Source organism: Bacillus sp. 3G2 (assembly GCF_044324725.1).
GTDB classification, from domain to species: domain Bacteria; phylum Bacillota; class Bacilli; order Bacillales; family Bacillaceae_G; genus Bacillus_A; species Bacillus_A mobilis.
Genome location: NZ_CP172246.1, coordinates 5,098,874 through 5,156,544, shown reverse-complemented (window position 1 = coordinate 5,156,544; position 57,671 = coordinate 5,098,874). Strand labels below are relative to the sequence as shown.

The window sequence follows — 57,671 nt, the reverse complement described above, 5'->3', positions numbered from 1 at the left end:
TTGCTATTTATCCAACTACTTTTCTTGAAGGATACAGTTTCAATCTATTCTAATACTTTATCTTTCGTCTCTGGGACACATAATAGCATTGTAACTAAACCGATTGGATAGATAATGAAGATGAGAGATAATGCTCCCATTAAATTTCCACCTGCAGCAAGTAATCCGATAATAACAGGTCCAAATCCAGCTAAACCGCGTCCTGTACCGAAAATAAAGTTTTCTGCTGTCGAGCGAGCTTCGGCAGGATAGTTTTCAGCTAAAACTGCGCCAAATCCGCCCATCATGCCATTTGCAAAGAATCCAAGCAATGCACTTCCCCATAACAATAATGTTGATTCTGTGAATAAGAAGAAGTAAATGAGACAGTATATAGTACCACCAACATAATAGATTGTAAAAGTTTTACGGCGGCCAATTTTATCGGCTAGAATACCAAATGTTGCAATTCCAATTAGCATGCCGATCGTAGAGATGAACATCCAACCGCTCGCTTTTGCTAACGTGTAGTTATATTTATTTGCCAAAATAGTTGGCATCCATGTGAAAATCCCATAATATCCAAAGTTCTGGATGAATGACATAATAATAAGACCAATGGTTGTTATCGTTACTTTTTTATTGGCAAATAACTTTCGAAGTGGGAACTTTTTCATTTGCTTTAGTTGTTCTGCCTCAGTAGTTGTTAAATTACCTTCAGCTTCTTTTTGTAACAACTCTTTTTTGTATCTTTGTTTTTGTTCCCATATTTTTGGTTCACTTAAACTTTTGCGTACATAGACAGCTAGTAGAGCGGGAATGAGCCCAAATAGGAAAACAGCTCTCCATCCGAAATGCGGGACGATAAATGCTGGAAGGAGTGAAGCGACTAGTACGCCAAATTGCCATCCAAGTGCAACAACGGATGTTGCCTTAGCGCGCATTTCTTTAGACCATGTTTCAGTTACGATGGCCATCCCAATCCCGAATTCACCACCAACTCCCATTCCAACTAAAAAGCGGAGAATTAATAATTGCCAATAATCTGTTGCGAAATAAATAAGTGCTGTTGCTAGTGAGAATAGTAAGATTGTGAAGGCCATCGTACGGATACGCCCAAATAAATCAGCAATAAATCCAAATAAATAAGACCCAATTAGCATTCCTATTGTGGTAGCTAATGTTAAGTTTCCACCTTCAACAGGGCTTAAATGAAATTCTTTTAAAATGTAGACGAGTACGAAAGATAAGAGCAACATATCTAAACCTTCTGCTGCATATCCTAGCGCAGAACCAAATAATGTTTTATATCTTTTCTCTTTCGTCTCCTCTGTTGTTGATTGTACATCAGTAGTGACGTTCATCATTACTCCTCCTTATTTTCTTCTACAGTCGCTATGGAAGAATAACAAAAGGCCTTCTCACCTGATATGATGAGAAGGCCAAAAAAGCATACGTATCCCTAAAAAAGACCATACGTATAGTATATTCCGACTTCCTTCTCAACCTCACGGGGTTGGGTTAAAGGACTGTATTATATTACCTTATTTTTAGCACTCTTCTATTAGATTGTCAAATAAAGAGTGAATTGTTATGTGTAAAATATTTCAAAAGATACTTCATTCTCCTTGACGCCCACTTCATTATTTTCCCATAATAAAACTAACTCATATAAAAAGGAATGAATCACAGATGCTAAATTTAGTACTTATGATGATTGAACGTGTCGGACTTATTGTTATTTTAGGATTTTTACTCTCTCATATTAAAACGTTCAGGCGCCTTCTTCATAGACAAGATGGGTATGTCGATAAGCTTAAGCTTATTTGTATTTTTTCAGTATTTACAATTGTCAGCAATTACACGGGAATTGAAATCGCAGGGAATACAATTATGAATGAAAATTGGCTACAAGGTGTTTCGTCATCTAGTACAATTGCGAATACACGTATTATGGGTGTTGGAATTAGTGGATTGCTTGGTGGTCCTATCGTCGGAATTGGAGTAGGATCGATTGCTGGTATTCACCGTTATATGCTTGGCGGGACGACAGCGCTAAGTTGTGCAATCTCGTCAATTTTAGCAGGTGTTATAACAGGGTATATTGGATACATTTTCAAAAAATATAATCGTGCAATTACGCCTAAGTTTTCGGCGGTTTTAAGCGTGTTTATCGTTTCTTTAGAAATGATTATGATCCTATTAATCGTAGAGGATGGAATTAGTATCGTGAAAACAATTGCGATACCAATGATCCTTGTAAATAGTTTCGGAAGTTTTATTTTACTTTCTATGATACAAGCTATTTTGCGCCAGGAAGAAAATGCGAAAGCTTTACAAACGCATAAAGTATTACGAATTGCTGACAAAACATTGCCATATTTTCGCAGAGGATTAACAGAAGATTCTTGTAAACATGTGGCACAAATTATTCACCGCTTTACGGGAACAGATGCGGTATCCTTAACAGATACAGAGAAGATATTAGCTCACGTTGGATTAGCAGCAGATCATCATATTCCTTCCCACAGTTTAATAACGGGTTTATCAAAAACAGTCTTAAAAACAGGGAAAATAATGAAAGCGAAATCACGTGAAAGTATTAATTGTCAGCATGAAAGGTGTCCGTTACAAGCGGCAGTTGTTATTCCACTAACTTCACATGGGAATACGATAGGAACATTAAAGCTTTATTTTAAAAACTCTAATCAATTAAGTCGTGTGGAAGAAGAGCTAGCGGAAGGGCTGGCGAAAATATTCTCTACACAGCTTGAGTTAGGTGAAGCAGAGTTACAAAGTAAGTTATTGCAAGATGCCGAAATAAAAGCGTTACAAGCACAAATCAATCCGCACTTTTTATTTAATGCAATTAATACTGTATCGGCTTTATGCCGAACAGATGTAGAAAAAGCGAGAAAATTATTATTGCAGCTTAGCGTGTATTTTCGTTGTAATTTGCAAGGGGCACGCCAATTGCTTATTCCATTAGAACAAGAGTTAAATCATGTACATGCATATTTATCGCTAGAACAAGCGAGGTTTCCAAATAAGTATGAAGTGAAGATGTACATTGAGGAAGAGTTAAAGACGACCTTAGTTCCACCATTTGTACTGCAGCTATTAGTTGAAAATGCATTGCGCCATGCTTTTCCGAAAAAGCAGCCAGTATGCGAAGTTGAAGTACATGTGTTTGAAAAAGAGGGGATGGTGCATTTTGAAGTCCAAGATAATGGGCAAGGAATTGAGAGTGAACGTCTAGGACAATTAGGGAAAATGGTAGTTCCATCAAAAAAAGGGACTGGAACAGCTTTATATAATATTAATGAACGACTTATTGGGTTATTTGGGAAAGAGACAATGCTTCAAATTGAAAGTGAATTAGAGCAAGGGACAAAGATCCTCTTTGTAATTCCGAAAAAAGTAGGGGAGGAAAAACGGAGTGTTAAAAGTATTAGTAGTTGATGATGAAATGTTAGCACGTGATGAATTGAAATATTTATTAGAGCAAACGAAAGAAGTAGAGATAATTGGTGAGGCAGATTGTGTAGAAGATGCATTAGAAGAGCTAATGCAAAATAAACCAGATATTGTGTTCTTAGATATTCAGCTATCTGATGATAACGGATTTGAAATCGCAAATATATTAAAGAAGATGAAAAATCCACCTGCAATTGTATTTGCTACGGCCTATGATCAATATGCGCTGCAAGCATTTGAAGTAGATGCATTAGATTACATTTTAAAGCCGTTCGATGAAGAACGTATCATACAGACATTAAAGAAATATAAAAAGCAAAAACAAATAAAATTAGAAACAAAACAAGAAGTAAAGAGTGTAGACGTAACGACCGAGATGCATAAATTAGCATTACCAATTGAAGAATCGATTGTACTTGTGAATATTGAAGATATTATATATGTAGGACTTGTGGACGGAAAAGTTACAGTACAAACGATGAGAGAAACATATGTAACACATGATACACTTGTCATTTTGGAAAAGAAGTTGCCGCAGGCAAGTTTCATGCGTGTCCATCGCAGTTTTATTGCAAATATTAATCATATTACAGAAATACAACCATGGTTCAATTCTACATATAATTTAATTATGAAAGAAGGATCAAAAGTACCTGTTAGCCGTACATATGCAAAAGAACTCAAAAAGCTGCTTCGTATTTAAGAAGTAGCTTTTTGTATTTCATCTGTCTATTTCTGTAATTAATTTTGTATATTTGACGTTCTATTGTGTAAACGCTTACAGTTTTGTTTGTATCTTATACAATTAAGGTACCAAATCGAAAGAGGTGGCCAAAATGAGTACGAAAAAAGTATATAGTTTCTTATCACAAGCATTCATATTTTCAGCTATTATGTTAGTTTCTAATATTGTTGCAACACATTTACCAATTCCGATGCCTTCATCGGTGATCGGATTAGTTATTTTATTTAGCCTATTATGTTTAAAAGTTATTAAATTGGAACAAGTTGAGTCACTTGGAACAGCTTTAACAGGTATTATCGGATTCCTTTTCGTCCCATCAGGTATTTCAGTTATTAATTCTCTTGGTGTAATGGGACAATATTTTGTACAAATTTTAACTGTAATTGTTGTAGCAACAATTATTTTACTCGCTGTAACAGGGTTATTTGCACAATTCATTTTAGGAAAAGATGATAAAGAAATAGAAGATACGAAAGAATTGAAAGTAGTAAATAAAGGACGCAAGCACGGAAAAGTTGCATAACTAATTTAGTATATATTGTTAGGAGGGAATGAACATGGCAAGCACAATGACTCCATACTTCGGAATCGTCGTTTCATTAATAGCATACGGAATCGGAACATTATTATTTAAGCATTCAAAAGGATTCTTCTTATTCACACCATTATTCGTAGCGATGGTATTAGGGATTGTCTTTCTAAAAGTAGGTAATTTTACCTTTGAAGAATATAATACTGGCGGAAAAATGATTAGCTTCTTCTTAGAACCAGCAACAATCGCGTTTGCAATTCCATTATATAAACAAGTGGACAAGTTGAAAAAATATTGGTGGCAAATTTTATCGGCTATCGTAGTTGGATCCATTTGCTCAGTAATTGTCGTGTTCATTGTTGCCAAAGCAATTGGTCTAGATACAGCGGTAATGAATTCAATGTTACCACAAGCAGCAACAACAGCAATTGCGTTACCGATCTCTGAAAGTATTGGTGGTATACCAGCAATTACATCATTTGCAGTTATTTTTAACGCGGTTATTGTATACGCATTAGGAGCATTATTCTTAAAAACATTTAGAGTAAAACATCCAATTGCAAAAGGTTTAGCTCTTGGAACGGCAGGTCACGCATTAGGAGTGGCAGTAGGAATTGAAATGGGTGAAGTAGAGGCAGCTATGGCAAGTATCGCTGTAACAGTAGTAGGGGTTGTAACTGTAGTTGTCATACCGATGTTTATGCCATTCATTGGTTAGGAAAACTTACTTAAAAAATGAGAAAAGCAAGCTATTTGTAGGACAGATTTCTACTGGTAGCTTGCTTTTTATGTTACAGTAGTGGTAAGACCTATTTTAATAAAATGTAAGTTTCCTTAAATCTTCATTAATACTGTGTAGAATACGTTTTGAATTAGGTCATTGTATTGTAAAATAAGAAGTAAGCTACTATAGGATCTACTAAGGGAAATATATAATAAGTTTATAAAAATCTTCATATGAATGAATAATTAAAGGTAGAGAAGAGAGAAAAAATCTACCTATTAACGTTTTACTTTATAGGACAGGAGAGAGTACTCGTCGATTATGCAAATAAAAAACCTGTTTCAAAGCAAAGGATTTCAGAGGTTACTCGTATTAGTAATACTTGCTCTCGTGTTATACGGGCTGCAAAGTATGTTGAATTTAATTTTAATTACGTTTATTCTCACGTATTTAATGGATCGATTCCAAAAGTTTATTTCCCGCAAATTAGATCATTTCATGCCCATTAACCGAAAAATTATTATAGCATTTCTATATGTCATGTTAATTGGTGGAATTGCTATTACGCTATTTAAATATTTACCAGTATTAACGATACAAATTTCACAATTGATTTATCAATTTAACGTATTTTTAAGAAACCCACCAGATAGTGAATTAATTAAGTATGCAGTTAATGCTGTCAATCATATGGAACTTTCGAAATATGTAGGACAAGGCGTTGACATTTTGTATAAATCGATTACGAATGTTGGGAAATTTGGTCTTCAAGTGTTACTTTCTTTAATTTTAAGTTTATTTTTCTTATTGGAGAAAGCTCGTATCGTTGCTTTTACTGCAAAGTTTAAAGAAAGCCGACTGGCAATTTTCTATACTGAAATTGAGTACTTCGGTAAGAAATTTGCACGTTCATTCGGAAAAGTAATTGAAGCACAATTTTTAATTGCAGTTGTTAACTGTGTTTTATCCGTTATTGCACTATGGATATTAGGATTCCCGCAATTATTAGGTTTAGCGTTAATGATTTTCTTACTCGGTTTAATTCCAGTAGCTGGGGTTATCATTTCGTTATTCCCGCTTTGTATGATTGCTTACAATATCGGCGGTATTATGTACGTTGTTTATATTTTAGTTATCGTAACAGTCATTCATGCGCTTGAAAGTTACGTGCTAAATCCGAAGTTTATGTCGCAAAAAACAAACTTACCAATTTTCTATACGTTTATGGTATTAATCTTCTCAGAACACTTCTTAGGTGTATGGGGATTAATTATCGGTATTCCAATCTTCATTTTCTTATTAGATGTCTTAGATGTGACAAGTGATGAAATGGAGAAGGATGTTGGAACAAAATAAAGTGAAGTAAAGAAAAAGCATCGATATTCGGTGCTTTTTCTTTTATAACATGATGTTCCTTATGCCATACTGTAAGAAGAACATAGAATAGGGGTGAAAGAATGGCTGTAAATGAAAAAGTAGAGCAAGCTACATTTGCTGGAGGATGCTTCTGGTGTATGGTTTCGCCATTTGAAGAGATGGAAGGGATTATACAGGTTGTTTCTGGCTATACGGGTGGTCATAAAGAGAATCCAACGTATAAAGAAGTATGTTCAGAAACGACGGGACATTATGAGGCAGTACAAATTACATTTGATGCAAATAAAATGCCGTATGAGGAGTTATTAAATATATACTGGAGACAAATTGATCCGACTGATATAGGTGGGCAATTCCACGACCGCGGACAGTCTTACGAAACAGTGATTTTTTATCAGAATGAAGAACAACATAAAAAAGCCGAAGCTTCAAAAGAAGAGCTTGCAATGAGTGGACGCTTTTCAAAGCCGATTGCGACAAAAATATTACCAGCTACTACTTTTTATCCGGCTGAGGAATATCACCAAGGATATCATAAGAAAAATACATTCCGCTACGAGTTATACCGTAAAGGCTCAGGACGAGATGTGTTTATTAAACAACATTGGCCAAAAGATAATGCTCATTTAAAAGAAAAACTCAATGAGATGCAATTTTATGTAACGCAGGAAAATGGAACGGAACCACCATTTCGAAATGAATATTGGAATCATAAAGAAGAAGGTCTTTATGTAGACATCGTTTCAGGAGAACCGTTATTTACTTCTTTAGATAAGTTTGATAGCGGGTGTGGATGGCCTAGTTTTACGAAGCCAGTTATGTCAGCTAGTGTGAAAGAAAAAATGGATGTGAGTCATAATATGACGCGCACAGAAGTGAGAAGTAAGGAAGGAGATTCACATCTTGGGCACGTATTTCCAGACGGTCCAGGGCCGAATGGACTTCGTTACTGTATTAATTCCGCAGCCCTTCGATTTATTCCAAAAGAGGAATTAGAGAAAGAAGGATATGGTGATTTTCTAGTCTTGTTTCGAAATAAAAAATAACCTCGCTAACAGCGAGGTTATTTTTTGTTATTTTGCTTTTTTCTTTTTAAATTTACTTAATACTTCATAAACGATTGGAACAATAAGAAGTGTTAATAACGTTGAACTTGTTAATCCACCAATTACTGTTACACCAAGTCCTTTAGAAATTAAGCCGCTACCTTCAAATCCTAATGCAAGTGGGATAAGAGCCCCGATTGTTGCAATTGCTGTCATTAAAATCGGACGAAGGCGTGTCGCACCAGCTTCTAATAAAGCTTCACGTGTTGATAGACCTTCATTTTCTTTATGAATAACGCGATCGATAAGCACGATAGCGTTTGTAACAACGATACCAATTAACATAAGCGCACCGATCATTGCAGATACACTTAATGTCTCGCCAGAGATTAATAAGGCGACAAGAGCTCCGATAATTGTAAATGGTAGCGAGAATAAAATTGCGAATGGTGCAAGGGCACCGCCAAATGTAACGACAAGAACGAAGTATACAATGGCAATCGCAGCTAACATCGCTAAGCCAAGTTGTTTGAATGATTCTTCAATATCTTTTGTAACACCGCCCATAGAAACATCTACGCCAGAAGGAAGATCCATTTTATCTACTTCTTTTTGAACAGCGGCAGATGCTTTTGAAACGTCATCAGATGTTAGTTTTGCGCTTACTTCCGCATAAACACGGCCATCGCGGTGTTTTACTGTATTCGAAGTTTCACCTTCTTTTACAGTCATAACATCTTTCACAGCCACTTCAGTACCAAGTGGTGTTGTGATTTTTCGATTTGTTAAGTCATCGATTGTTTCATAATTTTGTTTTTCAGCTTCTACATATACATTGACATCTTTACCGTCTTTTTTAATTGTTGTCAGAACAGGGCGATCATGTTGATTAGAAAGTCCCATTCCAATTTGTGCAGCCGTTAGACCCATTTTACTTAGTTTTTCTTGATCTGCGACTAAAGTGTACTCTGCGTACGTTTTTGCAATACTAGAGTCTATATCTTTTAAGTCTTTATTCTTCTTCATGATATTTTGAATATCTTTTACGACAGGCGTAATGTCTTCCGAGCTATCTCCGTAAACGTATAGTTTAATTTCATTACTACCGCCACTTGCTCCGAAATCTTGGTTTTTCCATTCGCCTTTTCCAGACATCTTCTGTAAATCTTTAACGACTTGTTCTTTCTCTTTTTCAAAGTTTTTCGTGTCGTTATCATATTGCACGAAGAACATTGCCTGGTTGGATTGACCAGGACTCATTGGGTTTTCGCCACCTAATGAGAATTGAATTGTTTTGACGTCTTTATTATCTTGGAAGTGCTTCTCAGCTTTCGTTGCAATTTTTTCAACGTCTTCTAACGTTTGCCCTGGTTCAGGATTGTACGTTGCAATGATCATTTTTTCTTCTTCAGATGGTAAGAAACTTACACCGATAACTGGAACAAGTGCAAGACTACCAACTAATAGAAGGACAGCGATACTTGATGTAATGATTTTATGATTTAAGGCCCATGCAAGTATGCGTTTATACCCGTTTGCTAATTTACTTGGTTTTTCTTCGTGATGTACTTCTTTTTCCCTCATGCTCTCTTTCTTAAATAAAGAGTGAGCTAGCATCGGTACGATCGTAACTGCTACTAGTAACGATGCTAATAAAGCGAAGACGATAGTTAAGGCAAATGGTAAGAACATTTCACCAATCATACCTTTTACTAGTCCAAGCGGTAAGAATACAGCAATTGTTACAATGGTAGAAGACATAATTGGGATGAACATTTCCTTCGTAGCTTCACGAATTAAATCTTTTCCGCGCAGTTTCTCTTCTGATAACGACATTCGTCGGTAAATATTTTCAATAACAACAATGGAGTCATCAACAACGCGTCCAATAGCGACTGTCATTGCTCCAAGTGTCATAATGTTAAGCGTAATATCCATTTGCTTTATGACTAATACAGCAATTAATAAAGAAAGTGGTATGGAAACGACAGAGATTAATGTTGTTCGGATATTTCGTAGGAACAGCATAATAATAACAATCGCAAAGATAGCACCAAAAATGGCCTTGCTCAGCATTGTTTCTACTGATTTTTCAATCGGTGCACCTTGGTCGAATGTTGAAATAATCTCTAAGTCTTTATATTTTTTTTCAAGTTCTTTTACTTTATCTTTCACTGCATTGACAACATCAACTGTATTCGCGTCAGCAGCTTTTACAATTTGAATTCCTATTGCTTCTTTTCCGTTTGTTCGAGAAATTGACTCTGCTTTTCCGACTTCTTTAATATCAGCGATTTCGTCTAATGTAACTGTCGGAATTCCGTTCATAGCGGCTGGATTCATTTGCGTCGTTTGTGCACCGGCTCCAGCGTTTGCACTACCTTGACCGCTCGGTGATGAAGGTATAGCCGGGATCTTCAATTCTTTTAATGCTTTAATTGTTGTAATATTTCCATCTACAACAACTGATTTTTCTGTGTCTTTAAATGTATATAACCCAAGTGGCAAAGATACGTCCGATCCTTTAATTACATTTTTTACAGTATCTTCACTTAAACCTAATTCTTTCATCTTATCTTTCTTGAAGACAAGTTGTACTTCATCTACTTGTTGACCTGAAATTTGAACAGATGCAACACCATCAAGTCCTTTTAATCCTGGCACAACATTCTTCTCTACATTTTCAGTTAAGGTAGCTAAAGATTCATTTTTACTTGCTACACTTAACGAAATAACTGGAAAGGCATTAAAGTTTACACGTGAAACTTTCGGGTCTTTTACACCTTCTGGCAGTTTCACATTTGCGAGAGCTTCTTTAATTTCTGTTTCAGCCTTTTCCATATTTTTATCAAAATCATATTCTACCTGAATAGAAGATGCGTTTTGAAAAGATGATGAACTAACAACGTTTACACCACTTAAATTTTGCAGTTGCTCTTCCATCGGTTTTGAAACTTTGTCAGCTACTTCTTCTGGTGTAGCACCAGGATAAACCGTGGTTACTGTTACAATCGGTGTTGTAATATCAGGAATTGTTTCCAGCTTCATGTTCAGCCCAGAATAAATACCTGCAATGGTAACAATAATGGTTAGTAGCCAAACTGCGAACTTATTTTTTAACGAGAAATTAATGATTTTGTTCATGTTTGCGCTCCCTTTTGTATTGTATTGACCAACTGGTCAGTCTAATACATAATATAACTGACTGATTGGTCAGCCGTCAATGAAAAGGGATGGTATAATAAATTCATAATAAGATGCGAGATTAAATGTAGGAGAGACATGATATGAAAGAAAAAGAGCGTTTAATTATAGAGATGGCTATGAAGTTATTTGCGACTAAGGGTGTAAATGCGACATCAGTACAGGAAATTGTGACCGCTTGTGGCATATCTAAGGGAGCTTTCTATTTATATTTTAAATCGAAAGAGGAGCTTTTATTAGCAACGCTTCGATATTACTATGACAAGATTCAAAATAAAATGATGGATATTGAAAAAGAATCGTTATTGCCGCGTGAAAAATTTGCAAAACAATTGCATTGCCAGTTCAATGATATACAAAAGCATAAAGAATTTATTATTATGCATGCACGGGAAAATGCTATTCCTTTTAATAAAGAAGTGGAAGAGTTTATGATGCGGATGAAGTTAGAGTCGCATGCATTTTATCGGAATAGTTTACTTTCTATTTATGGTGAGAAGGTTATGCCTTATTTATTAGATTTAGTCATTATGGTAGAAGGCATATGCCGTGGATACTTAGAACTAATCATTTTACAAGCACCAGAAATTGACTTATCTTATGTTTCTGCTTTTATTTTGAAAAGAGTAGATGATTTAGTAGATGGATTGGTAGAATCTTCGGAAGAACCTGTGTTACATGAAGAAAAGCTGGGAGAATTTCTTTGCAAATCAGAGCTTATTAAAGAGCAGGTTAAGGAACACTTTTTAAAAGAAATTATCGTTTTTAAACGCACATTAGCTGATCAATTAGAAGATGAGGGATTGCTTGTTACATTAGATGTTTTAGAGGCAGAAATGAGATTGCAAAATCCAAGGATCCCGGTCATTCAAGGGATGTTATCTAATTTAGAGGTATATCCAAATTTAAAAGAATTTCGTTTGAGGCTTATGGGGTATTACAATATAAAAAGGTAACAATGATAGTTTTCATTGTTACCTTTTTTATTATGCATTCACTTTTTCTTTTGTTTGTGTAGTCTCTTCTTGCTCAATATTAATTGTTTCTTTCACAATATAAATCGGACGATTTTTGCTTTCGTCGTAAATACGAGCAATATATTGGCCAACGATTCCAAGACCAAGTAACTGAATACCGCTAAAGAATGTAATAGCAACCATAATAGATGCCCAACCTGTTTGCGTACCAGAGCCAATAATTTTCACAGTAATTGTATATAGTAAGACAATTATTGAAATAAGAACTGATAATAAGCCTAAAGTCATAACAATACGTAACGGTTTTGTTGAAAACGCAATAATGCCATCAGATGCAAACTTAATCATTTTCTTCAATGGATATTTTGTTTCACCAGCAAAGCGCTCATCGCGTTCATATTCAACATACGTTTGGCGGAAGCCAACCCAAGACATCATCCCACGAATGAAACGATTGCGCTCAGTCATTTGATTGAAAACATCAGCTACTTTACGATCGATGATTCGGAAATCACCAGTATCTTTTGGGATATCGATATCAGACATGTAGTTTAAGAATTTATAGAAATATTTAGCTGTTAAAAGTTTAAACCAAGTTTCACCTTTACGTTGTTTACGTTTTGCATAAACAACTTCATATCCTTCTTCCCATTTTGCAATAAGTTCAGGAATAACTTCAGGTGGATCTTGTAAGTCTGCATCGATAATTACAATAGCGTCACCTTTTGCAGCAGCAATACCAGCTGTAACGGCTATTTGGTGTCCAAAGTTACGTGCGAAATTGACGATTTTTGTACGGTAATCATTTGCTGCAATCTCAGATAAGATTTCCATTGTACGGTCTGTGCTACCGTCGTTTACAAAGACAAACTCGTAATTAATATCGTTTTGAAGCATAACGGACTTTAAACGGTTATAACATTCCTGTGCTACTTCTTCCTCGAAGTACATAGGAACTACAACCGAAATTAATTTTTGCATGTTGTATCCTCCGTAGTTTTAATAAGTTGTTTAAGTTTAATTAGTAGCCTTTTCAGATTGGTTGAATGTCCAAATTTTATTAAGGACAAAATTGATAACCATTCCGACACCAATTGCGAAAATCTGTGCAATTAACGCATTAAGGGTAAGTTTATCTACTAATATAAATAAACATAATGTATTAAAAGCAAATACAATTAAATTTACAGTTAGAAATTTAAAGAACATTGACGTGCTTTTATTATTAGGTTTAAACACCCAATTTTTATTCCAATAGTAGCTATTGGCAACACCAATTGAATAGGCAATGGTATTCGCAATAAGGTAGTTCATCCCAAATTTTAATAATATCCAAAAGCTAATGATGGTAATGAGCGTATTAAAGATTCCTACTAAACCAAACTTTAAGAGTTTCTCCATAATAGTATCCTCATCTTTATAAAATATATAAATAAAACAGGAAATGTAGAAAGGTTATTCGTACATAACAAATACTTATTATAGCATATTTTATGCTGAAACGTTATTTATTTTGATTAGAGTGATTTTTTGATTAATTAGAAAAAAAAGGGATTGTATACAAAATATAGATAAAAATATGATATGCTTTACGTACCACCGACAATTAAAAAGTATAGTGCGAACAAAAATAACATGTGTATTTTTGGTTTTGTGGTAAAAATGAATAGCCCTAAATTTTCATTATGTTTTTGTAATGGAGATAACGTTATTCTTAATAATAATCTTTAAAGGAGTAAGTTGTTTTGAAATTATTTTTTAAAGGCATGTCTACTTTTTCTACACGTGCGGTATATGTTATATACGTCTTTTTTACTTTAGTATTACTTATTAATTATTTTTCAGATACTCAAAAGTATAATTATGTAACATTATTAGTGGGTGTTTTATTATTATCTATAGTGGGAAGTTATATCCTTAGAAAAAGTTCGTTGTATCTAGAAAAATTAAGTGAAAAAAAATGCTTTTTTGTTTTAGCAATCGTTTGTTTTGCATTCAAATTAGCATGGGTGCTGAGGTACCAAATTCAACCATTGGTTGATTATGCTACGTTTTATTATACTGCAGAAGCACTAAGTGAAAACTTTGTCATTGATAATAGATATATCGCATTATTTCCACATATTTTTGGATATGCTTCGTTTTTAAGTATTTTCATGAAAATCTTTGGGTCTAGTTATATGATACCACCTATTTTAAATGTTATTTTAACTACAATATCAATGGGATTAATATATGCTATATCTAGAAAAATTGGTGGGGTTAAAACTGCAATAACAGCAAGTGTTTTATGGATAGCGTTACCTTCTCAAACGATTTATAATATGTTTGCAATGTCAGAACCGCTCTATTGTACAGTACTGTTGTTGATTTGGCTTATTATGATAATGACTCATGAAAAAATCGCCAATATAAATATAAAACGATTACTTGTTTATTCCGTTTTAATAGCAGCGTTACTTGCATTTATGAATATGGTGAGACCAATTGCAGCAGTTCCAATTATTGCTCTATTGATATGGTTTTTTATTATAGATACAAAGCATATAGGGAATAAAAAAATATGGTTAAATAAGATAACGTATGTAGGAGTTATTGTTGTAGGATACCTTATTTTTTCTTCAGTAATAAATCAGTATATCACAGTGCGTTTAGGTGAAGAGATAGCGTCAACCCCAGGATATAACATTTATGTAGGATTTAATGAAGAAAGCTCGGGAAAATGGAATCGACCCGATGCTGAACTATTGTTTCATTATAGTAATAAACCAGGATGGAATGCGAATGATGCTCAACAGAAAATGCTAGAAGAAGCAAAAGAGAGGATAAAAAATGATGATATTGATTTTATGAAATTATTCTCCAATAAATTCTTTGAGCTTTTAGGTGAGGATAGTGCAGCAGTTTCCTATGCTGATCCTGCATTAGATCATATAGTACGATATACAGTAGCATCTAATATGTTTTATTACTTCTTAATTGTTACTTCATTAGTAGGTGTATTGGTGGCTATTAAAAATAAAAACAAATCGTCTCTATTTATTATTTGCTTATACGCGATAGGATTAACAATGGCACAGTTGTTAGTAGAAGTGGCATCAAGATATCATTATTCAGCCACCATTTCAATGATCATTTTGGCTGCATTTGGTATAAATCATGCTTACAATAAAAAAGAAAATATAGATATATAATATATAAAGGCATGAGCTCGGTATTGCACCGGGCTCATGCCTTTTTAGTTCGTTTTAATGTGTTTTGATGATTAACTTTTCACTGGTTAAAGTTTAATTTTGTGCTTTGGAGGTTTTTCTGTTTGATATAAATCGATAGCATAAATATAGTCCATAACTTTGAATGATTGTAAAGCTAGGAATGATAAAGTATCGATATCTTGTTTGGTATTCAATTAAGAAGTGAACAGTTACATAACCAATTATTAATAGTAAAAATATTGTGTAATGCGTGTTGTTTTGCTTAGTCAATATGAGATAAAGAAGTGCTAGCGTACCAAATAGCATAGCTGTCATATACATATACTTTTCATATTTCATAAGGTCGTTTTGTAAAGTAATCATATTATTATCTGTGTTCCCCAGTGTTAGTAGACTCCATGATGGGGCGGAGTCGTAATCTGCCCACATGAGCGTGAACTTATCACCGAATAAAGATAAAACCTTCTGTGGATCAGCTAGTCGCTCTTGAATCAGTTTCTTTTCAGCTGCTTTTCGTTCTTCACCAATCTCAAAGGACATCATATATTCTGCATCTGCTGTAGAGTAACCACCTTTTGTTTCATGATTAAGTCCTACTGTGAATTTCCAGAGAGGGTCACGGTTGGATAGTGGGTATTGTGTAATTCCGGCAGATATAAATGAATAACTTATAATGTAATGAACAAGGTAAAATACGATGAAAATCCCACAAAGTTTTTTAATAGAAGTGAAAATATCTCGTTTCGATTTCCCTAACATACCGTGTAAAAAGAAATAAATAGTTACTGCAATTAGGATGATGCCACCAAGTGGGCGCATAATGTCTCCTAAAGAAAGAGAGATCCCTATAAAAATCCACATATATTTATGACTTAAGCCTTTTGTAATTAATAAATAAAACCCAAGATAAAATAGGAATGTAGCAAGGTGTTGATTTGTTAGGACTGAGCTTAATACAATACTTGGGATATATAATGCATATATTAATCCCGCCACGCGTCCAGTCCACTCATTAAATATGTGAGAAGTTATTTTGTAAACTAATAATGTTGTTCCTGTGCAATATAACACATTTAAGAACTTTAGAAAGAAAGTCCCCTCACCGAATAAATTAATAATTAAAGCTTGATACATTGTAAATCCAAGCTGATAGACCCAAGAAGTATAATATATGCTTTGAGCAAAACTAAAATCTCCTTTAGTTGCTTGCACGGCTCCATTGTACATCATAGCAAAATCTGATTCGATAGGAGTTTGGATATTAAGAAACCAGATGAATCGAATAGAGAAGGCTAAAATGATAAGTGCAATAGTAAATATTAGCTTTGACATATATTTATTGGCAATATAGCCAATGAGTATAAATAGAAGGCCTATTAACATGATGCTTGGGATTATAATAAGTAAACGAGTGTCGGCCTGTGCTCTAACCACGGATACTGAGTCCCATGTAATAGCCGCAGAAATAATTAGACATAGCACTAATAAGCATTTCACAAAAAATGTATTGAGTTTTAGAAAAAATGTATTTTGCATTATATATAAAAACTCCTTATCAAACTTTATGGTATTTTAAAACGAAATCCCTTTACGCGCTAAATAGCAGTGTAAAGGGATGTTTTTTAGGGGATTAAGAATTTTCTTGGGCCCATTTTTCTACATCCCAAGTTTTTGTTATCCAATCTTCATAAAAGTCTGGTTCATGGCATACAAGAAGAATTGTTCCTTTGTATGCTTTCATCGCTTTTTTCAGCTCATCTTTTGCTGTAACATCAAGGTGGTTTGTTGGCTCATCAAAGAGTAACCAGTTACTTTCTTCGCCCATTAGTTTACATAAACGAACTTTTGCTTGTTCGCCACCGCTTAATTGATTCAGTGGACGAGAGATATGTTCGTTTTTTAAACCGCATTTCGCTAACATTGCACGTACTTGATGTTGGTCTAAGCTAGGGAATGTATTCCAAACATCATCAATTGGTGTTACATTATCAGCTTTTACTTCTTGCTCGAAGTAGGATGGGTTTAAGAAGTCACCAAGGCTTGTTTTTCCGCTTAATGGTTTAATTTTACCTAAAATCGTTTTTAATAGTGTTGACTTACCGACACCATTACATCCAACAATTGCAATTTTTTCACCACGTTCAATTGTCATTGTTAATTTCGGTAATAATGGATGTGTATATCCAATCTCTACATTTTCTCCTTCAAAGACGAATCGACTACTTGCACGACTTTCTTTAAATGAGAATTCAGGTTTAATTGCTGTTTCAGGACGATCGATACGTTCCATACGATCGAGTTGTTTTTGACGGCTCTTTGCACGACCTGTCGTTGAGTAACGAGCCTTATTTTTCGCAATAAAATCTTCTTGTTTTTTAATAAACTCTTTTTGTTTTTCGTAAGCATTAATATGCTGATTTTTATTAATTTCCGCTAGTTCTAGGAATTTTTCATATGTCGCTGTATAACGCGTCATTTTTGTAAACTCTAGATGGAAAATAACATCGACACATTTATTCATAAATTCCGTATCATGGGAAATTAATAGGAATGCATGTGGATATTCTTTTAAATAATTTGTTAACCAATGAATATGTTCAACGTCTAAATAGTTGGTAGGTTCATCTAATAGTAATACTTCTGGTTGTTCAAGTAGTAACTTTGCAAGTAATACTTTTGTACGTTGTCCACCACTTAACGCCGCAACATCACGATCTAGGCCAATTGCGTCGATTCCAAGACCACGTGCTGCTTCTTCAATTTTCATATCTAATAAATAGAAGCCACCTGCTTCAAGGGCATCTTGAATTTCTGCCATTTGCTCAAGAAGTTCCTCTAATTCTTCCGGTGTAGCAGTTCCCATTTTTTCTGTAACTTCATTTAAAGCTTTTTCTTTTTCAAATAAAGGTAAAAACGCATCTGCTAATACGTCACGAATCGTGCGACCAGGTGTTAAAATGGTATGTTGGTCTAAGTAACCATAATTTGTACCAGGTGTCCATTCTACACGACCTTCGTCATGGATAAGCTGACCAGTAATTATATTCATAAATGTGGATTTACCAACACCGTTTGCTCCAACTAATCCAACATGTTCTCCTGCGAGTAAGCGCATAGATACATCTTTAAATAATGTACGATCACCAAATGTATGACCTAATTTTTCAACAGTTAATAAGCTCATAATGTCCTCCGTTCGTTTCTAAATAGTGTCTTGAATCATGATACTAAATTCTTGGATATAATGCTATCATTTCAAAAATATATAATGTAATTGACCAGTGGGGGATGCGATTATAAAAGAATAATGGGTTATTTTGCAAGAAATAAGCGATGCAAGAGAAATAAAAAAACAAGATGTAACCATTTAATAAAAGTGGTTACATCTTGTTTTTTATTTTAAATATCCACGAACAATACCGCGTAAGCGATTTGCGTGGAATTTACGCTTATCATTAGAAATGTTTTGTGTCATACGGAATGATGCGGCAGCGACAGCACGTAAGAAATAGGGGAATCCATAGTGTAAGCGAATAACCCTACCAAAACCACCAGCATAAGAAATAGCACGTTTTAATGATTGTTCATTAATAATTTCCTCTTTTACAGGATGGTATACGAACAGATCTTTTCTAAATAAACCAGTATAATTTTGTTTCATACCACGTAGTACAAAGTCAGTTTCTTCACCAGCTCCATAAATCGTTCCAGAACCAACACCTAAATCTTCATCAAATGTACCTACATCTTGTACAAATTGTTTTGTGAAGAATAGTGTGAAAGAAGGTCCCATGAATCCATATTTATTATTTAAAATAATATCTGAATTTGGTGCGTGTATTAAAGAACCTGTCCCTTCCACATTTGTAGTGTTTGTTGAGATGAAATGAACATCTTTATTAGAGTTGAAAGTTTCTAATATACTCTCTAAAACATTTGTTTCATAAATACAATCATCATCTGGAAAAGCGATGAAATCACCATCTGCTACTTTTAAGCCTGCATTTCGAGCTCTCGATAGACCTTTAATAGGTGTGTAAATGTAATTAATAGAAAATTTATCTTTATATGCATCAAATAAATCAGAGATTGGCGTATCATTTTGATCTACTACGATAAGTTCAAAGTTTTTGTAAGTTTGTTGTTCAAGTGATTTTAGTAAGTCAAGAATATCATCACGTCTGCCACAAGTAGCCATGATTAAAGAAAATTTCAAGTTTAACAGCTCCTTTTAAAGATTGCGTTTAAGCTTTTTTGAATCGTGCTAATATCTTTTCAAGTAGTGAAAAGAGAATTTCATCCTTTGTTATAAAGAGGATAAGAGCATATGTTAATCCACACGTCATTATTACTAGGATAACTTGTAGTATTTGTCCAGATACGAGCATATCGATAACGAATGCTATCGGGACAAATGTTAGTGAATAAAATAGATATTTAAGTTTTTGTATATCGAATAACGTATAATTCACTTTTAATTTCTTTTTCACATAAATATATTCAAATGTGATTAAGAAACAATTCGCAATTGTTGTTGTGAAAATTGCGGTTGTTGGTGTAAGTACTTGGAAGTATATTAGTGCAATATTGGATGCTAAGTTGATAAATCCACAAATGAATAAAAATCGCACTAAAATGCTTTCTTTCTTTTTCACATAAATAATTTGATTCGATAAAATGGACTCAATACCGACTGTAATCATATAGAAGGCGAAAACAATTAATGTATTACCAGCCGCAGCAAATTGTTGTCCACCGTAAATAACAACAGCTCCATGAGCAATGAGCATTAAACCAATTGAGGCAGGGAATAGGGTAATGAAATATACTTTTGAAATTTTGTTTAATAATGATTCGTATTCCATTTCAGATGCGTTCCCCGATAAGTAAGACAGTCTTGGAACGGTTACTTGTACAACACTTAACATAAGTGTATTAATAATCATCATAATTTGAAAAGCCATTACGTAATATGCAACTTCTTCTTTTCCAACATATACCCCTAAAACAAGACGATCTAATTGAGTGTATAAAATATTAGCATTTGAAAAAATCAAGACTAATAGTAACGGTTTCAAATGAGGAATAATGGTTAAGTCGGAAAAATCAAATTTCACTTGTCGTTTCACATATATAAAGCTAATAGAGTGGTTTAAAAATGTCGATAATACTAATAAACCAGCATATGTTTTGTAATCGTCGACCCCATGAATGAAAGAGAAAAGAAGTACGACATAGATTAATCGAACGATAACTGTTTTTTTAGTGATGAAGTCATAATTTTCATATGCTTCATTGAACCATTCCACATAAAACATATTAGATATAAAGTTAAAACCGAAAATAAGAAGAACAGGAAATAGACTTTCATGTCTGTATCCAATATAACTAAAGAGCACAAAGCCTGATAAAGCCAAAATACTAGTTGTGAAATTAATTACATAGAGACTTGTAAATAATTTAGAAACTTTCTTTTTATCGTTTTTAATTAAGCTAATTTCACGTAAACCATATTGATATACACCAAATACGGCGAACACGAAGAAGTAATTGAAAAAAGTTTCAGCAAGATTAACGGTTCCGATTGAACTTGCTCCTAACGTTCGATATGCGTAAGGACCAACTAAAATTGGAAGTATAATATTAAACGTGTTGAGCAGTATTTTATAAAAAATATTTGAAGCAATTGATTTCTGCATAATTTCACCTTTCCATTAAAATAATCCAGTTTCATTAAAATACTTGCTATGTCATAGTAAGGTTTTTTTACTAGAGTTAATTCTCTCAATATAATGAAGTGTAAGGTGTTTTCTACACGATTTACAAATCCTTAAATTGTTTTGTTGACCACCCGTATAAGTGTACCCTACATAAACTTTGTAAATCAACTGTTGATGGCATAGAACCGTGTTATAAAGTGAAACTTTAATCTGTGGGGTTTTGTTCATCTCCTTATTGATTATCAGCCCTCACCAATCGGACGTTTACGGGCAGCGGGGTTCCTGCCTAACGTCTTTGCTCCAGCCGAATTTTGAGGTGGAGTTTTATAACCCGCAAATAGCGGGATAAATGAGATTTTATTAATTAGAAAAAGTTAATAGCAAACGGGTATGTATAAAAATATTACATAACATGTGTGAAAAGGAGTAATGGTTGTATGAAGGTGTGGAATTGATTATAAAAAATGAGCGAATATGTGATAGCTATTCGCTCAGAAGATGTTTAAATGGTGAAGGTCTATATACTCCAAGGTTTACTTAAAGTTAAAACTTCAGCCATTTCCTTGCTTTTTACACGTCCTTTTTTTCTACTTTCTGCACGCTCAGAACCAGTTGTGTGAAGCCAATGTTCTTCTTCAGTTTCCGGTAGTACTTGTGGAACAGAAGAAGGTTTTCCGTCTTTTAATGCAACGAATGTAATGAAACATGTTGCAGCTATTCTACGTTCGCCTGCTAATAAATTCTCTGCAATTACTTTTACAAACACTTCCATTGAAGATTTTCCTGTATAACATACGAATGCTTCGTAACAAACAGAATCTGCTTGGTGAATGGGAGTTAAAAAATCAACCGAATCGATAGATGCTGTTACGCAATGTTTACGGCTATGTCTTGCAGCTGCAATTGAAGCGATACTATCAATTTCTGCTAATAATTTTCCTCCGAAAAGTGTTTGATGATTATTTAAATCATTCGGAAAAACACGTGTTGTTTTAATTGCTTTGGATTCTCGCATGAATTTCTTTTCCATATGGTCAGCCCCTATTTCCTGTTTTCAATCAGAATGACATGTATTGTAAGTGGAGTACAAATAAAAATCGATAGATATTTAATGAAGTAAAGAATTCCAGAAGAGGGTTAGTAAAACTTCTGTATTTGTATTCATGTAACTGAAAGAAAATTTATTACTATATAAAGTGTAGTGTAAAAGAGGATTCGCTTACATTGCAAGTGAAAAAATTAGGACCCTGTATTTGTCATAGAAATTCCCTATCAGCTGTGTACCTATTCATGATAGAATCGTTTTGTTATGAATGGAAATAGAGGTGCAATAGACATATGAATCATATACAAACAAATTTTTCGTCTTTTTTCAGTAAAATAATGATTGGTGCGATGCTCGCATTTTTTGTTTATAATTGTTGGTCAGCGTTTGAAACAAGTAAACAATTTTTTGGCGACAGTACAACAAGTGTAACAATCGTATTGGTTATTTTTGTTATTCTCATGCTGTTAGTGGCATCGATTTTACAGTATCGTTTTACAGATAAACAATTTCTTGTTTTCCTTATAAGTACATCTATAATTGTGAGACTTAGTATGGTTCTATTTGTAGACGTTCCGATAATTGGTGATATGAAAGCTATGTTTGATTCTGCAAAGCAGATTGCAATTGGTAATAACGTAGAGAACGTAGCGCAGTTACCTTTTATTATTTATGAATCAATTATTATTCGTGTATTTGGCGATACAGTATTCGCATTGCAGTTATTCAATATTTTATTTTGCACAGGGACTGCATTTTTCATTTATCGTATTGCGGCAATCATTTTTGGAGAAGAGTGCGGCCGTATTGCGTCTGTATTTTACGCTTTATATATTCCGAATATATTTATGAGTTCCTTATTAACACCGGAATCACTCGCAATATTTTTATTTTATTTAGCTTGCTACATACTTTTATATAAAGGTTTAGATCATCCTTATATGTGGGTACTTTCAGCAATTTTATTTGCATGTAGTAATATGATTTTCCCAATGGGATTATTTCTTCCTATTTTTATTGCTGTATATGTGTTGTTAATTGAACTCTTTCAATCAGCAATGAAGCAAAAGGTACTATTAAAGATGATAGGGATACTTATTCTATTTTATAGTGCTCATTTTGGTGTGAGTTATGGAATTCAGACAATGGGAATGTCACAATATACAATTTCAAATGAGACGTATGTTCAATCTGTTTTAATTGGAAAAGGTAAAAATGAGGGGAAAATAACAAAGAATCAAAGCGTAACGGAGCATATTGATCAAAGGCTAAAAGAGATGGAAGAAGAAAGATTTAAACTTTTAAAGCCAGTAATTAATCAATTCTCAGGTGAGGGAATACATTCTATTCTATTTAAATGTGAAAAACTTATATATATAGCGGTAACGTTATTTATGTCTATAGCTTTATTACACTTTCTTATTAAGAAACAACAAAACGAAGGATATATGTTGTTCTTATTATTAATTAGCGGATACGTCTTGTTAAGACTCTTTCAAGTAGATATGGCATATTACAACCTTATAGTGCCAGCTTTGTTTATTTTGCAAAGCTTTGGTGTTTATATGAGTTATGTGTATTGTCAAAAAATATTCTTCAGAAAATAAAAAGAATCCAGTTTGGATTCTTTTTTTATGGGTGGAAGATGAGGGCTAAGCGTCAGCAGAGATGAAAAAACTCTACTGACATAAGCTTTACCCTATCGATTCAGTTCTAGTTGTAAACTATCAGCTGTTAGAGCCATTTTTGAGGAATCGTCTTGAATTCCTTTCATTACTTGTGAAATGGTTTCTAACTCATTTTCAATTTTTTTATTCTGTTCTTTCGAGTTAGACATGTCTTTTACAATTTCTTGGAAATATTGATCTGTCGCAGACATACTATCAGTTCCTTCAGATACAAGGGAGCTAATTTGTTTCACTGAAGAAGAGACACGAATAATTTGTTCATTTGTTTTTTCAACGAGCTTTGTAACGTTGAATATAGATTCTTTCGTTTGCTCTGATAACTTTCGAATTTCTCCAGCTACAACAGAAAAGCCTTTGCCGAATTCCCCAGCACGTGCAGATTCAATAGCAGCATTTAGTGCGAGTAAATTTGTTTGCTCTGCAATTGATTTTACAATATCTATAATTTCGTTAATTTTGTTAGAAATATCGAGAAGTTCATGAGTATCTGTAATAATCGTTTCCATGTTCGTTTGAATGCATTCCATTCGTTGATTTTGCTGGTTTAATTGCTCTTTCCCTTTATTCGCCTTTTCTTCTGATGTTGTAGCTAATGATGTACCTGTTTTGGCAATTTCTACAATAGTTTCAGATTTAGCAGTTAACTGCTGAATAGAAGCGCTTGTTTTTTCAGATACAGATGCTAATTCTGTTGCAATATGTGTAATGGTCATAGCTGTTATTTCTTTTTCCTTTTCAAGTTCTTTTTGCATTCTTTCATATTCAGATTCATAAGCCGCAATAACGAGTTCTTGTTCAAGTGTAAATAATTTATTTATTACGTTTATAGAATAAGAAAAATCGTCAATTGTTGTAATTTTCGTTTTTAAAATCTTCATGATAGAGCGGAATAATTCTTGATAAGCAGCTGTATACCATTTTCTATGTAAACCAATTTGTACATGTCTTTTGGCAATTCTAACACGTTGTTCAATAAAATCTTCGTGCATATCTCCGCTGAATAATTCTTTTATATGTGTCTTTAAAGTTTGCTTTAATTTTGGAACGGAGCTATAACGTTCAATAATAGTAATTAAATTAGGCTGTTTTGTAATATTGGCATAGAATTTTTCCGTAATCCAATCAATTTCTTCATAAATAAAGGGCTGTAGTACTTTTACGATTTGTAAATCTTCTTTTGAAATATGTAGCATATCCATTTGAGTCTTCAGTTCAGAATTAGTAGGCACGTTAAAAGTGATTTTTTGGTCCTTACTTAATTCAAGTATACTGGCGTTTGTTTTATTTGTATGTTTTTTAAAAACCCCAAGCATCGTTCTTCCCCCTGTATATAAAGCGTTTTCATTTTTGGTTCTAATATAATTATATATTTTTATATACAATTACTCTACACTAGTGTGTAGAATAGTATATAAATTAAGAGAATTCTATGCAGAATTCTCTTAATGGCCTTTATTAATTTTAGCATGTGTTTTAAAGAAAACTGGGAAATGTACATTATATATTACAGTGACAACACGAATAATGAATGTTACTAATAAACAGACATAAAAAGCTAATACGTGTGCCCCCATTGCATATGTGATTAGGAAACTAATTGCTCCTAAAATAGAAGCGATTGCGTAAATTTCTTTTCGGAATACGTAAGGGATATCTTGAGCGCAAATGTCACGCAAAATACCGCCTCCAATACCTGTAATGACTCCCATTGAAACAACTAAAAATGAGGCGTCAACATGATGTGACATTGCCGCATTTGCACCAATAGCTGTAAAAACACCTAAGCCAACAGCATCAGAAAGCATAATAACGACTTGCAGTTTATTGATACGCTCAAAAAACATACAAGTAAATAATGCTGATAATACGCTTACGAAAAAGTAAATAGGTTTAACAAATGCGACGGGAGGCAGGTTACCAATCATAATATCACGAATAATACCGCCGCCGAGCGCAGTAGCTACAGCCAAACAAAGGACACCGAATAAATCTAAATCTTTTTTTAAACCAACTAATGTGCCGGAAATAGCAGCGGCGATAATGCCAAGAAACGTAAATATGTCGATTAATAACATTGCTGTAATCCCTTCCTCCTAAAGATGTTCCAGAGAAAAAATATACACTAAAGTTATGTAAATAACAATGCATTTTCGTTACATGTAGAAAAAAAGAAAAAATGAGGAAAGAAAGCGCTTGAAAATGCAAATACGCTTTTTTCTATAAGGTAAGGTTGGGTAGAAATGTGAGACGTTTAATTAAAAAATATATGTTATAATAAATATTTGAGATGAGAAAAAAATATTAAAAGTATAGATTGAAATTAGGTAATAGTTATGGAGGTTCTAGATGTTAAGCGAAAATAGTAAAAGTAATAAATTTGAAAATTTTCTACTAATCTTTATTTTGTTGCAACCAATTTTAGATTTGCTTACAGCGTTCTGTATCATGGTTTTAAAAATTGATACGACAATTGGAGTTATTACACGCTTATTCGTTATGTTCCTGAGCGGGATATATATTTTAATTCAAACGAAGAAACAAGGAAATATAAAATATATATTGTATATAATCTTAGTAGGAATTGTCTTCACCATCGGGTTAGTAAATAATAAGCTTACAAAAAATCCTATGGTACTTACAGAGGAAATTAAGTTTATAGCAAAAGCTTTATATCCTTTTGTTATGCTTACTTGTTATGTATTTGTATTTAAGTCTTTAAAAGAGAAAAGCCATTCAAACTCAAAAATGCGTGATTATATTACGTATGCATCGCTAATTATAGGAGTAGTCATGGTAGCTTCGATTACTACTGGAACAGATTATAATAGTTATGAATGGGTAAAGTTGGGATCACGCGGTTGGTTTTATGCAGGTAACGAGCTAGGGTCTATTTTAGCCATCATGTGTCCAATCGTTATTTTATATTCAATCGAAAAAACAAAAAGTATAGGTAAAGCGTACTATTGGATTCCTTCAATTTTAGTTGTTTATTCACTATTTGCAATTGGGACAAAGGTTGGCGTAGGAGCAATCTTTGGATCAATGGCTATCGCAGTTGTTATGTGCTTTATTCAAGCATTTACACAGCGTAAAGATGGAAAGAAACATGCCTATTTATTAAATGGTTTTCTTGCAATAACTGTATTTGTAGGCATATTGGCATATACACCTTTTTCACCGTTTATGAAAAATATGGGATTCCATTTCCAATTGATTGAACAAGAACAGAGTGCGAAAAAGGAAGAGAAAAAGAAGGAGGAAGCTAAAGAGCACAAACCTCCTGTGACAGAGCAAGAAAAGGAAAAAGAGAAAGCAAAAGAAAAAGTAGCGGAGAAGAAAGAAGAAACGCAAGCTCTTATTTTTAGTGGGCGTCAATTATTTGAACAGATGTATAAAGATTTCTATAATGAAGCCCCAATGTCTCAAAAATTATTAGGGATGGGTTATGCTGGTAACTATAAAGAACAGCCGAAATTAATTGAACGTGACTTCCATGATTGGTTCTATTCTTTCGGAATCATAGGGTTTATTTTACTTGTAATTCCATTCTTATACTTTGGTATTAAATTTATTGCATGTATATTTACTAAATTTAAACAAATATTCACAGTGAAATATGCAATGATGATCGCAGCAATACTTCTCGGATTAGGTATCTCATTCATGGCTGGTCATATTTTAATTGCACCTGGAGTGAGTTTCTACTTAGTATTAATCATGGCATATTTAATAGTTGACTTGGAAATTGAATGATAGAAAAATAAAAGCTAGCATATGTTAGCTTTTATTTTGTTATAGTAAATAAAAAGAAAAAATGGGGGATGTAAGAAATGAAAGTGTTGCATATGAATGCTGGTGCAGAAGAAGGTGGGGGGAAAACACATATTATTTCACTTTTATCTCAATTTTCAAAGGAAGAAGTGGAATTAATGGTATTTGAAGAAGGTGCGATTGCTAGAGAGGCGAGAAACCTTGGTATTCAAGTGCATGTTTTTACTCAATCATCTCGGTACGACCTATCAATTCTTTCAAAAATAAAGGCATTTATTAATGAAAATCAATTTGACATTGTGCATACACATGGCGCACGAGCAAATTTCTATCTCTCCCTCTTGAAAAAAGGTATAAAAGCGAAATGGATAATGACTGTCCACAGTGATCCAACTTTGGATTTTATGAAGAGGGGATTAAAAGGATGGGTATTTACAAAGTTAAATTTACGTTCTTTCAGGAAGGTAGATTTATTCTTTGCAATTACGGAAAACTTTAAGAGAAACATAATAAAACTAGGTGTACCAGAAGAGAAGATTTGTACGGTTTATAATGGAATTGAGTATGATAGTACTCCAGCAAAACCTTATGATAAGAGTGAATTTGGCATCGGTGAAGGAGTATTTACAGCCATTCAAGTAGCGCGTCTTCACCCTGTTAAAGGTCATGATATTTTATTTGAAGCATTACAAAAAATTAAGATTCCAAATATAAAGGTACTTTTGCTTGGTGATGGGCCTATAGAAGCAGAATTAAAAGAGATGGTGAAACAAAAGGGCTTAGAGGATAAGGTGATGTTTCTAGGTTTCCGTACAGATTCAAAAGAATTATATGCATCTGCACACATTAATTTGTTAACCTCTTATAGCGAAAGCTTCCCTCTTGTTTTACTAGAAGCGGCTAATCAACGTTTAACATCTATTGCAACAAATGTAGGTGATATGAAAAAGTTAATAGTTGATGATACGTATGGATGGATTGTACCAATTGGTGATGCAAACTCGTTAGCAAACGCATTAGAAGATGCTCATGAAAAATGGTTGAATGGTGAATTAGAAGCGATGGGAAATCGTTTATATAATCACGCATCTACTCATTTCTCGCTAAAGAATTTGTATGAAGATACTTATAATGCATATAAAAAACTTTTACTGAAATAGAGAGGATAGTTAATCATGGAAGTAAAAACGGTTGATATTCTAGGTGTTCCTTTTTCTACAATGACAATGGATGAAACAGTCCAATATTTGAAGGGACAACTAGAATTGGAGCGAGCTCATACTTTTCAGGTAGTAACAGCAAATCCTGAAATTGTTATGTGTGCAAAAAAGGATGAAGCATTCCATCAAACATTATTAAATACAGATTTAATTACACCTGATGGTATCGGAGTTGTAAAAGCAAGTGGGATGTTAGGTACACCTGTAAAGGAACGTGTAGCAGGTTTTGATTTAATGTGTAATTTATTTGCAAAGTTATCAGAGGAGAATAAACCGGTATCTGTTTTCTTACTTGGTGCAAAACCGCATGTTGTACAAGCTGCAGCCGATCATTTAACGAAGACGTATTCAGCTGTATCTATTGTGGGTACACAAGATGGGTATTTTAAACAAGACGAAGAAGAGAATATCGTTTCTCGTATTCAAGAAGCAAAACCAGATCTATTACTTGTTGCACTGGGTTTCCCGAGACAAGAGAACTTTATCCAAACTAATAAGCATCGTTTAGAAACGAAAATGGCTGTTGGAGTGGGCGGAAGTTTAGATGTATGGGCTGGAGAGGTAAAACGTGCACCAAAATGGATTCAAGCAATTAATTTAGAGTGGTTTTATAGATTGTGTAGTAATCCAACGCGTTGGCGCCGTCAGTTAGTACTAGCGGAATTTTTAAAAGAAGTCATGCGTTCGAAAAAGTAGCGGAATATCGCTACTTTTTTATTTGGTCATTTTTAATAAAGTGAGGCTTTGCTCATCCACCACTGATTATTAGCCCGCACCAATCGGACGTTTAACGACAGTCGATCTTCCATCTAACCTCTTTGCTTCAGCTGAATTTTGAGGTGGAAGTCTTACGGCCCTCAAATAGTGTGATAAGTATTTTATTTTTGGGGAATGCTGAAGGAGAATTTTTTGAACGAAAGTATTTTACTTATACAATTCACACATGTAAAATGATGTGTAAAGACAGCTGTGTAAGGAGGACTTCTTGTGGGCAAGGTGAAAGAAATTTCGAAGCGAAAGCTACTTGGAATAGCGGGGCTTGGATGGTTATTTGACGCGATGGATGTTGGAATGCTTTCATTTGTAATGGTGGCATTGCAAAAAGATTGGGGATTAAGTACGCAAGAAATGGGCTGGATAGGCAGCATTAATTCAATTGGTATGGCAGTCGGAGCGCTAGTTTTTGGAATACTATCAGATAAAATAGGGCGGAAATCAGTCTTTATTATTACATTATTACTATTTTCTATAGGTAGTGGTTTAACTGCTTTAACGACGACACTTGCGATGTTCCTTGTGTTACGATTTTTAATTGGTATGGGGCTTGGTGGAGAGCTTCCAGTTGCTTCTACATTAGTATCAGAGAGTGTTGAAGCACATGAACGTGGCAAAATAGTTGTGCTATTAGAAAGCTTTTGGGCGGGTGGATGGCTAATTGCAGCTCTTATCTCTTATTTTGTAATTCCGAAATATGGTTGGGAAGTTGCAATGGTGTTGAGCGCGGTTCCGGCACTATATGCTTTATATTTAAGATGGAATTTACCGGATTCACCGAGATTCCAAAAGGTTGAAAAAAGACCATCCGTTATTGAAAATATAAAGTCAGTTTGGTCTGGAGAATATCGTAGGGCAACAATTATGTTATGGATTCTATGGTTTTCTGTTGTCTTTTCCTATTATGGGATGTTCCTTTGGTTACCTAGTGTAATGGTATTAAAAGGATTTAGTTTAATAAAAAGTTTCCAGTACGTACTTATTATGACGTTAGCTCAATTGCCAGGATATTTCACAGCGGCTTGGTTTATTGAACGACTTGGTCGTAAGTTTGTTTTAGTTACGTATTTAATCGGTACAGCGTGTAGTGCTTACTTGTTTGGTGTGGCGGAGTCATTAACAGTATTGATTGTAGCAGGCATGTTACTATCTTTCTTTAACTTAGGTGCTTGGGGTGCCTTATACGCTTATACACCGGAACAGTATCCAACAGCTATTCGTGGTACAGGTGCAGGGATGGCAGCAGCATTCGGTCGTATTGGTGGTATTCTTGGGCCGCTATTAGTAGGATATTTAGTTGCTTCACAGGCTTCATTATCACTAATATTTACGATTTTCTGTGGATCAATTTTAATTGGTGTAGTTGCTGTAATTGTACTTGGGCAAGAAACGAAGCAGCGAGAATTAGTATAAGGCGAGAGGTCATCCCTCACTGATTATTAGCCAGCACCAATTGTGTTTTTGGGACAGTGAAACTTCGCATTCAGTAAGTTTTACTGCCTACAAATAATGGAATAAAAGGGCAGGGGGAACCGTCGTGGTTTCCTTTTTTCTGTTTTTTTAGATAAATAATGGTATAGTAAGAAAAAGGGAATGTTTCTTATAAAAGCGAATGTATACAACAGGACATATGGACAAAAGAATTAGGTGGTTGAAGAAATGAAAATTTTACTGATCATGGAAGAAGTAGAAGAGCGAAGAAGTTTAGCTGAAAAATTCACTGAAAATATAAAGAATGTAGAATGTTTTGAAGCGAATACGGGAACAGAATCATTATTTATCATGAAAAAGCATACACCAGATTTTGTTTTCTTGAATTCAAAATTACTAGATGGAACTGGTTTTGAATATGCGAGTTTATTACGGGAAGTAAACTGTTATACGAAATTGATTTTTATGGGTGAAGATATAGAAGAGTCGATTACGGCGTTTCGTTTTCAAGCATTCTATTATTTACTACGTCCATTTCGTGAGGAAGATTTGCAATTCCTTTTATATAGAATGTGTAAAGAGCAAGGCGAGAAGGCAAAGAGTTATTTGCGAAAACTACCGATAGAAGGTCAAGAGGGGATTAGATATATTTTCCCTGAAGATATTGTATATATAAGCAAAAATAAGGAGAACAAAACGGTTTCAATTTATACAACGAATAATCAGTATATTTCAACATATACACTTCAGGAGCTGGAAAATAAGTTAAATGCATATGATTTTTTACGCGTACATAAAAGTTATTTAATTAATATGTCATATGTACAAGAACTAAAACCTTATTATAATGGCACATATAATTTGTATTTAGATAAATATGATGAGCAACCGATTCCAGTTAGTCGGAATTACGTGAAAAAACTTCGAAATAAAATAGAATTATAGTAGATAATACAAAATTTTTGACATGATAAACTAGAAATCCTTCATGATAAGGAGGATTCAAATAAAATATTCAGAAAATTTAGTACAATCCCACTAAGCAATAGTATTGGGGGGATTGTATGTGAAAACATTGAAGTCAATTTTACTTTGGGGAGTTATTGCAGCAGTAGGAGCAGGTGCTTTTGGTGTAATAGCTTTATCACAAGGTGAAACTATTAATGCCGTGTGGCTCTTAGTAGCTGCGGTATGTGTGTATGCAGTTGCTTATCGCTTTTATAGTAGATTTATAGCGAGAAAGGTATTCGGCTTAGATAATAATCGGCAAACGCCAGCCCATACATTAAATGATGGAAAAGATTATGTTCCGACAAATAAGTGGGTATTATTTGGACATCATTTTGCAGCTATTGCTGGGGCAGGCCCTTTGGTAGGACCGATTTTGGCGGCACAAATGGGGTATTTACCAGGGACAATATGGATTATTGTTGGGGTAGTTGTCGCTGGAGCTGTGCAAGATTTTGTAATATTATTTGCTTCAATGAGACGGAATGGTAAATCTTTAGGAGAAATGATTAAAGATGAGATTGGTCCTGTTACAGGGCTTATTGCAATGATAGGTATTTTAGGCATTATGATTATTTTATTAGCGGTATTAGCATTAGTAGTAGTAAAGGCGCTTGTAGGAAGTCCTTGGGGAATGTTTACGATAGCAGCAACGATTCCTATCGCTATTTTAATGGGAGTGTACATGCGCTACATTAGGCCTGGACGGGTTGGTGAAGGGTCAGTAATCGGAATTATTCTACTTATACTGTCTCTTATTGGAGGACAGTATGTAGCAGAACATCCAACACTTGCAAGTATGTTCACATTTAGCGGTGAAACGATTGCTATTATGCTTATTGTATATGGGTTTATCGCATCTGCATTACCAGTTTGGATGCTTTTAGCACCACGTGATTATTTAAGCACATTTTTAAAAGTCGGAACAATTTTTGGATTAGCAATCGGTATTTTAATTGTAGCACCAGATCTACAAATGCCAGCAGTTTCGAAATTTATCGATGGAACAGGTCCTGTTTTCTCTGGAAACTTATTCCCGTTTTTATTTATTACAATTGCTTGTGGTGCGGTGTCTGGATTCCATGCTCTCGTTTCATCGGGTACGACACCAAAGATGATCGAACAAGAGGGACACGCACAACCAATCGGTTATGGAGCAATGTTAATGGAGTCATTTGTAGCCGCGATGGCAATGATTGCAGCTTGTGTATTAACACCAGGAACTTATTTTGCGATTAATAGTCCTGCAGCACTTATCGGTACGGATGTCTCGCAGGCAGCTCAAGTTATTTCTTCATGGGGGTTTGCTATTACACCAAATGAACTAAAAGATCTCGCTGTAAACGTTGGAGAGCAAACGATTTTATCACGTACAGGTGGTGCACCGACGTTAGCGATAGGTATGGCGTATATTTTCTCACAAGTAATAGGTGGAACGGCCATGATGGCCTTTTGGTATCATTTTGCAATCCTCTTTGAAGCGCTATTCATTTTAACAACAATTGATGCTGGAACACGTGTAGGCCGATTTATGATTCAAGATATTTTAGGACATGTATATAAGCCGTTTGGGAAAACGGATTCTACATTGGCGAATGTAATAGCTACAACGTTATGTGTATTAGGATGGGGTTATTTCTTATATCAAGGGGTAGTAGATCCGCTTGGTGGAATTAATACATTATGGCCACTTTTCGGTATTGCAAACCAAATGTTAGCAGGTATTGCATTATTACTTGGAACGACAATTTTGTTCAAAATGGGGAAAAAGGCATATGTTTGGGTGACACTTATTCCAACTGTCGGATTGCTTATTGTAACAATGACGGCGGGTTATCAAAAGTTATTTCATGAAAATCCTAAAATAGGATTTCTATCTCATGCAAAGGTATTTCAAGGAGCATTAGATGAGGGGAAAGTGTTAGCACCGGCTAAAAATGTCCCCCAAATGAAACAAATTATTTTCAATGATTATATTGATGCAGCGCTTTGTGGGATTTTTATGATAGTTGTAATTGCTGTATTAATTTCTGCAATTCGAATTTGGATTCAAGTATTAAGAAATAAGCCAATGCCGCTAAAAGAGGCACCATATATACCTAGAGATGAAAGTGAGTCGAGGAACTATTATGCTTAAACGACTAAGGAAAGTATGGGGAAAAAGGAAACACTTTATTAGTTTACTCGTTGGGGTACCAAGCTATGAAACATATGTAGAGCATATGAAAAAGCATCATCCAGAAGAAGAAGTGGTATGTCAAAAACAGTTTTTTGCAGAAGCACAAGAAGCTAGATTTAATGCAAAGGGCGGAAAGATATCACGATGTTGTTAATGAAAAGGGCGAATTTTCGTCCTTTTTATTTTTTGCTGTTTCACGTGGAACAGCAAAAAATAAATAAAAAGCTTTGGGAATTATAGGTATCTCGTATACAATAAAATAAGGAAAGGAATAGATAGAAAAGTAGGGAGATTATTTTATGTTAAGGGACTTATTTGTAAACACAACAATTATTCTTTCCTTTATTTTTGTTGGAGGTCAGATTTTAAGAGATAGGCCGTTAAAAGAAGAGTTTTCTCTTTGGCAGAAATGTGTAGTAGGTATGCTTACTGGAATATTAAGTGTACTATTGATGCATTTTGGTGTACATATTGAGGATATTATGTTGGATCTACGTTATTTAGCTGTTATTTTAGCGATTATAATCGGAGGTCCGATAGCTAGTAGTATAACAGTTACTATTATTTTAATTACCCGATTATTTTTTACCGAGTATTCTTTAGCCTCTGAATTGGCTTGTTATAGTATTGTATTGATAGGTGTTGGAGTTGTTTTTATTTGGCGGATGAAAGCTTCTATATTTACAAGATGGATCTGGTTTAATTTATATAGTTTATCTATTTTAGTAGTGCCACTTTCTATTTTATTTAAGGATATGTCTATCGTAGCATTATATGTAGTTTGTAGTAGTGTTGCAGCATATATCACATTTATAAGCGCAAATTATGTATTGCAATCCAATGAATTATTTCAAACGATGAGGCAATATGCAACGATAGATGCATTGACAGGTTTAGGAAACGTAAGACAGTTTGATTTAGAGATGAATCGTCATATTGGGAGTAAGCGTATGAAAAATGATTCACTTTGTTTACTACTTATAGATATTGATCATTTTAAGTGTGTAAATGATACGTATGGACATCCTGCAGGAGACGAAGTGTTAAAACAAATTGGATGTATTTTAAGAGAAATTTCACCATTTCCAGATTTAGCCTTTCGAAAGGGTGGAGAGGAGTTTGCACTTTTGATACCAAAGAAGGGATTAGCTTATGGAATGCGTACAGGGGAACAAGTTCGCACAGTTGTTGAAAACCATTCATTCCAATTGTTAAATGGAACAAAAATAAAAATTACAGTTTCAGTAGGCATTTCAGTGTATGAAGGGTCACCAGAGCAATTTATTCAAGCTGCTGATGATGCATTATATTACTCCAAAAGAAATGGTAGAAATCAAGTTAGTTCTGCATCTTAAAGATACGATGACCAGAAGAGTTTATAAAAAACACCCACAGAGAGAAAATGTAAACTCTGTGGGTGTTTTCATTTATAGGTTAGACAAGTTCTTTTGATACAACGAATTTACGATATGCACCGTGATGTGTTGGGCCTACGTATTCATTAATCTTGAACGAATAACGGATAGCAGCTGTGATAAATTCTTTAGCAGTTTTTACTGCTTCTTTCACAGGTTTTCCTTTTGCAAGTTCTGCTGTAATTGCAGCAGAATATGTACAACCTGCGCCGTGTGTATTTGTTGTATCAATTTTTTCTGATTCTAAAAGGTCGAATGTTTCTCCGTCATATAGGACGTCGATTGCAGTTTCTGTACCAAGCTTGCTACCGCCTTTAATTAGGACGTATTTCGCACCTAAAGCGTGGATTTTTTTCGCTGCTTCTTTCATGTCTTCAAGAGAATTGATCTTTACGCCACTTAGTTGGTAAGCTTCAAATAAGTTTGGTGTTACAACTAATGCCTTTGGAACAAGAACGTCACGTAAGCAATCATTCGTTTCAGGATGTAATGCTTCATCAGCACCTTTACATACCATAACAGGATCAACTACTACATTTTTGAAATTATGTTTTTCGATTGTTTCTGCAACCATTTCGATAATTTCTACTGATCCTAGCATACCTGTTTTTAAAGCATCTACGCCAACACCTTCAATTGTTGTTTCTAATTGTGGTTTTAATGTAGAAGCAGGGATTGGGAATACGTTATGTGCCCAACCGTTATGTGGATCCATCGTTACGATTGTCGTAAGAGATGTCATTCCGTATACACCAAGTTCTTGGAATGTTTTTAAATCTGCTTGTATACCAGCACCGCCACTTGTGTCAGAACCAGCGATAGTAAGTGCTTTATTTAATGTCATTATGAAAGCCCCCTCAAGTGATATAATGAAAACTATGTTTTCACCATTATATCAATGTTACGAATAAGTACAAAGTGAAAAGTAGATGATTTATTTTAGGAGCAATTGAAAATCTTGTATGTAGGAGACGAGTTATGTTTCAAGAAAATCGTACAAATGAATTAGTTATATTAAAAGAGATTGCAGAGACGTTGAACACTTCAAATGATACATATCATGTGATGCAAGCTGTATTGGAAAAATTATTGAATGTAACGGGTTTAACGACAGGATGGATATTTCTTGCGGATGAAAATGGTAGATATACGAAATTAATTGATTATCAATTGCCAGAGGGATTGAGATTTGAAAATAAACGACCGATGTGTGAGGGGAATTGTTGGTGTTTACACCGATTTGTGGAAGGAAAACTAGAGAGAGCCGTTAATATTATTGAATGTAAAAGAATTAATAATGCGATTGAATATAACTGGGGAGATACAGAAGGAATCGTGCATCATGCGACAGTGCCGTTAAAAGCTGGGGAAGATGAATTTGGCGTATTAAATGTTGCTAGCCCAGGTAAAACGCATTTTTCTGAAGAAGAATTAGTGCTATTACAATCAGTTGCGTTCCAAATTGGAACAGCATTAAAACGTACAAAATTGTATGAGAATGAAAAGAGAAGGGCTCATTATTATGTAAAGTTAGAACTTTTTATTCAAGCTTTAAGGACGATTCATAAATTTAATGCATTGCCTGAGGAGATTGTAAAACAAATAGGGAAGTTATTTCTATGGGAGCAAGTTGTATTCCTTATTAGAGAAGAAAATGAACTTGCTGTAAGAGCTTCGTATAAGATAGATGAGTTGCAAGAGGATTTGAAGTCAGCGGCACAGGAAGCGCTAAAAAAAGAAGAACCTGTTTTGTTAAAGAGTCAGGTTGGGAATATCGTACATCCTAATCGAGCAGTTATTGCCATTCCCATACACATTCAAGATCATATATTTGGCGTATTAAGTGTAAGTTCGAATAATGGAGAATTTGATATAAATACGATAGATGTAGTACAGGCGTTAGCAAACCATATATCTTTAATGATAGAGAATTTAAGGTTAAACGAAAAGCGCCGAGAACTTGTACGAATGGAAGAACGTAATCGTTTAGCAAGAGATTTGCATGATTCTGTTTCACAAAAGTTGTTTTCATTAACCTTTATGACGAAAGGTGCCGAAGCTGTCTTAAAGGGGAGAAATGAAAAGGTAGATCAATCTTTACATGAGATACGTGAGTTATCGCAAGGAGCTTTAAAAGAAATGAGGACGTTAATTTGGCAACTACGTCCAGCGGGATTAGAGAAAGGATTATTACCAGCTTTAAAGCAATATGGCGAAAGTTTGGGATTGAAAATTCGGGAACAAGTTACAGGTGTTCGTGATTTGCCGCGCGTAGTAGAGGAAGCACTATGGCGAATTGGACAAGAAGCGTTAAATAACGTAAGTAAACATGCGAATGTCAGAGAAGCAGCGATTTATTTCAAAGTGACGGAGAAGAATGTATCATTAGAAATAGTCGATCAAGGAAATGGCTTTGTAGAAAAGAATATAAAAGAGAAGAAATCACTCGGTATGACTACGATGCGTGAAAGAGTAGAATTAGTTGGTGGAACAATTAAAATCGTAAGTGATAAGAAAAGAACAAGTGTAAAAGTAAACGTACCATTATGATGTGAAAATGAGGGAAGTTTGTGAAAATAAAAGTATTGTTAGTTGATGATCATACAGTCGTTCTAAAAGGGTTAGCATTTTTCTTGAGTACACAGGAAGATTTAGCGTTAGTTGGAGAAGCAAATAACGGGAAAGAAGCATTAGTGAAAGTAGGGGAGACAAATCCTGATGTGGTACTAATGGATTTATATATGCCCGAAATGGATGGTGTCGAGGCGACGGCGTGCATCAAAAAAGAATATCCAAATGTGAAAGTAATTGTATTAACTAGTTTCTCTGATCAGGCGCATGTTTTACCAGCGTTAAGGGCGGGAGCAAGCGGCTATATTTTAAAAGATGTAGAACCGGATCAGCTTGTTGAAGCTATTCGAAGCGCATATAAAGGTAATATTCAATTACATCCGGATATAGCAAATGCTCTTCTCTCTCAAACATTACCTATGGAAGAAAAAGAAGAAGAACCTTGTATTCAAGTGGATGTGTTAACAGCGAGAGAAAATGAAGTGTTGCAGCTATTAGCGAAAGGGATGAGTAATAAAGAGATCGCTTCCGTTTTAGTTATTACAGAAAAAACGGTAAAAGCTCATGTAAGTAGTATTTTGAGTAAGTTGAATTTATCTGATCGCACGCAAGCGGCATTATATGCAGTGAAAAACGGAATTGTATAAGACAAAAGTCGTAAGACCTAGTTCGCCTTTAGAAGGTGGACTTTTTTTATGGAAAAATACGTCTATGTGAGGACGAAATTGTCTTGATATAAAGATAAAATATGTTTGTAAGCAACAAAACAACAATTACAAGGGATACCTTTTTTGAAAGCATATAACAACAGAAGAGTGAGTACTAGGAGGAAAAACAATGGCAACAGTTTTATTTGTAAAAGCAAACAACCGCCCAGCGGAACAAGCAGTTAGTGTGAAATTATACGAGGCATTTTTAGCAAACTATAAAGAAGCACATCCAAATGATACAGTAGTAGAACTTGATTTATATAAAGAAGAATTACCATATGTAGGCGTAGATATGATTAATGGTACATTCAAGGCAGGTAAAGGATTTGATTTAACTGAAGAGGAAGCAAAAGCAGTAGCAGTTGCTGATAAGTATTTAAATCAATTTTTAGAAGCTGATAAAGTCGTTTTCGGTTTCCCATTATGGAACTTAACAATCCCAGCAGTATTGCACACATATATTGATTATTTAAACCGAGCTGGAAAAACGTTTAAATATACGCCAGAAGGTCCAGTTGGTCTAATTGGAGATAAGAAGATTGCATTATTAAACGCGCGCGGTGGTGTATATTCTGAAGGTCCAGCAGCAGAAGTAGAAATGGCTGTTAAATATGTAGCAAGCATGATGGGCTTCTTCGGTGCGACGAATATGGAAACAGTAGTTATTGAAGGACATAACCAGTTCCCAGATAAAGCAGAAGAAATCATTACAGCTGGTCTTGAGGAAGCAGCTAAAGTAGCAAGTAAATTTTAATTGAAAATAGAATCGTCACTCGAAAAAAGTAGCATTAACAGATAAACGTTAATGCTACTTTTTTTTATAATTTAAGTTCGTCAGCCAGTTTTTCTAGTTGAATTCGATCTTGTATGTAATAGGTTCTTCCATCTTTTTGTAAGTAATTTTGTTGGCAAAACTGGTTTAATACATATAAAAGATGACGGTAGCTGACATTTAAGTATTCCGAAGCCTCGGTGTGTTTCTCTGTATAACTATTATTTTGTTCTGTTAATAGAATAAATGCCGCTAACCGGTTTTCGAACGGATAACTATTATTTTTGGCGTAACTCTCTGTTCGGTTAATTGTTTTTTCACCGATAAATTTGCATAGTTTCTGTAGAAAGGTAGCATCTTGCAACAAAAGATACTGACACTCTTTAAGAGGAAGCGCTAAGCATATACAATCTTCAATCACTTCTACCGTTTTTGTAACAGATTCCACACCAATTAAACCTAATTCTCCAATGAACGAAGGTTCTTGAATAAAGTTAATTAAGGAGACCCTCCCGTTTTTATGGCTCATATATATTTTTGCCTTCCCGGAAATTAAGTAATAAAGATAAGGAACGTCAACTCCTTCGGTACATATCCTTTCTTTCTTTTGAAAGGAGTGTAGTTCAGCATATGGTAAGACATTAAAAGAAAAAAGGGTATGGAAGTTGGAAGTTTGCATGTAATGAGAGATTTCTTCGCTATTTTTGCTAACTTTCATGTTTTCACCTCCTGTTTAGTATGAGATATCTCCTATTATGTTTACAAGAAGGAATGATACGATTTACGTAAATTTATTTTTGTAGAAAAGAGGGCGTGAAGGGCTTATGAAAAAATATAAAACATTGTTATTCGATGTAGATGATACATTGTTAGATTTTCAAAAGGCGGAGAAAGTGGCGTTACGTATGCTGTTTGAAGAGAGAGGGATTAATCTAACTAGAGAGATTGAGGCGCAGTATAAAAAAATTAATAAACGCCTTTGGGAGGCTTTTGAAGAAGGGGAAATAAATCGTGATGAAGTCTTAAATACACGATTTTCGATTTTGTTGAAAGAATATGGGGAAGAGGTAGATGGGATATTATTCGAAAATAATTATCGTAGCTACTTAGAAGAAGGAAATCAGCTCATGCAAGGCGCATTTGAATTTATAACTCAAATTCAAAGTGAGTACGATTTATATATTGTGACAAACGGTATTTCTCAGACGCAAGATAAACGTTTACGTAATGCAGGATTACATGCCTTGTTTCAAGATATTTTTGTTTCTGAGGATACAGGATTCCAAAAGCCGATGAAAGAGTATTTTGATTATGTTTTTGAACGAATTCCTAATTTTGCTCCAGAAAAGGGGCTCATTATTGGGGATTCGTTAAGTGCTGATATGAAAGGCGGATATGTAGCGGGAATTGATACTTGTTGGTTTAATCGAGAAAAGAAATCAAATGATAGTGAGATTGTGCCAACATATGAAGTGCAAAATTTTGAAGAGTTATACGCACTATTGAAGCAACGTGTGTAATAGAAATAGGCAGTGGAACTTTTGTCCCTACTGCCTACTTTTATTCGCTTGTAGCGTCGTTGTTTTTAGGAAGTGGAAATGCATTACCAATCGCTGCCGCTCCAAGCATCGGTAATAGTAAATTGAGCGGGAAAAACATGAGTAATAGTAATGTTATTGCAATTGGTTTTCTTAATGCATAGCTTGAAATTGCTGTCGTGACGATGGCTACTGAAGCAATTGGATCTATAGGGATAATGGATGCTATAGCATATCCAATACTAGATCCAGCAAATATAATTGGGAAAATGTGTCCACCGCGCCAACCTGTATTCAAACAAACGGCAGTAATACATAATTTTAAAACCCCTGAAAGAAGTAGTACCCAGAAGGATAAATGGCTCCATTCAACAACTAAATCTTTTAATTGATGTTCTCCTGAGAATAACGTGTACGGGAGAAAAGTTCCTGTAATTCCTAATAAAATACCACCGATAATTCCAAGTGATAGTTTGTATTCTTTTAAGGGATGGATTAATTTCTCTAATGTGAATTCTAATTTGAAATAAAAGAAGCCAACTATAGCGCCAATACTAGCAAGTGGTAGAAAGGCAATCCATTCATTAAGAGAAAGGGAACCTTTTCCGAAATCAACGATAAAGGATCCACGATTATCGAATTTACTAAGTAATAAATAAACGGAAAAACCAGCGAAAGTGGTAGCTAAATATACAATTGCTTTTTTTCCTTTAGAAAACTCGTTAATTTGCTCACCCTCATTTTCATTTGGAGCTAAATAACCGAATAATGGCGCGTTAAAAATTACACTTAAAGTAGCACCAATTCCAACTTCTGTTAGTTCATTCATTCCTTTTAAGGCGAATGTAAAGCGATCCCCTATCCATGTACAAAGTCCACCGATAATGCCAACAAGTGCTGCTTCGGGACCTAAGCTAGCTCCAAATATTAAAACAATAATCGCAGTTAAAGTAGCTTTATGTACAAAACGGTATTCAATTCTACCTGTTTTTTTATATTCACCCATCACTTCCGGCATAAGACGTGGGTATGTGCCGAAGTATTTTTGAGTTAAACCGACGAGGATACCACCGATAGTTGTTACACAAATAGTGTAATACGGGGGAGAAGAGAAAATAGTAGGTAAGTATCCCCAAATAAAGTGAATGCCGATATTTATTGTAACTAAAAATAGCCAGACTGTTGCTCCTACTATAGAGCCTAAAAGAATGCCGTATAGGACGAGTATATAGTGCATGTCCTTTGTGTTTGTCATGTGATACCTCCGTTATGTAAGTTGTAATGGCGAAAGGTGCGAAATGAAATGAATATGTATAGTATCTTTTTGAGAGGTTGGCTTATTCAATATATTGGGGTCTGAATTTGAAATGTATACAGTTAAACTACTTACTTAATTCTATATAGTAATCGTGGGTTTTAAAAGGTCTTTTTCAAATGGATATGGAATATATTTCTTTTGTTATGCATGTCAAATCTTTCGTAGTTAATTTAGAACATTCAGAAAAACTGATTGACATTAGGAAATTATTGCTATAAAATCAACGGTAATTGCATAGTCTTATCAAGAAAAGGTGGAGGGACAGGCCCGATGAAACCTTGGCAACAGCCGTATAACGGAATTGTGCCAAATCCTGCAGGTAATAAATCCTGAGAGATAAGAAAGAGCCTTTAGAGCGTGTTTTCAAACTGCTCCTTTCTTGTTTTCAGGAAAGGAGCAGTTTTTTATTTTGCATAGAAGAAAGGAGAATGAGAGATGGGAGAATCATGGGGAAAAGGAACAATTTGTGTGCAAGGTGGCTATACACCAAAGAATGGTGAACCGCGTGTTTTGCCACTTTATCAAAGTACAACGTATAAATACGATACTTCGGATGATTTAGCAGCACTATTTAATTTAGAGGCAGAAGGATATATATATACGCGTATTGGAAATCCTACTCTAGCTGCATTTGAGCAAAAATTAGCGGAGTTAGAGGGTGGTGTAGGAGCTGTTGCAACGGCTTCTGGGCAGGCTGCTATTATGCTTGCTGTTTTAAATATTTGTAGTAGCGGAGACCACTTGCTTTGTTCTTCCACAGTTTACGGTGGAACATTTAATTTATTTGGGGTGAGTTTGCGTAAGCTTGGTATCGATGTTACGTTCTTTAATCCCAATTTAACTGCTGATGAAATCGTGGCTCTTGCTAATGATAAGACGAAGCTTGTTTATGCAGAATCGTTAGGAAATCCAGCGATGAACGTTTTAAATTTCAAAGAATTTTCAGATGCAGCGAAAGAGTTAGAAGTACCTTTTATCGTGGATAATACATTAGCAACTCCTTATTTATGCCAAGCATTTGAGCACGGGGCAAATATTATCGTTCATTCTACGACGAAATATATCGATGGTCATGCAAGCTCTTTAGGCGGTATTGTCATTGACGGAGGGAACTTCGATTGGACAAATGGGAAATATCCTGAACTTGTTGAACCAGATCCAAGTTATCACGGCGTAAGTTACGTTCAAAATTTTGGTGCAGCAGCTTATATTGTGAAGGCACGTGTTCAATTATTAAGAGACTACGGAAACTGTATGAGCCCATTCAATGCGTATATTAGCAATATTGGCTTAGAAACGCTGCATTTACGAATGGAGCGTCATAGTGAAAATGCTCTTGCAGTTGCTAAGTGGCTTGCTAACCATGAACGTATTGAATGGGTGAATTATCCGGGACTAGATAGTAATGAGAATTACTCGTTAGCACAAAAGTATTTGAAAAAAGGTGCTAGTGGTGTTTTAACATTCGGTATTAAGGGCGGATTAGAATCTGCGAAAGAATTTATCGCAAATGTAAAACTAGCGACTCTCGTAACGCATGTAGCTGATGCACGAACTTGCGTTATACATCCTGCTAGCACGACGCATAGACAATTAAATGCTGAAGATCAGCGTTTAGCTGGCGTCACATCAGATTTAATTCGTTTATCGGTCGGTATAGAAGATGTTTCTGATATTATTGCAGATTTAGAAGCAGCGTTAGTCGGAGGCAAACAACATGCCGATCATAATTGATAAAGATTTACCAGCTCGCAAAGTGTTGCAGGAGGAAAATATTTTTGTAATGACGAAGGAGCGAGCAGAAACACAAGATATCCGGGCGTTGAAAATTGCTATATTAAATTTAATGCCTACAAAGCAAGAAACAGAAGCGCAATTACTTCGTTTAATTGGCAATACACCGTTGCAATTAGATGTTCATTTACTTCATATGGAATCACATTTGTCTCGTAATGTAGCACAGGAACATTTAACGAGTTTCTATAAAACATTCCGTGATATTGAGAATGAGAAATTTGATGGGCTTATTATTACAGGAGCTCCAGTAGAGACCCTTTCTTTTGAAGAGGTAGATTATTGGGAAGAGCTTAAACATATTATGGAGTATTCAAAAAAGAATGTAACATCTACGCTTCATATTTGCTGGGGCGCACAGGCTGGTTTGTATCATCATTATGGCGTTCCAAAATATCCTCTTAAGGAAAAAATGTTCGGTGTATTTGAACATGAAGTCCGTGAGCAACATGTGAAATTGTTACAAGGGTTTGATGAAATGTTTTTTGCCCCGCATTCTCGTCATACAGAAGTAAGAGAGAGTGATATTAGAGAGGTGAAAGAATTAACATTATTAGCAAACTCTGAGGAAGCGGGTGTTCACCTTGTTATTGGGCAAGAAGGAAGGCAAGTGTTTGCGCTCGGGCATAGTGAATATAGTTGTGATACGTTAAAAGAAGAATACGAACGAGACCGCGACAAAGGGTTAAATATTGATGTGCCAAAAAATTATTTTAAGCATAATAATCCAAATGAGAAACCGCTTGTGAGGTGGAGAAGCCATGGGAATCTATTATTCTCTAATTGGCTGAATTATTACGTGTATCAAGAAACCCCTTATGTATTATAAAAAAAGATTGTGTAACACGTGGCAACGTTTTCTTTGTAAAGATTAACTTATATTTTTCCGAATGTTCAAAAAATATTGTTTTTCAGATTTTTTACTCATATAATTTCATCTAAACACAATTTTTGAGGGGTGGACAGTATTATGAAAGAAATTCAAGTTGGTTTATTAGGTCTTGGGACAGTTGGTAGCGGTGTAGTTCGTATTATTACAGATCATCAAGAGCGACTCATACACCAAGTAGGTTGTCCTGTGAAAGTAACGAAAGTACTAGTACAAAATATTGAAAAAGAGAGAGAAGTAGAGGTACCTTCTACTCTATTAACACAAGATGCAAATGAAATTTTAGATAATCCAAATATTGACGTTGTCATCGAAGTGATGGGTGGCATTGATGATGCAAAAGCATATATTTTGCAAGCTTTACAAAGTGGGAAGCATGTTGTAACTGCCAATAAAGATTTAATGGCGTTACATGGGGCGGAACTCTTAGCAGTAGCAAAAGATAATAAAGCAGACTTGTTTTATGAAGCAAGTGTAGCCGGAGGGATCCCGATTTTACGAAGTATCGTAGAAGGACTTTCTTCAGATCTTATTACGAAAGTAATGGGAATTGTAAATGGAACGACAAATTTTATTTTGACGAAAATGTCAGATGAAGGGAGAGCATATAACGACGTGTTAAAAGAAGCCCAACAACTTGGATTTGCAGAAGCAGATCCAACATCAGATGTGGAAGGTTTAGATGCAGCAAGAAAAATGACGATTTTGGCTACCCTTGGTTTCTCTACAAATGTAGAGCTTGGAGATGTGAAGGTAAAAGGAATTACTTCTATTACAGAAGAAGATATTGAATACAGTAAAAGTTTAGGTTACACGATTAAATTAATCGGTCTTGCGAAGCGAGATGGTGAAAAATTAGAAGTTACAGTTGAACCAACGCTACTTCCAAATACTCATCCTCTTGCGGCCGTACAAAACGAATATAACGCTGTATATGTGTACGGTGAAGCGGTTGGAGAAACGATGTTTTATGGGCCAGGTGCAGGAAGCTTGCCAACAGCGACAGCTGTCGTTTCAGATTTAGTAGCTGTAATGCAAAATATTCGATTAGGTGTAAACGGAAATAGTGCGGTATCCCCGCAGTATAAAAAGGTATTAAAAGAGCCAGACGAAATTGTTGTGAAGAAATTTTTAAGGCTTCATGTAAAAGATGAAATTGGTGTATTTGCTAAAATTACTTCATTATTCTCTGAGCGTGGTGTTAGTTTTGAAAAGATTATTCAGATGCCACTTGAAGAGAAAGGAAAAGCTGAAATTGTAATTGTAACGCATCGTGCATCTCTTGCTGATTATGATTATATTCTACATACGTTGCAAGGGTATGAAGAAATAGATTGTTTGAAAGCAAATTACCGAATTGAAGGAGACGCAAAGTAGCATCTCCCCTAATAAAAAACCTATTAAGCGGCCTGCTTAATAGGTTTTTTTCTATTTAAAATCTGCGTACCAACTTGAATAAATGCTTGGATAATCCAGCCTGTTGTAAAAGATAAGATGATTGTTCCAAAATAGATAGGCCCATCTAATAGGAAGCTTAATGTTAAAAATAAAAACGCTAACGAAATTTCTGTTCTTCTAAATGTCCATTTCTTTTTCTCAGCAACCGTCAAAACGAAAGCTTCTTGAGGTGCCGCGCAAAGGTTTGCAGAGACGTAAAGACCAATTCCAGCTCCAACAAATAGATTTCCACAAATAAGTGTTATATATTTTGGAAGAGAGCGTATAGCGTCCATAATAGTTGTAATGGAACCAATCCAATCAACAAAAAGCGAAATAAGAACCATCGTTACAATGGTACCAATTGTTATTTGTTTTTTATTCCAAAAGAGTACGATAAGTGTAAATGCAAAATTAATCATGAAAATCCAAAAACCGATACTTATCCCAAAATTTTGATATAGTGCAATAAAGAAGGAATCATAAGGGCTAAGTCCAAAGGAAGTAATTGTCGTCATCATATTAATACCGATGGCGAGAGTGAGTAGACCGCCAATGAAAAATATATATTCTAATTTGAATCGAAGCATAGTTGTATATCCTTTCAAAATGTATTTGCTAGGAAAGGATATATTGTGGAAAGCTTACCAGGTCAAGGGAGAATTTTTGCAGAGAAGGGGAAAATGAGATGACGAATATAAGAAAAATCGCTGAACTTGCTGGGGTATCTGTTTCAACGGTTTCACGTGTACTGAATAATCATCCATATGTGAATGAACAGAAACGAAAAGAAATTTTAGCAATTATAGAAGAATTAAATTATACGCAAAATGTGAATGCAATTCATTTAGTGAAAGGGAAAACGAATGTCATTGGCGTTTTATTACCGCACGTAAATGATCAATATTATAGCGCTATTATCGAGGGAATATCAAAGGAAACGGCAAAAAATAATTATAATATGATGCTTTGTCAGACGAATTATAGTGAGGAAAGAGAATTAGAAATTTTGAACATGCTAAAAATGAAAAAGCTTGATGGGGTTATTATATGTTCCAGGGCAAATAGTAAGGAAAAGCTTGAAGAATATACGAAATTTGGTCCGATTGTTATGTGTGAAGAAATAGACTCGAATTTCATTTCGAGTGTGCATATTGATTACTATAAGGTGTTTTCACGCGGAATGAAGAGCTTAATAGATGCCGGTCATACAAGTATTGGGTATTGCATTGGAAGAAGTAATAGCATTAATAGCCAGAGAAGAAAACAAGCATATGAGGATTCGCTTCAACCGATTGCTGTAACACCGATAGAGGCCTGGAAGTTTAAAGGCTGTTTTACGGTGGAAGATGGGCGTAATGTAATTAGGGAATGGGCCCATATGTCAGTAAAACCAACAGCGTTTCTTGTATCTTGCAACCATATTGCAGCGGGAATGGTAACGGAAGCGAAAAAACAAGGCATTCGTATTCCAGAAGATATTACGATTATCGGTTGTGATGATCAAGATGTGGCAGATATTTTAGGCATTACGACGATTTCGTATTGTAGTAAAAATGTTGGTGTGAAGGCATTCGAATTATTATATGAAAAGATTAATGATGAGAAAATAGATGTAAAGCACGTAGAGTTATTGCCAGAATTAGTACATAGGGAAACAACATAATAGATAAGGTGTGAAAATCGCTTTTCAAAATTGCGTTTGGTATAATTATGGACAATCTATGAGGGCTAAAAGGGGTTTTGATATGAGATCAAAAGTAGTAAAAGTAATTCTACTCATTACAATTGTATCTTTCTGTTTATTTGCATATGGCTTTGTTTCAGGTGTAAATGATGTGTTAAATCCGAAAGCTTCAAATTTAATTAAAAAGACCGATGTAGTGGCAAAAGAGAAAAAGAAAACGGGAACGTTACAAATTGTTAGCCTAGGTGATTCATTAACACGCGGTGTTGGTGATAAAGAAGGAATTGGCTATATTGGACGGATGAAAGAAGATTTACAAAAAGATTATAAGCAAAAGATTGCTTTAACTAACTTAGCTGTTAGTGGTGCAAAAATGCCTGACTTATTAAACCAAATGGAGAGTAGTGGCGCTCAATATTCAATTAAGCAAGCGGATGTAATCGTTTTAACGATAGGAGGAAATGATTTATTTCCAGGGTGGGAATCGCTTGGAAAGATAGATTTAGAAACATACCGTCCTGATACAGAAACGTTCCAAAATGAAGCGAAGAAAATTATAGAAGAAATTCGTAAGTTAAATACAGATAGTCCTATTTTTTGGCTTGGTTTATACAATCCTTTTGAAGATGTAGAAGATTTAAAAGGATCATCAAACATTGTTGTAGACTGGAATGCATCTTTAGAAAAATTAGCGGTAAATAATAAAAATGTGTATATTACACCGACATTTGATTTATTCCAAAACCGCGGGAAAGATTTATTATACTCCGATCATTTCCATCCGAATGAAGTAGGGTATACATATATGGCTGACCGATTAGTTCAAAATGTTGCGAGTAAATTAAAACTAGAACAAGGAGGGGTAAAATGACGACGATACTTTCTGTACGAGACGTGAAGAAGGTAATTGGAAAGAAGACTATTGTAGAGAATATTTCCTTCGATGTAAAACAAGGAGAAGTGTTTGGCTTCCTAGGACCGAATGGCGCCGGAAAAACGACTACTATTCGAATGTTAGTTGGATTGATTAAAGAAACAGAGGGTACAATTTCTATTGGTGGTTATTCTATTAAGGAAAATTTCAGAGAAGCGATGCGTCAAATTGGTAGTATCGTTGAAAACCCTGAACTGTATACATATTTAACGGGATGGGAGAATTTAAAACAATTTGCCCGTATGCTAGGTAATATATCAGATGAACGTATTATTGAAATTGCTCAAATGGTTCATTTAGATGAAAGGATTCACGATAAGGTAAAAACATACTCCCTTGGTATGAAACAGCGCCTTGGCATTGCGCAAGCGCTTCTTGGAAACCCAAAATTGCTTATATTAGATGAGCCAACAAATGGTTTAGACCCAGCTGGAATTAGAGAACTTAGGGAATTTATACATAAGCTTGTGAAAGAAGAAAATATGAGTGTGTTTATTTCAAGTCACTTGCTAAGCGAAGTACAAATGATATGCGATCGGGTTGCGATTATTCATAAAGGAAAAATGATAACAGTTGCCAAGATTGAAGAGTTAATTAAAACAGCAAGTGATCGTGTAGAATGGATTGTTACACCGATTTCTAAGGCGAAAGATATGCTAGAAGATGCTGAGGAAGTAAGAGAAGTAAGTATAGAAGGTAATCGATTACTATGCCGTATGGATATCAAATCTATAAGTAATTGGAATAAACATTTTGTGGAAAATGGGGTAGATGTGCATAGTGTTAAAGAGCTTGTATTTACGCTAGAAGATTTATTTATTGAACTCACAAGGGGTGAGCAGCATGCGTGAATTTGCGAATCTAGTTTTAAATGAATCGGAGAAAATTTATCGTAAGAAACGTATTTTTGTTGTCATGCTTATTTTAGCCATCTTAATCCCGCTCTTTGTGTATGCGCAGTATCGTGAAATAGAAACGACGCAAAAAAGGCTAGGTACAACGGATTGGAAAGTTTCGCTGCAACAACAAATTGTTGATTCTCAAAACCGCTTGAACAATTCTAGACTACCAGAAGAATGGCGTGATTGGCTGAAGGTAAGAGTGGAGCAGCAACAATATTATTTAGATCATGATATTAACCCGATGGCACCGGGCGCGCCAACTTTTGTAAGGGCGTTTATTGAGCAAGGAATAACATTGTTTATTCCGCTGCTTGTAATGATTGTCGCTATTGATATTGTTTCAGGAGAACGAAGTGATGGAACGATGAAGATGCTACTTACGCGGCCGATTCGGCGCTGGAAAATACTCCTTAGTAAGTACGTGACAATGTTATTTTTCATTTCACTCATACTGCTCCTTGTCGGTTTGTTTGCTTACGTATTATCAGGGCTTGTATTTGGATACTCGGGATGGAATTTACCTGTTTTAACAGGGTTTGTTATTGATAAGGAAACGTTAAATACGAATTTTGTGCATCTTATTCCGCAGTGGCAATATATCTTGATGGCATATGGATTAGCCTGGTTTGTTGCTATCGTTGTCGGAACTATCTCGTTTATGGTCTCTGTTTTAATTCGAAATACACCAGCTGGTATGGGCGTTATGTTAGCTGCATTAATCGCAGGTGGTATTTTAAGCTCATTCGCAACATCGTGGGAAGGCGCGAAATATATTTTTAGTGTGAATTTATCATTAACAGATTATCTATCAGGGAAATTACCTGCATTACAAGGGTTATCGATGGGGTTTTCTTTAATGAATTTAACTGTTTGGGCCGTTGTGTCCCTTATTATTTCGTTTGTAGTATTTACAAAGCAGGATATGGTGAATTAATTGGACGGGAAGTGAAAGCATGAAAAATGTTTTGAAAAATGATTGGGGTTCTTTATTGGCACCAGAATTTGAGAAAGAATATTATCACAAGCTCGCTGATTTTTTGAAAGAAGAGTATAGTACACATGTTGTGTATCCGAAGCTAGAAAATATTTTTAGTGCTCTAGAGTATACAAGTTATGAAAATACAAAGGTCGTTATTTTAGGACAAGATCCATACCACGGACCGGGGCAAGCGCATGGTTTAAGCTTCTCGGTACAACCCGGTATTAAAACGCCACCGTCATTGTTAAATATGTACAAAGAACTCCGAGATGAATATGGTTATGAAATCCCGAATAACGGTTATTTAGTAAAGTGGGCAAAGCAAGGGGTTTTATTATTAAATACGGTATTAACAGTTCGTCAAGGTGAGGCGAATTCTCATAAAGGAAAAGGATGGGAGCATTTCACAGACCGCGTAATTGAGCTATTAAATGAACGTGAAAACCCAGTTATTTTCATATTGTGGGGACGTCATGCACAGGCGAAGAAAAAGTTAATTACGAATACGAAGCATCATATTATCGAATCTGTACATCCAAGCCCACTATCAGCAAGACGTGGTTTCTTTGGTAGTAAGCCATACTCTAAAGTAAATACGATTTTAGCTAATATGGGTGAGAGAGAAATTGATTGGGAAATTCCAAATCTATAAATAGAAAAGGTAGTTAACAGTTGTTAACTACCTTTTTGTTATTGTTGTTCGTTCTTTAATTTTGCATCTAGTACAAACGTACCAAATGGGATAATTGATGAAACAAATGCCCCAAGTGCCCATGCAATTGATTTGCGGTGTACGATTGTTACTTGAATTACCGCAAAGATGAATAGAATAAATAAAACACCATGAGCCATACCTGTAATTTTAACGGCTGTTGCAAAGCCGGCGAAATATTTTAATGGCATTGCTACAAATAATAGTAATAGGAAAGAAATTCCCTCAATTAAGCCGATTGCTCTTAATCGTCCGATTGGTGTAGATAACATGAAATAGCCTCCTTTAACGTATGCTTGTATATAGTAAATTTGTATTCTTTTTCAAAATAAAATAGTCTATTTTGTTTCATTATATACAAAAAGAAAGTTTACACTACGAGAATAGTGCAAAGTTCAAAATATAGTCACAAAAACGCGGTAATTTAAATAAAAACCTATTTGAAGTATTTGACTTCAAATAGGTTTTGTGAATGAAAATATTAAACAAGTACTTCGTTTTTTAGTACAAATTTCTCAACTACTTTTGCAACGCCATCGTTCATATTTGTATCTGTTACGTAGTTTGCAATTTCTTTAATATCATCTGGTGCATTGCCCATTGCAACACCAAGACCAGCGAATTCAATCATCGCTTGGTCGTTATAGCTATCACCCATTGCAATAACTTCTTCGCGCTTAATGCCAAGTTTTTGGATCAGCTTGTTTAAGCTCGTTCCTTTTGTAACACCGGCTTCAGTAAATTCTAAGAAGAATGGTTTTGAACGCATCACGCTTAATTGTCCTTCTAGTTGTTTTTGTAGTTTCTTTTCAACTTCAACAAGGCGTTCAGCCTCTTTATTCATTAATACTTTTACTACAGGCTCTTGAACAGCATCTTTAAAGTCATCTACTACAACAATTGGCATACCAGTAATATCGCCCTCAATTTCAGTATAAGGATTATTTTCTTCCGTTACGATATCATCGCCCATATAAGTATGAATCCATACATCTTCAGTTTTACTAATTTCAAATAGGTTGTGAACGATTTCAGGAGATAGCGTACTACTAAAGATTTCTTCGTTTGTTTTACAGTTAATAATTTTTGCGCCATTAAAAGATAGAATGAAACTGCCGTATTCTTCTAAAAGAAGTTCTTTCGCTACATTGCGCATACCAAAAGTTGGACGTCCAGAAGCAAGTACAACCTTTACACCTTGCTCTTGTGCAGTCATTAGAGCCTCTTTCGTACGAGGTGAAATAGTATGGTCGTCACGTAATAAAGTATCATCTAAATCTAAAACAATCATTTTATAAGTCATATTGAAAATTCCTCTCTTTGTTGAAATAGAAATAAAGTTTTATGAAGATATTGGGGAATATATAGTAAGACATCGAACTTCTTCATATGAAGTTAGGAAAAGTTCTATATTGTTAGTATAAATTACCATGAGCATGTTGCCCATGATAATTTATACCGTTAATGCCTGATTAGCTCTCACTTTATCATTATCGTAACAACTCTAAAGATAGAGTGCAATAATGGAAGTTTTCCAATTTACGATGGTTGTTTTTCTGTTGAACGAGAAAATAGTATTTCAAGCAAAATTGCCATTACAGATCCAAGAACGAGACCGTTACTTAAAAATGATGCTAAAAATGGTGGGAGCGTAGAAAATGCCCCTGCTGGAACAAACATAACCCCGACTCCTGTAAAGATTGAAAGACCTGCTACTTTAAATAATCGTTCTTTATCCTGTACTGTTTCGTATTCGCGAAAGGCAAGACCAATCATGCTTGCAAATACAGGATAAATGGCAGCATATCCGACTGCGACAGGGATTGCCGCAAAGAATGAAGTAATCTTTGGGAATATACTAACGAGAATAATAAAGCTTGATCCTAACATAAATGGGAGTCGCTTATAAATATTAGTCGTTGCGATAAAGCCTGCTGATCCAGAAATGGCGACAGGTCCAATAGCTGAAAAAAGACCTCCTAGCAATTGATTGATTCCTGTTATAATGCCGGCTTGTTTGAAACGATCTGGTGCTGCATTTTTTTCATACTTAGAGACAATCTTTTGGACAACGCGAATACTTGCCAACATATTTGTTAGAAGTAATAGTGTAACGAAAACTACCGTAATTGCCATGTTCCATTCAATACGAGGCATTCCGAAAACAAACAGAGACGGAAAACGGATTATATCGCTCACAGGTGTTACTGGATTAGATAATCCGAAGCATGCGAATAATATCCAGCCGCAGACGATACTGAAAAGAACGGAATATTGTCCAATAATAGGTAGCTTCATGATGAAAAAGGATAGTAAAATAACAATGAGTGAAAGAATAAATACGTTAGCTTGTACTTCTGTATGTTGTCCGTCAAGGCCGAACATTCCTTTTAGGAAGGAACCGCTAAGTTGCGCGACAAGAAGAAATAAATATGTTCCAATGACTGTCGGTGTAAAATAGCGAACCAGTTTATCGATGAGTCCAAAAACGCTAAGAATAATACAAATGATACCACTTAATAGGAAGGCATACTGAAGGACTTTCAGCGTTTCATTGCTGGATCCAAATAATACGACACCTAAACTTGCATAAAGGGAGAAAATCCCCCACCAAAGGCCTGCTGGACCTTCTTGAATAGGAAGTTTATGCCCAAATATAGCTTGCAGTAGGCCAGCAAAGCCAAGAACAAATAATGTTCTTTGTACGAATGCAATAGCTTCAGCGCCATCGAGACCATAATTAGTTGCGACGCTAATTGGTACAATAAGGCTCCCAGCTAAAATAAATAGCGCCCATTGTAAGGCGGAAAGAAATGTTTTCATTATATCAACCTCTTTCATAGATTCCGTATCTAGTATATATGTATTTCATTTCCACTGGCAAAGATTGTAGATAGAGAAAAGAGTTGAAACACGATATGAATGCGCGTAAGCAATTATGGATAGCAGTTATATGTATGACCTTCGTTGTAATTCTAGGAACGTTAGGATTTATGGCGATCGAAGAGATTAGTTTGTTTCAAGCATTTTGGATGACGATGATTACTGTATTAACTGTTGGATACGGAGATGCCGTTCCTGTAACACAGGCAGGAAAAGTTTTTGCGCTTCTTATCATACCGGTTGGAGTCGGCATCGTTACGTATGCGATTGGTGTAGTGGCAGCTATGATTATTGAAGGGAATTTATTTCATGCAGTGCGGAGGAAGAAGATGGATAAACAAATAGCACAGTTACAAAATCATATTATCGTATGTGGTTGTGGTAGAGTAGGGCTTCAAGTTGTACATGAATTGCAAGAAAAGAAAATTCCATTTGTCGTTGTGGATAAAGATGAAAGCATATTAGAGAAGGAAAAACTTTTGTATGTACACGGAGATGCAACGGAAGACGAAGTGTTACATCATGCTGGAATTTCAAAGGCAGCTGGTTTAGTTGCCATCGTAGCAAATGATGCTGAAAATGTATTTATTACATTAACGGCAAGAGGATTAAACGATGCAATTAAAATTGTGGCAAGAGCAGAAAAACCAGAAACTGAAGACAAATTGAAGCGGGCTGGGGCAAATAAGGTGATTAATCCATCTAGCATGGCAGGAATTCATATTGCAAAAGGTATTGCGAATCCGCTAACAGTTCATTATATTGATACAGTACTGTATGGCGTGGAGCAGTCATTTGTAATTGAAGAAATTGCAGTCGGAGAGGGCTCTATTTTAGCTAGTAAATCGTTACTAGAGAGCGACGTGAGAAATCAATTTGATGTAACAATTTTAGCGATTTTGAGAAATGGGAATGTTATACATAATCCGACCGGGCAGGAAAAACTACAAGAACATGATATGATAATAGTGTTTGGTTCAGTAGAGAAGCTGGGACAATTTGAGAAAGAACTACAAAGTATGAGGTGACAAGGAATGCAAATATCGAGCGATAAGATTTTAAATAAAATGGCGAATGAAATTGCAAAGGCAAAAAGCAGTGAAGGACAACAATCAAAAGCGCATTTATTAGTTGTGCGAGCGTTATGTGATTTATTATTAGATGAACAAGCTGAGCCTTCTATGTATAGAGAACCTGAGATTCCATCGCAAGTAATTGGATCTCAGCCAATGACGACAGTTCAACCAGTTATGCCGGTTTCTGGAGAACCTGTTTATATAAAAGAAGAAGGTGCAAACGGTAATTCTTTATTTGATTTCTAGAAGATAAATCGTTTGGCTTATATGAAAAAATTGCTTATGATAAAGGTAAAAAAAGGGGAATTAAGATGAAAATTTTCTTTTTACTAGGTTGTATTGCAGCGGGATTATCTGTTGCGTTAGGGGCTTTTGGAGCACATGGTTTAGAAAATAAAGTTTCTGCAAAAATGTTAGAAGTTTGGAAAACAGGCGTTACATATCAAATGTTTCATGCAGGTGGACTATTCGTAGTTGCTTTATTGATGGATAAGATTCAATCATCACTTTTAACTACTGCTGGCTGGCTTATGGTAGCTGGGATTATTATGTTTTCAGGTAGTTTGTATGCATTAAGTACGACAGGTATTAAGTTCTTTGGCCCAATTACACCTCTTGGTGGTGTAGCTTTTATCGTAGCATGGATCTTAGTCGGAACTGCAGTTGTAAAAGGGTTATAAAAAACAAAAGCTGGCATATGCCAGCTTTTTTATGGTCTTGGAGCATAGGTTGCTTGTTGCCCGGGTAAATACGCAATTTCTTCTGGGAATTCCACATAATCTAAGTAAATCATTAATAGTAAAAAACGTTTCCCTGATTGTGGCTCACTAATTACAATATGATCACGACCAGCTGCTTCGATAATACCTGTATACGATTGTGTACCGAGTGAGCTACCACGTTCATAAGTCATTACAACCGTAGCTTGCTTGCCCTTGTTCAAGCGGAGAATATTTTCAATATACGACTGTTCTAATGGTAACATGCCTTGAGAAACGGCATATTGAGCTTGCGCAGCTTGTTGTTGCATTGCTTGCTGCTGTTGCTGTTGTTGTGGGGTCATTTGTTGCGGTTGTACATAAGTTCCAGATGGTTGATAAAATCCAGTTCCGTAATACGGGTTTTGTTGCTGTGCCATTCAAAAATCCCTCCTCATTATCAATCCTTAATAAACGCTAGGACAATCTTCGCCAGATGGCTGGAAGAAGCAGTGCTTTTTGAAGCGACCAGAGTTTTGTTGATTATACCAAGTTGGCGGACAAGGGCCTTCAGGTCTAAAAAACCATAAGGCAAAATTGGCAGGCCAAAAGCGTTGTCCTTGAATTGTTCGTCTTGCTAAAGCGATATCTTGTTCCCTTGCACGTTGATAAAAATACCCTTTTTGTGTTGCCTCAAAACCACCAGGGTTTTGATAAACCATTTGACGTAAATTACGTATTTTTTTAAAATCTAAACAATTTCCGCGGACACGATTTACCCCAACGTTTCCAACCATCAACATCCCCTGTTGACCTTCTCCTTCAGCTTCAGCACGCATCAGTCTAGCTAATAACTTTACATCTTCTTCGTTATAAGCAATAACTCCCATTATGTGTCACCTCTCTTTTTGGAATACCTTGTGGAAAGAGGTTTATCTCTAGATGAAGTGTGTAACAATTACTAGTTCATACGTATGAGAAAAAGGACTCAGATATGACAACCAAACGAAGTTTTACATGGAGGGAGGAAAATAAAAAAAGCTAGCGTGAGCTAGCTTTTCATCATTAAAATACTTTAGACCATAAGTTTGAGAAGAAATCTCCAATAGAGCGCATTGTTAATACGAACCAATTTGCTTTTTCAACTTCTTTTGTCGTTTTTGCAGTAACTTTCATATTTTTATTTCCATCTAAAAATCCGTATTTATCAGTCGGTTCTAGAACGATGGAACCTACTTTTGCAT

At 35.1% G+C, this 57,671-nt stretch carries 53 protein-coding genes, 1 pseudogene and 1 riboswitch (1 of these 55 cut by a window edge); of the genes and pseudogenes, 32 read left to right on the top strand and 22 right to left on the bottom strand.

The window, feature by feature from the left end; genetic code table 11:
- Positions 1-44 precede the first annotated feature (44 nt).
- The gene (locus tag ACHZK0_RS26530) at positions 45-1,343 is read right to left on the bottom strand and encodes an MFS transporter (RefSeq protein WP_262741918.1); all 1,299 of its coding nucleotides are present in this window, start codon (positions 1,341-1,343) and stop codon (positions 45-47) included.
- 328 nt (positions 1,344-1,671) lie between these two features.
- Between ACHZK0_RS26530 and lytS the strand changes: the two genes are divergently transcribed.
- The 6 genes from lytS (at position 1,672) to msrB (ending at position 7,880) form a co-directional block, all read left to right on the top strand.
- Positions 1,672-3,441: a two-component system sensor histidine kinase LytS gene (gene lytS, locus ACHZK0_RS26525; RefSeq protein ID WP_262741917.1), complete on the top strand. Its 1,770-nt coding sequence runs from the start codon at positions 1,672-1,674 to the stop codon at positions 3,439-3,441.
- Positions 3,419-4,159, top strand: coding sequence for a LytR/AlgR family response regulator transcription factor (locus ACHZK0_RS26520; protein ID WP_262741916.1), 741 nt, complete (start codon positions 3,419-3,421; stop codon positions 4,157-4,159). The genes lytS and ACHZK0_RS26520 overlap by 23 nt, the downstream gene beginning before the upstream one ends.
- 133 nt (positions 4,160-4,292) lie before the next feature.
- The gene (lrgA, locus tag ACHZK0_RS26515; protein WP_395761052.1) at positions 4,293-4,724 is read left to right on the top strand and encodes an antiholin-like murein hydrolase modulator LrgA; all 432 of its coding nucleotides are present in this window, start codon (positions 4,293-4,295) and stop codon (positions 4,722-4,724) included.
- 34 nt (positions 4,725-4,758) lie between these two features.
- Positions 4,759-5,451 carry an antiholin-like protein LrgB gene (lrgB, locus tag ACHZK0_RS26510; RefSeq protein WP_000168869.1) on the top strand — a complete coding sequence of 231 codons (693 nt, stop codon included), beginning with the start codon at positions 4,759-4,761 and terminating at the stop codon, positions 5,449-5,451.
- 327 nt (positions 5,452-5,778) lie between these two features.
- Positions 5,779-6,813, top strand: coding sequence for an AI-2E family transporter (locus ACHZK0_RS26505; RefSeq protein ID WP_063262399.1), 1,035 nt, complete (start codon positions 5,779-5,781; stop codon positions 6,811-6,813).
- Between the two features lie 101 nt (positions 6,814-6,914).
- Complete coding sequence (msrB, locus tag ACHZK0_RS26500; protein ID WP_262741915.1) at positions 6,915-7,880, top strand: peptide-methionine (R)-S-oxide reductase MsrB; 966 nt, start codon at positions 6,915-6,917, stop codon at positions 7,878-7,880.
- Positions 7,881-7,907: 27 nt separating this feature from the next.
- On the opposite strand, the gene ACHZK0_RS26495 is transcribed toward msrB, so the two are convergent.
- Positions 7,908-11,024 carry an efflux RND transporter permease subunit gene (locus tag ACHZK0_RS26495; protein WP_270606098.1) on the bottom strand — a complete coding sequence of 1,039 codons (3,117 nt, stop codon included), beginning with the start codon at positions 11,022-11,024 and terminating at the stop codon, positions 7,908-7,910.
- A gap of 143 nt (positions 11,025-11,167) precedes the next feature.
- Here ACHZK0_RS26495 and ACHZK0_RS26490 point away from each other — a divergent pair, with 143 nt between their 5' ends.
- On the top strand, positions 11,168-12,040 hold the full coding sequence (locus ACHZK0_RS26490; RefSeq protein ID WP_262741913.1) for a TetR/AcrR family transcriptional regulator: 873 nt from the start codon (positions 11,168-11,170) through the stop codon (positions 12,038-12,040).
- Positions 12,041-12,070: 30 nt separating this feature from the next.
- On the opposite strand, the gene ACHZK0_RS26485 is transcribed toward ACHZK0_RS26490, so the two are convergent.
- Both ACHZK0_RS26485 and ACHZK0_RS26480 read right to left on the bottom strand, forming a co-directional pair.
- Positions 12,071-13,042, bottom strand: coding sequence for a glycosyltransferase family 2 protein (locus ACHZK0_RS26485; RefSeq protein WP_001170706.1), 972 nt, complete (start codon positions 13,040-13,042; stop codon positions 12,071-12,073).
- Between the two features lie 36 nt (positions 13,043-13,078).
- The gene (locus tag ACHZK0_RS26480; protein WP_097817147.1) at positions 13,079-13,462 is read right to left on the bottom strand and encodes a GtrA family protein; all 384 of its coding nucleotides are present in this window, start codon (positions 13,460-13,462) and stop codon (positions 13,079-13,081) included.
- 344 nt (positions 13,463-13,806) lie between these two features.
- Here ACHZK0_RS26480 and ACHZK0_RS26475 point away from each other — a divergent pair, with 344 nt between their 5' ends.
- Positions 13,807-15,255, top strand: a complete 1,449-nt coding sequence (locus ACHZK0_RS26475) for a glycosyltransferase family 39 protein (protein WP_395761051.1) — start codon at positions 13,807-13,809, stop codon at positions 15,253-15,255.
- A gap of 93 nt (positions 15,256-15,348) precedes the next feature.
- On the opposite strand, the gene ACHZK0_RS26470 is transcribed toward ACHZK0_RS26475, so the two are convergent.
- From ACHZK0_RS26470 to ACHZK0_RS26450, 5 genes are all read right to left on the bottom strand, one after another.
- Positions 15,349-16,812, bottom strand: a complete 1,464-nt coding sequence (locus tag ACHZK0_RS26470; protein ID WP_270340372.1) for an ArnT family glycosyltransferase — start codon at positions 16,810-16,812, stop codon at positions 15,349-15,351.
- A gap of 94 nt (positions 16,813-16,906) precedes the next feature.
- Positions 16,907-18,460: an ABC-F family ATP-binding cassette domain-containing protein gene (locus ACHZK0_RS26465; RefSeq protein WP_000055399.1), complete on the bottom strand. Its 1,554-nt coding sequence runs from the start codon at positions 18,458-18,460 to the stop codon at positions 16,907-16,909.
- Positions 18,461-18,670: 210 nt separating this feature from the next.
- Positions 18,671-19,492, bottom strand: a complete 822-nt coding sequence (locus tag ACHZK0_RS26460; RefSeq protein ID WP_262741909.1) for a glycosyltransferase family 2 protein — start codon at positions 19,490-19,492, stop codon at positions 18,671-18,673.
- 28 nt (positions 19,493-19,520) lie between these two features.
- Entirely contained in the window at positions 19,521-20,975 is a 1,455-nt protein-coding gene (locus tag ACHZK0_RS26455; RefSeq protein WP_270340377.1) for an oligosaccharide flippase family protein, read from the bottom strand.
- Positions 20,976-21,513: 538 nt separating this feature from the next.
- Positions 21,514-22,026 carry an acyl-CoA thioesterase gene (locus ACHZK0_RS26450; RefSeq protein ID WP_000412135.1) on the bottom strand — a complete coding sequence of 171 codons (513 nt, stop codon included), beginning with the start codon at positions 22,024-22,026 and terminating at the stop codon, positions 21,514-21,516.
- A 308-nt stretch (positions 22,027-22,334) separates the two neighbouring features.
- On the opposite strand from ACHZK0_RS26450, the gene ACHZK0_RS26445 reads away from it, so the two are divergent.
- A complete protein-coding gene (locus ACHZK0_RS26445) occupies positions 22,335-23,648 on the top strand; it encodes an ArnT family glycosyltransferase (RefSeq protein WP_395761050.1) in 1,314 nt (437 codons plus the stop codon).
- A gap of 92 nt (positions 23,649-23,740) precedes the next feature.
- Here ACHZK0_RS26445 and ACHZK0_RS26440 read toward each other — a convergent pair whose 3' ends face one another.
- From ACHZK0_RS26440 to ACHZK0_RS26430, 3 genes and pseudogenes are all read right to left on the bottom strand, one after another.
- The gene (locus tag ACHZK0_RS26440; protein ID WP_395761746.1) at positions 23,741-24,442 is read right to left on the bottom strand and encodes a methyl-accepting chemotaxis protein; all 702 of its coding nucleotides are present in this window, start codon (positions 24,440-24,442) and stop codon (positions 23,741-23,743) included.
- A 54-nt stretch (positions 24,443-24,496) separates the two neighbouring features.
- A pseudogene (locus ACHZK0_RS26435) lies at positions 24,497-25,042 on the bottom strand (protoglobin family protein); the annotation flags it as partial.
- 129 nt (positions 25,043-25,171) lie between these two features.
- Positions 25,172-25,804, bottom strand: coding sequence for a trimeric intracellular cation channel family protein (locus ACHZK0_RS26430; RefSeq protein WP_000924376.1), 633 nt, complete (start codon positions 25,802-25,804; stop codon positions 25,172-25,174).
- A gap of 271 nt (positions 25,805-26,075) precedes the next feature.
- Here ACHZK0_RS26430 and ACHZK0_RS26425 point away from each other — a divergent pair, with 271 nt between their 5' ends.
- The 8 genes from ACHZK0_RS26425 (at position 26,076) to ACHZK0_RS26390 (ending at position 35,467) form a co-directional block, all read left to right on the top strand.
- Positions 26,076-27,482, top strand: coding sequence for an O-antigen ligase family protein (locus ACHZK0_RS26425; protein WP_262741461.1), 1,407 nt, complete (start codon positions 26,076-26,078; stop codon positions 27,480-27,482).
- A 77-nt stretch (positions 27,483-27,559) separates the two neighbouring features.
- Positions 27,560-28,660 carry a glycosyltransferase family 4 protein gene (locus ACHZK0_RS26420; protein WP_395761049.1) on the top strand — a complete coding sequence of 367 codons (1,101 nt, stop codon included), beginning with the start codon at positions 27,560-27,562 and terminating at the stop codon, positions 28,658-28,660.
- 15 nt (positions 28,661-28,675) lie between these two features.
- Positions 28,676-29,416 carry a WecB/TagA/CpsF family glycosyltransferase gene (locus ACHZK0_RS26415; protein WP_063262387.1) on the top strand — a complete coding sequence of 247 codons (741 nt, stop codon included), beginning with the start codon at positions 28,676-28,678 and terminating at the stop codon, positions 29,414-29,416.
- A 291-nt stretch (positions 29,417-29,707) separates the two neighbouring features.
- Positions 29,708-30,907, top strand: coding sequence for an MFS transporter (locus tag ACHZK0_RS26410; protein WP_071724461.1), 1,200 nt, complete (start codon positions 29,708-29,710; stop codon positions 30,905-30,907).
- 246 nt (positions 30,908-31,153) lie between these two features.
- On the top strand, positions 31,154-31,870 hold the full coding sequence (locus ACHZK0_RS26405) for a LytR/AlgR family response regulator transcription factor (RefSeq protein WP_088098565.1): 717 nt from the start codon (positions 31,154-31,156) through the stop codon (positions 31,868-31,870).
- Between the two features lie 121 nt (positions 31,871-31,991).
- Positions 31,992-34,070, top strand: coding sequence for a carbon starvation protein CstA (cstA, locus tag ACHZK0_RS26400; RefSeq protein ID WP_395761048.1), 2,079 nt, complete (start codon positions 31,992-31,994; stop codon positions 34,068-34,070).
- Positions 34,063-34,266 carry a YbdD/YjiX family protein gene (locus tag ACHZK0_RS26395; protein ID WP_000919820.1) on the top strand — a complete coding sequence of 68 codons (204 nt, stop codon included), beginning with the start codon at positions 34,063-34,065 and terminating at the stop codon, positions 34,264-34,266. Before cstA ends, ACHZK0_RS26395 begins: the two co-directional genes overlap by 8 nt.
- Before the next feature lie 145 nt (positions 34,267-34,411).
- Complete coding sequence (locus tag ACHZK0_RS26390) at positions 34,412-35,467, top strand: GGDEF domain-containing protein (RefSeq protein ID WP_395761047.1); 1,056 nt, start codon at positions 34,412-34,414, stop codon at positions 35,465-35,467.
- 79 nt (positions 35,468-35,546) lie between these two features.
- Here ACHZK0_RS26390 and pdxK read toward each other — a convergent pair whose 3' ends face one another.
- Complete coding sequence (gene pdxK / locus ACHZK0_RS26385; protein WP_000174252.1) at positions 35,547-36,371, bottom strand: pyridoxine/pyridoxal/pyridoxamine kinase; 825 nt, start codon at positions 36,369-36,371, stop codon at positions 35,547-35,549.
- Positions 36,372-36,505: 134 nt separating this feature from the next.
- Between pdxK and ACHZK0_RS26380 the strand changes: the two genes are divergently transcribed.
- The 3 genes from ACHZK0_RS26380 (at position 36,506) to ACHZK0_RS26370 (ending at position 39,562) form a co-directional block, all read left to right on the top strand.
- Positions 36,506-38,077, top strand: a complete 1,572-nt coding sequence (locus ACHZK0_RS26380; protein ID WP_270340395.1) for a GAF domain-containing sensor histidine kinase — start codon at positions 36,506-36,508, stop codon at positions 38,075-38,077.
- A gap of 20 nt (positions 38,078-38,097) precedes the next feature.
- On the top strand, positions 38,098-38,745 hold the full coding sequence (locus tag ACHZK0_RS26375) for a response regulator (RefSeq protein WP_262741466.1): 648 nt from the start codon (positions 38,098-38,100) through the stop codon (positions 38,743-38,745).
- 190 nt (positions 38,746-38,935) lie between these two features.
- The gene (locus ACHZK0_RS26370; protein ID WP_000246726.1) at positions 38,936-39,562 is read left to right on the top strand and encodes an FMN-dependent NADH-azoreductase; all 627 of its coding nucleotides are present in this window, start codon (positions 38,936-38,938) and stop codon (positions 39,560-39,562) included.
- 64 nt (positions 39,563-39,626) lie between these two features.
- Here the strand turns inward: ACHZK0_RS26370 and ACHZK0_RS26365 are convergent, their stop codons facing one another.
- Positions 39,627-40,298, bottom strand: coding sequence for a transcriptional regulator YeiL (locus ACHZK0_RS26365; protein ID WP_262741468.1), 672 nt, complete (start codon positions 40,296-40,298; stop codon positions 39,627-39,629).
- A gap of 106 nt (positions 40,299-40,404) precedes the next feature.
- Here ACHZK0_RS26365 and ACHZK0_RS26360 point away from each other — a divergent pair, with 106 nt between their 5' ends.
- Positions 40,405-41,100: a YjjG family noncanonical pyrimidine nucleotidase gene (locus ACHZK0_RS26360; protein WP_262741469.1), complete on the top strand. Its 696-nt coding sequence runs from the start codon at positions 40,405-40,407 to the stop codon at positions 41,098-41,100.
- 40 nt (positions 41,101-41,140) lie between these two features.
- Here the strand turns inward: ACHZK0_RS26360 and ACHZK0_RS26355 are convergent, their stop codons facing one another.
- Positions 41,141-42,373, bottom strand: a complete 1,233-nt coding sequence (locus ACHZK0_RS26355; protein ID WP_262741470.1) for a chloride channel protein — start codon at positions 42,371-42,373, stop codon at positions 41,141-41,143.
- 300 nt (positions 42,374-42,673) lie between these two features.
- Positions 42,674-42,779, top strand: a riboswitch (SAM riboswitch).
- A gap of 92 nt (positions 42,780-42,871) precedes the next feature.
- Between ACHZK0_RS26355 and ACHZK0_RS26350 the strand changes: the two genes are divergently transcribed.
- The 3 genes from ACHZK0_RS26350 to ACHZK0_RS26340 all read left to right on the top strand — a co-directional run bounded on the left by ACHZK0_RS26350 (position 42,872) and on the right by ACHZK0_RS26340 (position 46,496).
- Positions 42,872-44,170, top strand: coding sequence for a bifunctional O-acetylhomoserine aminocarboxypropyltransferase/cysteine synthase (locus ACHZK0_RS26350; protein WP_262741471.1), 1,299 nt, complete (start codon positions 42,872-42,874; stop codon positions 44,168-44,170).
- Positions 44,154-45,059 (top strand): homoserine O-acetyltransferase MetA, encoded by a 906-nt coding sequence (gene metA, locus ACHZK0_RS26345; protein ID WP_262741472.1) that lies wholly within the window; start codon positions 44,154-44,156, stop codon positions 45,057-45,059. Before ACHZK0_RS26350 ends, metA begins: the two co-directional genes overlap by 17 nt.
- A gap of 141 nt (positions 45,060-45,200) precedes the next feature.
- Complete coding sequence (locus tag ACHZK0_RS26340; RefSeq protein ID WP_000659102.1) at positions 45,201-46,496, top strand: homoserine dehydrogenase; 1,296 nt, start codon at positions 45,201-45,203, stop codon at positions 46,494-46,496.
- A 23-nt stretch (positions 46,497-46,519) separates the two neighbouring features.
- Here ACHZK0_RS26340 and ACHZK0_RS26335 read toward each other — a convergent pair whose 3' ends face one another.
- The gene (locus ACHZK0_RS26335; protein ID WP_262741473.1) at positions 46,520-47,146 is read right to left on the bottom strand and encodes a YczE/YyaS/YitT family protein; all 627 of its coding nucleotides are present in this window, start codon (positions 47,144-47,146) and stop codon (positions 46,520-46,522) included.
- 98 nt (positions 47,147-47,244) lie between these two features.
- Here ACHZK0_RS26335 and ACHZK0_RS26330 point away from each other — a divergent pair, with 98 nt between their 5' ends.
- From ACHZK0_RS26330 to ACHZK0_RS26310, 5 genes are read left to right on the top strand one after another with little or no spacing between them, the layout of a single operon-like run.
- Positions 47,245-48,222 (top strand): LacI family DNA-binding transcriptional regulator, encoded by a 978-nt coding sequence (locus tag ACHZK0_RS26330; protein ID WP_097817124.1) that lies wholly within the window; start codon positions 47,245-47,247, stop codon positions 48,220-48,222.
- A gap of 10 nt (positions 48,223-48,232) precedes the next feature.
- A complete protein-coding gene (locus tag ACHZK0_RS26325) occupies positions 48,233-49,114 on the top strand; it encodes an SGNH/GDSL hydrolase family protein (protein ID WP_395761046.1) in 882 nt (293 codons plus the stop codon).
- A complete protein-coding gene (locus ACHZK0_RS26320) occupies positions 49,111-50,028 on the top strand; it encodes an ABC transporter ATP-binding protein (RefSeq protein ID WP_262741476.1) in 918 nt (305 codons plus the stop codon). The genes ACHZK0_RS26325 and ACHZK0_RS26320 overlap by 4 nt, the downstream gene beginning before the upstream one ends.
- Positions 50,021-51,013, top strand: a complete 993-nt coding sequence (locus ACHZK0_RS26315) for an ABC transporter permease subunit (RefSeq protein ID WP_001206484.1) — start codon at positions 50,021-50,023, stop codon at positions 51,011-51,013. Before ACHZK0_RS26320 ends, ACHZK0_RS26315 begins: the two co-directional genes overlap by 8 nt.
- Positions 51,014-51,032: 19 nt before the next feature.
- Positions 51,033-51,710 carry a uracil-DNA glycosylase gene (locus ACHZK0_RS26310; protein ID WP_270606108.1) on the top strand — a complete coding sequence of 226 codons (678 nt, stop codon included), beginning with the start codon at positions 51,033-51,035 and terminating at the stop codon, positions 51,708-51,710.
- A 38-nt stretch (positions 51,711-51,748) separates the two neighbouring features.
- Here ACHZK0_RS26310 and ACHZK0_RS26305 read toward each other — a convergent pair whose 3' ends face one another.
- The 3 genes from ACHZK0_RS26305 to ACHZK0_RS26295 all read right to left on the bottom strand — a co-directional run bounded on the left by ACHZK0_RS26305 (position 51,749) and on the right by ACHZK0_RS26295 (position 54,593).
- Positions 51,749-52,042, bottom strand: coding sequence for a DUF3817 domain-containing protein (locus ACHZK0_RS26305; protein WP_061680068.1), 294 nt, complete (start codon positions 52,040-52,042; stop codon positions 51,749-51,751).
- Positions 52,043-52,251: 209 nt separating this feature from the next.
- Entirely contained in the window at positions 52,252-53,073 is an 822-nt protein-coding gene (locus tag ACHZK0_RS26300; RefSeq protein WP_395761045.1) for a Cof-type HAD-IIB family hydrolase, read from the bottom strand.
- A 236-nt stretch (positions 53,074-53,309) separates the two neighbouring features.
- Positions 53,310-54,593, bottom strand: a complete 1,284-nt coding sequence (locus ACHZK0_RS26295) for a purine/pyrimidine permease (RefSeq protein WP_262741479.1) — start codon at positions 54,591-54,593, stop codon at positions 53,310-53,312.
- A gap of 95 nt (positions 54,594-54,688) precedes the next feature.
- On the opposite strand from ACHZK0_RS26295, the gene ACHZK0_RS26290 reads away from it, so the two are divergent.
- The 3 genes from ACHZK0_RS26290 (at position 54,689) to ACHZK0_RS26280 (ending at position 56,409) form a co-directional block, all read left to right on the top strand.
- Entirely contained in the window at positions 54,689-55,681 is a 993-nt protein-coding gene (locus ACHZK0_RS26290) for a potassium channel family protein (protein WP_063262370.1), read from the top strand.
- Positions 55,682-55,687: 6 nt separating this feature from the next.
- Positions 55,688-55,975: a YwdI family protein gene (locus ACHZK0_RS26285; RefSeq protein ID WP_001167358.1), complete on the top strand. Its 288-nt coding sequence runs from the start codon at positions 55,688-55,690 to the stop codon at positions 55,973-55,975.
- Positions 55,976-56,040: 65 nt separating this feature from the next.
- Positions 56,041-56,409, top strand: coding sequence for a DUF423 domain-containing protein (locus ACHZK0_RS26280; protein ID WP_000688322.1), 369 nt, complete (start codon positions 56,041-56,043; stop codon positions 56,407-56,409).
- Between the two features lie 29 nt (positions 56,410-56,438).
- On the opposite strand, the gene gerQ is transcribed toward ACHZK0_RS26280, so the two are convergent.
- The 3 genes from gerQ to ACHZK0_RS26265 all read right to left on the bottom strand — a co-directional run.
- Positions 56,439-56,867 (bottom strand): spore coat protein GerQ, encoded by a 429-nt coding sequence (gene gerQ / locus ACHZK0_RS26275; RefSeq protein WP_061680063.1) that lies wholly within the window; start codon positions 56,865-56,867, stop codon positions 56,439-56,441.
- Between the two features lie 27 nt (positions 56,868-56,894).
- A complete protein-coding gene (gene cwlJ / locus ACHZK0_RS26270; RefSeq protein ID WP_000538160.1) occupies positions 56,895-57,317 on the bottom strand; it encodes a cell wall hydrolase CwlJ in 423 nt (140 codons plus the stop codon).
- Positions 57,318-57,492: 175 nt separating this feature from the next.
- Positions 57,493-57,671 carry the final stretch of a serine hydrolase gene (locus tag ACHZK0_RS26265; RefSeq protein ID WP_270340522.1) on the bottom strand. The gene runs 1,099 nt beyond the window's last position, so only the last 179 of its 1,278 coding nucleotides appear in the window; the start codon falls outside the window, past its right edge — the gene reads right to left on this strand; the stop codon is at positions 57,493-57,495.

Coding starts and splice junctions, on each gene's coding strand:
- ACHZK0_RS26350 (WP_262741471.1), top strand. CDS start 42,872: ATGGGAGAATCATGGGGAAAAGGAACAATTTGTGTGCAAGGTGGCTAT.
- ACHZK0_RS26340 (WP_000659102.1), top strand. CDS start 45,201: ATGAAAGAAATTCAAGTTGGTTTATTAGGTCTTGGGACAGTTGGTAGC.
- ACHZK0_RS26450 (WP_000412135.1), bottom strand. CDS start 22,026: ATGGAAAAGAAATTCATGCGAGAATCCAAAGCAATTAAAACAACACGT.
- ACHZK0_RS26285 (WP_001167358.1), top strand. CDS start 55,688: ATGCAAATATCGAGCGATAAGATTTTAAATAAAATGGCGAATGAAATT.
- ACHZK0_RS26365 (WP_262741468.1), bottom strand. CDS start 40,298: ATGAAAGTTAGCAAAAATAGCGAAGAAATCTCTCATTACATGCAAACT.
- ACHZK0_RS26470 (WP_270340372.1), bottom strand. CDS start 16,812: ATGCAAAATACATTTTTTCTAAAACTCAATACATTTTTTGTGAAATGC.
- ACHZK0_RS26335 (WP_262741473.1), bottom strand. CDS start 47,146: ATGCTTCGATTCAAATTAGAATATATATTTTTCATTGGCGGTCTACTC.
- ACHZK0_RS26490 (WP_262741913.1), top strand. CDS start 11,168: ATGAAAGAAAAAGAGCGTTTAATTATAGAGATGGCTATGAAGTTATTT.
- ACHZK0_RS26530 (WP_262741918.1), bottom strand. CDS start 1,343: ATGAACGTCACTACTGATGTACAATCAACAACAGAGGAGACGAAAGAG.
- ACHZK0_RS26355 (WP_262741470.1), bottom strand. CDS start 42,373: ATGACAAACACAAAGGACATGCACTATATACTCGTCCTATACGGCATT.
- ACHZK0_RS26280 (WP_000688322.1), top strand. CDS start 56,041: ATGAAAATTTTCTTTTTACTAGGTTGTATTGCAGCGGGATTATCTGTT.
- msrB (WP_262741915.1), top strand. CDS start 6,915: ATGGCTGTAAATGAAAAAGTAGAGCAAGCTACATTTGCTGGAGGATGC.
- ACHZK0_RS26480 (WP_097817147.1), bottom strand. CDS start 13,462: ATGGAGAAACTCTTAAAGTTTGGTTTAGTAGGAATCTTTAATACGCTC.
- ACHZK0_RS26425 (WP_262741461.1), top strand. CDS start 26,076: ATGTTAAGCGAAAATAGTAAAAGTAATAAATTTGAAAATTTTCTACTA.
- ACHZK0_RS26395 (WP_000919820.1), top strand. CDS start 34,063: ATGCTTAAACGACTAAGGAAAGTATGGGGAAAAAGGAAACACTTTATT.
- metA (WP_262741472.1), top strand. CDS start 44,154: ATGCCGATCATAATTGATAAAGATTTACCAGCTCGCAAAGTGTTGCAG.
- ACHZK0_RS26310 (WP_270606108.1), top strand. CDS start 51,033: ATGAAAAATGTTTTGAAAAATGATTGGGGTTCTTTATTGGCACCAGAA.
- lrgA (WP_395761052.1), top strand. CDS start 4,293: ATGAGTACGAAAAAAGTATATAGTTTCTTATCACAAGCATTCATATTT.
- ACHZK0_RS26465 (WP_000055399.1), bottom strand. CDS start 18,460: ATGAGCTTATTAACTGTTGAAAAATTAGGTCATACATTTGGTGATCGT.
- ACHZK0_RS26440 (WP_395761746.1), bottom strand. CDS start 24,442: ATGACCATTACACATATTGCAACAGAATTAGCATCTGTATCTGAAAAA.
- ACHZK0_RS26300 (WP_395761045.1), bottom strand. CDS start 53,073: ATGACTTATAAAATGATTGTTTTAGATTTAGATGATACTTTATTACGT.
- ACHZK0_RS26330 (WP_097817124.1), top strand. CDS start 47,245: ATGACGAATATAAGAAAAATCGCTGAACTTGCTGGGGTATCTGTTTCA.
- ACHZK0_RS26415 (WP_063262387.1), top strand. CDS start 28,676: ATGGAAGTAAAAACGGTTGATATTCTAGGTGTTCCTTTTTCTACAATG.
- ACHZK0_RS26370 (WP_000246726.1), top strand. CDS start 38,936: ATGGCAACAGTTTTATTTGTAAAAGCAAACAACCGCCCAGCGGAACAA.
- ACHZK0_RS26445 (WP_395761050.1), top strand. CDS start 22,335: ATGAATCATATACAAACAAATTTTTCGTCTTTTTTCAGTAAAATAATG.
- ACHZK0_RS26290 (WP_063262370.1), top strand. CDS start 54,689: ATGAATGCGCGTAAGCAATTATGGATAGCAGTTATATGTATGACCTTC.
- ACHZK0_RS26405 (WP_088098565.1), top strand. CDS start 31,154: ATGAAAATTTTACTGATCATGGAAGAAGTAGAAGAGCGAAGAAGTTTA.
- pdxK (WP_000174252.1), bottom strand. CDS start 36,371: ATGACATTAAATAAAGCACTTACTATCGCTGGTTCTGACACAAGTGGC.
- ACHZK0_RS26390 (WP_395761047.1), top strand. CDS start 34,412: ATGTTAAGGGACTTATTTGTAAACACAACAATTATTCTTTCCTTTATT.
- ACHZK0_RS26360 (WP_262741469.1), top strand. CDS start 40,405: ATGAAAAAATATAAAACATTGTTATTCGATGTAGATGATACATTGTTA.
- lrgB (WP_000168869.1), top strand. CDS start 4,759: ATGGCAAGCACAATGACTCCATACTTCGGAATCGTCGTTTCATTAATA.
- ACHZK0_RS26455 (WP_270340377.1), bottom strand. CDS start 20,975: ATGCAGAAATCAATTGCTTCAAATATTTTTTATAAAATACTGCTCAAC.
- lytS (WP_262741917.1), top strand. CDS start 1,672: ATGCTAAATTTAGTACTTATGATGATTGAACGTGTCGGACTTATTGTT.
- ACHZK0_RS26380 (WP_270340395.1), top strand. CDS start 36,506: ATGTTTCAAGAAAATCGTACAAATGAATTAGTTATATTAAAAGAGATT.
- gerQ (WP_061680063.1), bottom strand. CDS start 56,867: ATGGCACAGCAACAAAACCCGTATTACGGAACTGGATTTTATCAACCA.
- ACHZK0_RS26305 (WP_061680068.1), bottom strand. CDS start 52,042: ATGTTATCTACACCAATCGGACGATTAAGAGCAATCGGCTTAATTGAG.
- ACHZK0_RS26315 (WP_001206484.1), top strand. CDS start 50,021: ATGCGTGAATTTGCGAATCTAGTTTTAAATGAATCGGAGAAAATTTAT.
- ACHZK0_RS26430 (WP_000924376.1), bottom strand. CDS start 25,804: ATGTTATTAATCGACATATTTACGTTTCTTGGCATTATCGCCGCTGCT.
- cwlJ (WP_000538160.1), bottom strand. CDS start 57,317: ATGGGAGTTATTGCTTATAACGAAGAAGATGTAAAGTTATTAGCTAGA.
- ACHZK0_RS26495 (WP_270606098.1), bottom strand. CDS start 11,024: ATGAACAAAATCATTAATTTCTCGTTAAAAAATAAGTTCGCAGTTTGG.
- ACHZK0_RS26505 (WP_063262399.1), top strand. CDS start 5,779: ATGCAAATAAAAAACCTGTTTCAAAGCAAAGGATTTCAGAGGTTACTC.
- ACHZK0_RS26320 (WP_262741476.1), top strand. CDS start 49,111: ATGACGACGATACTTTCTGTACGAGACGTGAAGAAGGTAATTGGAAAG.
- ACHZK0_RS26485 (WP_001170706.1), bottom strand. CDS start 13,042: ATGCAAAAATTAATTTCGGTTGTAGTTCCTATGTACTTCGAGGAAGAA.
- ACHZK0_RS26420 (WP_395761049.1), top strand. CDS start 27,560: ATGAAAGTGTTGCATATGAATGCTGGTGCAGAAGAAGGTGGGGGGAAA.
- ACHZK0_RS26295 (WP_262741479.1), bottom strand. CDS start 54,593: ATGAAAACATTTCTTTCCGCCTTACAATGGGCGCTATTTATTTTAGCT.